Below are 55,146 nucleotides of genomic sequence, written 5' to 3' on the forward strand. Positions count from 1 at the left end.
ATCCCGCTCCCGACCAAGGAGCGCGGGTTCCAGGAGACGATGTCGCGCATGGTCGGCGGCCAGGGGCACGCCGTGTACGAGCGGACCACCCGCAACGAGGCCGAGGAGTGGGAGTACCAGCTCGTCCGGGTCGAGTGACCCGCCGCCCCTCGGTCGTGGCGCCGACCCGGGCGCGGAGTGGAGGATGCGGGCCATGACCGGAGCCGCCTCGCACACCCTGCCGGACATCGTCGTGCGCCCGGCCGAGGACGCCGACGCCGAGCGCATCGCGGACGTCTTCGGCGGCTACGTGCTCGCCTCCATCGCGACGTTCGTCGAGGACCCGCCGTCGGCGGCCACCTGGCGCGAGCGGATCGCCGCCGCCCGGGAGCAGAAGCTGCCGTTCGTGGTCGCGGACCTGCCCGCCGGACGCCCGGGGGCCCCGGCGGCGGGCCTGCCCGTCGCCGGGTTCGCCGCGTGCGCGCAGTTCCGGCCGCACGCGGCCTACCGCTACACGGTCGAGGACTCGGTCTACATCGCCCCGGAGGCCACCGGGCAGGGGCTGGGCGGGCGCCTGCTGACGACGCTCGTCGACGGCCTCGCCCACACCGACGTCCGCCAGGTGGTGGCCGTGATCGCCACCCTGCCCGACGCACGCCACGACACCGCGTCGATCGTCCTGCACCGACGGCTCGGTTTCGAGGTCGTCGGACGTATGCCGGCCGTCGGGTACAAGCAGGGGCAATGGGTGGACACGCTGATCATGCAGAAAGACCTCCGGCCCGGCCGCTGACGGTTTCGCCCGTCGTCCTTTCCCGTCGCGTGCGGGACGGGAACGCACCGCGTGCCACGCGCTCCCCGTCCACCACATTCGTGGGAATGCGCCGCGATGCCGTCACGGAACGGGCCACGTTCCGTTCCCGCATCGGGCGCCGGATCACCTCGACGGCGCCCGAGACCCCGGCCGGGCGCCCGCCGCCACGGGCCGCCCGGCCGGGCCCCGTCGTACCGATGCCGAGTGTGAGCCTGCCACCTGCGGCGATGCAGCGTCCCGCACGAGCGGTCCAGCGCGCCGACGCGCGCCGTGAAACTTGCCGGAAATCGTGCGCCCGATCGGGCGAAAAAGCGCGGGGGAACGTTCACCGCTCAACAGAATGGCGAGCAGGCCTCCGAAACCCCATCCAGTGAGAGGATTAGGGCCGTTCGGCGGAGATCCGCCCCCGGACGTGTCGTGCTTTCCCGGGAACGTTCCGACGACAAACCCGTTGCCAATCCGGCGACGGCCCGGAATGAGCGGTCCGGGACCGTCGTCCGTACCATTTCGAGCCGTGGAACCTGCTCATCGCGACCTTCTCGCGTCCGAGCCGGAGGCGACCTCCGGCACGGTCGTCGGGTACGGACGTGGGTCGACCGCCATGCCCAGCGACGCGGGTGATCCCGAGGACCAGCGCGCCGCACTGCTCGCCGCCGGCTGTACGAGCCTGTTCATCGACTCCTCCTCCGGCAAGGGCGGCGCCGCCCGCCCCGAGTTCGACGCGTGTCTCGCCGCTCTCGGCCCCGGTGACGTCCTCGTCGTGGTGCGGCTCGACCGGCTGACCCGCTCGTTGCCCCAGCTGGTCGGCCTCGTCGGCGAGCTCCGGGTCCGGGGGGTCGGCTTCCGGTCGCTGCACGAGGGGCTCGACACCACCACCCCCGGCGGCCGACTGGTCTTCCACGTGTTCGCCGCCCTCGCCGAGTTCCTCCGGGAACTGTTGGTGGAGGGCACCCGGGACGGCCTGGCCGCGGCCCGGGCGCGGGGCCAGCGGCTGGGTCGCCCCCCCGCCCTGTCGCCCGACCAGGTCTCGCAGGCGCGCTCGATGCTGGCGCGCCCGGAGAACTCCGTGGCGTCGATCGCCCGGCTCCTCGGGGTCAGCCGCTCCACGCTCTACAAGCACGTCCCGGAACTGGGCGGACGCCAGGTGATCCCGCCGGCGCCGGAGGCCGAGAGCGGCTGATCGTCCTTCGGGGCACCCTCCGCTCCCCGGGAGTCAGTCCGGACGCGACCCGGCCACCCGCCGGCCGCGACCCGACCCGCCGGTCCGCGTCCGGACCCGGGCGGCCCGCGCCGCCTCCCGCACGGTGGGGCGCTCGTCGACGTCCCCCGACGTCCGGTCGGTTCGGGCGTCGACCGGGGGTGCCTCGGAGGGAGCAGCGTGCAGCGTGGGTTCCGCCGGGTTCCGCGTCGGGACGACGGGCGGCGAAGGACGGGCGGGCACGGTCGGCGCTGCCGCGGGGCCGACCGACCGGGGCCCCGGCGAGAGCCGGCGGGCCGGAGCGGGCGTCGCGACGGGCGTAGCGGATCTCGTTGCGGCCGGGACGGGCGCATGTGCGGCCGGGACGCGCGTGGCCGCGGCCGGGACGGGCTTCGCATCGACCCCGACGGGCTTGGCAGCTGCCGGGACGGGTGGGCGCGCGGGCCTCGGAGGGCCCGGCATCGGAGGTTGCGGCACGGCGGTGCGCGGAACCTGCGCGGCGGACGGGCGCCCACCTGTCGTCGGCCGCGGCGGCATCGGCTTCGGGCCCGCCGACGGGGCGGCACGACCGGGCGCCGCCATCGGTGCGGGAGACCCCGCCACGTCGGGCTCGCCGGCCTCCGGCCGACCGCGGTCGAACCAGCGCAAGGTCCGCCCGGCGGCCCAGGTGTTGACCCCGGCCACGAGTGCCACGCCGAGGGCGATGAGCCCCACCGCCCACGCGCCCGCGAAGACCAGTCCCAGGAACGCCAGCAGGGCGGCGATCGCGACCAGCGCGGCCGCCACCATGGTCGAGGCCGCCGCTCCCCCAGACTCGTGCACGCAGTACCAGGGCAGCCGCACCCGGCGTCGGGAGCTCGTCACAGGAAGGGCAACGGGCGGGGACCCGTCCGGGTGACGGTCGGTCTCACGGGGCGAGGCGACGCATCCGCACGACCGCCACGCCGGCGGCGTCGAACTCCCGCCCGGTCTCGACGTACCCGTGCCGCGCGTAGAGCGCGAGGTTCCCGGCGCTGCGGTCGCCGGTGACGAGCACCGACTCGACCCCCTGGTCGAGACTCGCGTGGGCGGCGACGATCAGCGCGGTGCCGATCCCCCGGCCCTGCAGGTCGGGCGCCACCGAGCACCGCGCGAACCCGACCGGCCCCGGGCCGTCCACGCCGTGCAACCGGACGCTGCCGGCCAGACGTGGCCCGATCCACGCGCCCCACGCCCGGGTGTCCGGGCGCACCACGTCGGCCGCGAGTTCGTCGACCGTCTCGACCAGTGGCGGGATCTCGAACGTGCCGTACAGGCGCCCCTCGGACAGGAACGCCGCGTACTGCACCGTCAGGGCCTCACCGGCGTGCTCGGGCCGCAGCCGCTCCACGAGGACCGGCACCGACCCGACGTCGGGAAGGGAGGTCATCCCACCTCGGCCATGACCTCGTCGGACGCGTCGAAGTTGGAGTAGACGTTCTGGACGTCGTCGGAGTCCTCGAGCGCGTCGATGATGCGCAGCACCTTGCGGGCACCGTCGGCGTCGACCTCGACGTTCATCGACGGGACGAAGGAGGCCTCCGCCGACTCGTAGTCGATCCCGGCGTCCTGGAGCGCCTTCCGGACCGCCACGAGGTCGGTCGCCTCGCTGAGGATCTCGAAGTTGTCGCCGAGGTCGTTGACCTCCTCGGCGCCGGCCTCGAGGACCGCGAGCAGGAGGTCGTCCTCGGCCAGCTCGGTCCCGCCCTGCTCCTTGGCGACGATGATGACGCCCTTGCGGTTGAACAGGTAGGCGACCGAACCCGGGTCGGCCATCGCACCGCCGTTGCGGCTCATCGCGATCCGGACCTCACCCGCCGCCCGGTTCTTGTTGTCGGTCAGGCACTCGATGAGCACCGCGACGCCGCCCGGGGCGTAGCCCTCGTAGGTGATCGCCTGGTAGTCGGCGCCCCCGGCCTCGGCGCCCGACCCGCGCTTGACCGCACGGTCGATGTTGTCGTTCGGGACCGACGTCTTCTTCGCCTTCTGGATGGCGTCGTACAGCGTCGGGTTCGCGCCCGGGTCGCCGCCGCCGGTCCGCGCCGCGACCTCGATGTTCTTGATCAGCTTGGCGAACATCTTGCCGCGCTTGGCGTCGATGGCGGCTTTCTTGTGCTTCGTCGTCGCCCACTTGGAGTGGCCGCTCATGGTTCTCCCGCCCTTCGTCGTCCGCGCGTGGCCGTGCGGCGCCGGGCCACCGCGGTCCACGGGGGAAGGTGCCGGCGTCGGCACGGGCGGCGAGGGCCCGTTGCGGGCCCGTCGCGCTCCTACCTCGAACGTCGAGTCTACCGGCGGGGACTCCTTTCCGACGACGGGCGCCGGTGATCGGCTCCTGCGGATCGTGATCATCTCGTGATCTCGGGCTGTCCTCCGAGGTGGGCGTTCTCGGCCGTGACTGTCGGGGGTTCGTCCTAGTGTTCGAATCTTGGCGGTGGAGGCGGGGTTCGCGGTCGGCGACGGGGTGTTCGACACCCCGTTGCATCCCGTGTCGTTCTCCGATCCCCGGGAGAGTGTCGGGCAGGAGTGCGAGGCCGGGCTGGTGGCCTGGCAGGCCCGGCTGACCCACGACGAGTGGCGCCGCGCCTGCTGGATGCTCGAGACCGCCCGCTCCCGCGCGGACACCACGGAGCGCTGGCCGGAGCCGGACCCGCGGATCATCGCCGCGGCGTTGGGGTGGTCGGTCACGATGGCCGCGGCCCGTCTCGAGACCGCCGCCGGGGCGCTGGAACGGCTGCCGCGGCTCGGGGTGGCGATGTGTGCGTGCGCACCGGCACGGCCGCGTTGATGCGGTAGCTTCTGAGTCTCTCGCAGCAACTCAGGAGGTCCGGTGAGCACCGACACCACGCCCGTCGTCCGCGAACGCACCTACTCGTGGGACGACCCCCGGGCGCTCGCCAAGCAGGTCGAGGGTCGGACCGGGTTGGAGTTCCTGCAGGCCCTCGTGTCCGGCGAACTGCCTCCCCCGCCGATCATGGCCACCATCGGAGCGGGGGTGGAGTCGGTGGAAGCGGGCCGCGTCGTGTTCACGCTGACCCCGGCCGAGTTCCACTACAACCCGATCGGCTCCGTGCACGGTGGCGTCTACGCGACGTTGCTCGACTCCGCCTGCGGGTGTGCGGTCCAGTCGACGCTGCCCGCCGGGGTCGGCTACACGAGCCTCGACCTCAGCGTGCGGTTCCTGCGGCCCATGTCCACCGGTACCGGGCCGGTGCGCTGCGAGGGGGTCGTGGTGTCGGCCGGCCGCCGGGTCGCGCTCGCCCGGGCCTCGATCACCGACACCACGGGACGGCTCCTCGGCGAAGCCACCTCGAGCTGTCTCATCCTCGCCTGATCGTCCGACGAGCAGGGCGGCCCGGTCGTGCCCGCCGGGCCCGCGCCACGCTTGCGGGACTGCGGCGGAGTGCACCACTGGTGACGCATTCCGCCGCACTCGCGGCCGTCGACGCCGTCCGTCGTGGCACCGTGGAACGCGACCCGGGCGGAGCTCAGGCCGACCGGCGCCGCGCCCCCGGGCCGGGCTCCATCCGAATCCGGTCGGTCGGGGTCAGGACGTGCCCGTCCGAACAGACCTCCTGCACTGCGACCGGTGCGCCGCACTCGTGCACCGCGATCGCGGGCGGGCCGGCCTCCCCCGCCGAGTGTCGGTCGCCGAACGCCATCAAGGCCAGCAGGACCGGCCGGAGGTCACGTCCCGTCGGGGTCGGTCGGTACTCGCGGCGCGCGCGCCGGCCGGGCTCGCGGTACTCCCGGGTCTCGACGAGGCCCGCCTCGACGAGGGTGCCCAGCCGGCGGGTGAGCACGTTGCGGGCGATCCCGAGGTGGTCGACGAGCTCGTCGAAACGGCGGACGCCGTTCAGCACGTCGCGCAGGACGAGCACCGTCCACGGCTCACCGAGAACGGTCATGGTCCGCGCGATCGAGCAGGTCGCGGAGTCGAGCTCACGCCAGTCCATCGGCCCAGAGTAGCTGGGTGGCAGGCCGGAACTCAGGCCGTGTACTCGCGCACGCGGTGCAGGAAGAGGTCGTGCAGCCGCGCGTCGCCGGTCTGCTCCGGGTGGAACGCCGTCGCCATGACCGGTCCCTGGCGGACCGCGACGACCTTTCCCGACGCCGGGCCGGCCACGCTGCCCGGGACGCGTGCCAGGACCTCGACGCCCCGGCCGGTCGACTCCACCCACGGCGCCCGGATGAAGACCGCACGGACCGGTCCCCCGCGGATTCCGGTGACGGCCAGGTCGGACTCGAAGGACTGCACCTGCCGCCCGAAGGCGTTGCGTCGCACCACGATGTCGAGCGCCCCGAGCTGGTGCTGGTCGGGCCGCGCGTCGATCGCCTCACGCGCCAGCAGGATCATCCCGGCGCACGAGCCGAACGCGGGCATGCCGGCGGCGAGCCGGGCACGCAGCGGCTCGAGCAGGTCGAACGCCACGAGGAGCTTGGACAGCGTCGTGGACTCGCCGCCCGGGAGCACGAGGCCCGCGACCTCGTCCAGCTCGGCCGGACGGCGCACCGTCCGCGGGTCGGCACCGCAGGCGCGCAGTGCGTCGAGGTGCTCGGCGACGTTGCCCTGCAGCGCGAGGACCCCGACGGGTGGCGCGACGCCGCCTCCGGTCGTCACCGTCATCGGTCCGTTCCTCCTCGATGCCCGCGGGCTCCGTCGACTACATGTTCGCCCGGCCCGGGAATCGGGCGCGGTACTCGTCCAGGTGCTGCGTCGCACACATGCGCTGTTCCTGCTGCCCGTTCGCCTGCGACATGCACTCGTCGAGGGTGAGCCCCTCGCCGAACGTGCCGGTCCCGAGCAGGGCGGGCAGGACGACGGCGAGCCCCCAGATCAACCCGACCAGCCCGAGGGCCAGCCCGCCGAGAGCCGCCCCGCCGGTCCGCTCCGGGTCGTGGAACGCCCGGCGCGCTCCGATGAATCCCACGATCACGGCCGCGAGCCCGGCGACCACCCCGACCCAGCCGAGCACCCACGCGCTGCCCACGGAGATGACTCCGAGGACCAGCGCCGGGGTGCCCCAGCCGGCGATGCCCCGGCGCTCGCTGGAGACGTCGGCGGAGCCGGAGGTCGTCATGCGCGAGATGGTCCCACGCGGCCGGACCGGCCCCGAGCGCACCTACTCCGCGGCGTTCGGGAACCGCTGGTTGAACTCGGTGATGTGCTGCGACTTGCACATGTGCATCTCGAACGAGGACGTCGCCTGGTCGAGGCACTGGTCGAGCGTCAGCCCGTCGCCGAAGGCGCCACTGCCGAAGAGGGTCTGCGACACCACGACCGCGCCCCACACGAGACCGACGGCACCGAGCACCAGCCCGCCCAACGAGTAGGCACCGTCCGTGGCGAGACCCCGCCACGCCCGTCGGGCTCCGAGGTAGCCCGCCGCCACGGCGAACAGCCCGAGGACCACACCGGCCCACCCGCTCCAGGCCGTACCGGCCGCCAGGAGCCCGAGCACCAGGGCGGGCATGCCCATCGCGGTGCGCCGCTCGGGCTCGTCCGCCGCCTCGGGCTCCGGCACGGCCTCCGGGGCCGCCGGCCGGGAAGGTCCGGCCGGCGAGGGACGCGCCGCCGGACCACCGGGACCAGCGGCAGGACCGGGACCCGCAGCAGGATCGGGACCCGCGGGAGGACCCTGACGTACGGCCGGACCGGGAGGCCCGGCAGGACCGGGAGGTGCGGCAGGACCCGGCGTCGGGAAGGGACCCGGACGCGGCGCCGAGCGGGTGGCATCCACCGCCGGCAGCACCTCGGTGGGCGCGTCGACCGGTTGCATCGCCACGACGCGGCGCCGGGCGGCCTGGTTCGTCTCCGCGGTCATCGCCCGCGATCCTCCCATCCGCGTGTGTGGACCCCGTGCGGCCGCCTACCAGCCGCGGGAGGCGAGCCGCTCGGAGGCGGGCAGGTCGGAGACGTTGCGCCCGACCATGGCCTCGCCGAGACCGGCCGAGACCTTGGCGATCACGTCCGGGTCGTCGTGGAAGGTCGTGGCCTTGACGATGGCCTCGGCCCGCCGGGCCGGGTCGCCCGACTTGAAGATGCCGGAACCGACGAAGACGCCCTCGGCGCCGAGCTGCATCATCATCGCCGCGTCGGCCGGGGTGGCGATGCCGCCCGCGGTGAACAGCACGACGGGCAGCCGACCCGACTCGGCGATCTCCTGCACCAGCGGCAGCGGGGCCTGCAGCTCCTTCGCCGCGGTGTACAGCTCCTGGGCGTCCATGCGGGAGAGACGGCGGATGTCGTCGCGGATCGCGCGCATGTGCCGCGTGGCCTCGACGACGTTGCCCGTGCCGGCCTCGCCCTTCGAGCGGATCATCGCCGCACCCTCGCCGATGCGCCGCAGCGCCTCGCCCAGGTTCGTCGCGCCGCAGACGAAGGGGACGGTGAAGGCCCACTTGTCGATGTGGTGCGCCTCGTCGGCCGGGGTGAGCACCTCGGACTCGTCGACGTAGTCCACGCCGAGCGACTGCAGGACGCGGGCTTCGACGAAGTGACCGATGCGCGCCTTCGCCATCACCGGGATGGAGACGGACTCGACGATCCCGGTGATCATCTCCGGGTCGGACATGCGGGCCACGCCGCCGTCGGCGCGGATGTCGGCCGGCACGCGCTCCAGGGCCATCACGGCGACCGCGCCGGCGTCCTCGGCGATCTTCGCCTGCTCGGCGTCGACGACGTCCATGATGACGCCGCCCTTGAGCATGTCGGCCAGGCCGCGCTTCACCCCGTCGGAGCCGGTCTGGGGCGTGGTCTGGGTCGGGCGGGTCACGGGAGGGCCTCCAACGACGACGGTGGGTTCGCCCCCGATGCTAAACGCCACCTCCGACATCGTCAGGGCGTCGCCGATCACGCCCTACTGGATGGGGACCGGCGGATCGGCCGGGGCGACGGATCCCGGGTCGCCGAGGAGCTCCGCGAGCTGGCGCGGGTAGACGACGTCGACGGTGGCCGCGAGCTCGGTGCGGGTCCACCAGCGGTGGCGGCGCACCGTGCGCCGCTCGAGCTCGGTGAAGCCCGAGACGTCGATCTCCGGGACCGGGTCCACCCGCAGGAGGAAGAACAGCTCCCGCGCGGCGTAGGCGACCCCGTCGTGGCTGAACACCACGTCGCGGACCCACACCGGGCCCGTCAGCCCGCCCGTCAGGCCCGTCTCCTCGCGCAGCTCCCGCACGGCCGCCGCGGCGGCGTCCTCGTCCGGCTCGACACCACCGCCCGGCGTGAACCAGAACGTCTCCGTCGGCCGCGCCGGGTCGACACCCTCGAAGAGCAGCACCCGCTCGTCGGGGTCGAGCACCACCACGCGGGCGGCGTCGCGCGCCACCGCGGGGTCGTTCCCGTCCGCGGACGCACCCGCGGCCGGACCCGGGTCGGCCGCCGGCTCCGCGATGTCGAAGTACTCCGGGTAGGGGGCGGTCCCGGCCAGGCGCAGGGCGCGCACCATCCGCCGCCCGCGCAGCGCCCGCGTGTCCCGCACCGCGTCGTTGTGGATGCGGCGGGCCACCACCACCCGCGCGTCGGCGTCGGCGAGCTCCGCGGAGAGGTCCGGCGGCAGCGTCGCGGTCTCCAGCGGACCGCGACGCGCCACGAGGTCGTTCTCCGCCGCCTCGCGCCCCCGCTCCTCCCCCGCCGCCTCGGCCGCGCGGGCGGCGGCGCGCAGGGCGCGTCGGTCGGTGGGCGAGAGCGCCGACGGCGGGGCCGTCGCGGCCACCGCGCGGACCACGGCCGCCCGTCGGTCGAGCGCGGCGACCAGCCCGAGACGCGCTGCATCGACCCGCACGTGCAGCCGATCGAGCCGTCGGGCGCGCCCGACGGCGACCAGCGCCGTCACCACCAGCAGCACCACCACGACCGCGATGACGACGACGAGGACCCACCCGCCCGGCCCGAACACGTTCACCCGCGGGAGGTTACCGGCGCGGGGTCACGCGGCCGCCGCGCAGGGCGGGCGCCGGGACGACGGCCGGCGCCGCCACGCGACGTGGGTCGGCGGCGACCGCCACCTCGTAGACGCGCAGCACCGCGGCCGCGACCGCGGTCCAGTCGAAGGCCCGCACGCGCGCCCGCCCGGCCACGGCGAGGTCCCGACGCCGGGTCGGGTCGGCCAGGAGGTCGGCGAGGGCGGCGGTCCACGCCGCGGGGTCGTCGGGCGGGAGGAGCAGCCCCGCGGGCGCGCCGGTGTCGGGGTCGGTGAGCACCCGTCGGAACGCCTCGATGTCGCTGGCCGCAACCGGCGTGCCCGCGGCGAGTCCCTCGGCCACGACGATGCCGAAGCTCTCCCCGCCGGTGTTGGGAGTCGCGAGCACGTCCATCGCGCCGAGGGCCCGGGCCTTCGTCCGGTCGTCGACCGCGCCGAGGACGTCGACCCGGTCGGTCAGGGCCGCGGGCAACCGGCGCCGGAGGTCGGCGACGTCCCCCCGACCCACCACGAGCAGCCGGGCGTCGAGCGGGGCCAGGGCCTCGAGCAGGAGGCCCATGCCCTTGCGCGGTTCGTCGAACCGGCCGACGAAGCCGACGGTGGTGGTGCCCTCGGGTCGGGGCACCGGAGCGGCGGCCGCCGCCGCGATCGCCGCCACGTCCACGCCGTTCGGGATCTCCACGGCGTCCCCGCCGAGGTGCTCCACGTAGACCTGCCGGGCCAGCGGCGACACCGCGATCCGCGCGGTCACCCGCTCCAGCAGCGGCCGGAGCACGGGCTGGAAGGCGAGCATGGTGCGCGAGCGCGGGGTGGAGGTGTGGAAGGTCGCGACGACGGGTCCCTCGGCCACCGCGAGCGCCAACATGGACAGGCTGGGCGCGGTGGGTTCGTGCAGGTGCAGCACGTCGAAGTCGCCCGCGGCGAGCCAGCGCCGGACCCGGTGCATCGACACCGGGCCGAACGTCAGCCGCGCGACCGACCCGTTGTAGGGGATCGCCACCGCCCGCCCGGCCCGCGTGACGAACTCCGGGACCGGGGTCGACTCGCTCGCCGGCGCGAGCACGTCGACGTGGTGCCCCAGTCGGCCCAGCGCCCGGGCCAGGTCCAGCACGTGCGCCTGGACGCCGCCCGCCACGTCCAGCGAGTAGGGACACACGATGCCGACGCGCATTGCGGGACAGTCTGGCAGTCCACGGTGGCGGTACCGTGCCCCATGGCCTCGGTGGACGACGTCGACCGACAACTGCTGCGCCTGCTGGGCGCCGATCCGCGCGCCTCGGCCCGCAGCCTGTCCCGCGCGATCGGCATGTCCCCGGGCGCGGTGGGCGAGCGCCTCGAACGCCTGCAGGAACGCGGCGTGATCCGGGGCTGGACCCTGGACGTCGACCCCGCCGCCCTCGGCTACGGCCTCGAGGTGCTGGTGGCGATCGAACTGCGGCAGGGCAAGCCGGTGGAGACCACGATCGACCTGCTCTCCGGCATCTCCGAGGTCCGGTCGATCCAGCTGGTGACCGGCCGCTGGGACCTCGTGCTCACCCTGCTGGTGCGCGACCAGAACCACCTGCGCGAGGTGCTGCTCGCCGACGTCTGGTCGGTGGCCGACTTCCAGCACAGCGAGACCATGATCATCCTCGACACCCGCCGACGCACCGGGTCGGTCGAGGAGTAGCGACCGGGGCCGGGGCCGACACCGCGGTGGCGGGCCGGCCCCGGCGAGGGCCGTGGGTCACGGGGGTGGGCACCGGATCGCGGTGGCCCGACTCCGCCCGACGTCCGGGATCGCCGACCGTCGAACTGACCAGGTGTCCACCATCATGCTTCTCGCCTGCGCTGATGTCCAGTCGTGGGGCGGCGAACCGCTCGAACGTCCGAGCGGCCCGACCGGTCGGGCAGGGGGACCTCACTCATCGACGCGAAGCGCACACTGCGGACACCCACAGCATCGCGGCGAGCACCCCGAACCCCAGCGTCATCGAGCCGTAGGTGCCGCCGGTCATCGCCCACGCGTTCCCGACCACCACGCTGACCGCCGCCAGCACCGACACCACCGCCGCCACGGCGTGGCCCTCGCGACGGAAGCGGCCGGCGAGCAGCAGGCAGGTCACGGCCAGCGCCAGGAACGCGACCGTCCCGGCCACCAGGTGGCCCGCCCCGTGCCAGCTCATCGCCGTGGTCCCGGCCGGGTCGAGCACGAGGGCGCCCGCCGCGACGAACCCGGCGCCGCTCAGTCCCCACCAGCGGGCGACGGCCCGCGAGCCGAGCGACCGGCCCAGCCCGAGCGCCCCGGCCACGGTCAGTCCACCGCCGACGAGGAAGTTCGTGATCTGCAGCCACCCGAGCGACCCGGTCGAGAGCATCGAGAGCGGCTGGACGGTGAAGTCGAAGTCCGACCGCAGGGCGGCCTGGCCGAGGGCGACGGCGCCCCACAGCGGCGCGGACACCGCCCCGGCGAGGAGCAGCCGGCGCGTCGTCGTGGTGGGGGTGGTGGCGACGTCGCGGGTCAGCGTGGCGGTCATGGCGTCCTCCTGGTGAGCGGTGGTGACACCGGGACGTCGCCTGGACCGATGTGACAGGGAATGGGACTCTTCCCTGTCACATCGCCTCGCCCGTCGTCGTGATGACGCACCGACCGACCAGGGAGACACCATGCGATTCCTCATGACCACGGGCGAGAACAGCCGCACTCCCGACGAGGCCCTCTTCGCCGAGATGGGCGCCTTCATCGAGGAGATGACGACGGCCGGGTCGCTCGTGCTGACCGGTGGCCTCACCCCCGACGCCCGCCGCCTCGAGACCGTCGGCGACGAGAGCACCGTGACCGACGGACCGTTCGCCGAGGCCAAGGAAGCGGTGCTCGGCTTCGCGATCATCGACGCCGACTCCTGGGACGAGGCGCTGGAGTTCGCCCGGCGGTTCCGGGCGATCGTCGGCGACGGGCAGTCGACGATCCACCAGGTCTTCACCCCCTGATGGAGCCCGGAGAGGTCGCCGCCGCCGTCTGGCGGGCCGAGTCCGCGACGATCGTCGGCGGTCTCGTCCGCCTGGTCGGCGACGTCGGCCTCGCCGAGGAGCTCGCCCAGGACGCCCTCGTCGCGGCCCTCGAGCAGTGGCCGGCGGCCGGGGTCCCCGACACGCCCGCGGCCTGGTTGACCACGGTCGCCCGGCGGCGCGCCCTCGACCACCTGCGCCGTACGGGGCGGCTGGAGGGCCTTCCCGACGACGGATGGGCGCCGGAGGCGCCGGCGCCCCCGTCCGGCGCGACGACGCCCGACGACGTCCTGCGCCTCGTCCTGCTCACCTGCCATCCGGCCCTCGCCCGCGAGGAACGGACGGCGCTGACCCTGCGACTCGTCGCGGGCCTGTCGACCGCGGAGATCGCCCGGGCGTTCCTGCTCCACGAGCCGCAGGTGGTCGCGCGGATCGCCCGGGCGCGGCGGACGCTGGCCGGGCTCGGCCTCGGGCCGGAGACCGTCGGAGACCGGCTCGACGCCGTCCTCGAGGTCGTCTACCTCGTGTTCAACGAGGGCTACACCGCCACCGCCGGGGACGACCTGCTGCGACCTGCCCTCGTCGACGAGGCCGTGCGCCTCGGTCGGCTGCTCGTCGAGCACGCGCCGGGCGACCCGGAGGTCCACGGCCTGGTCGCGCTCATGGAGCTGCAGGCCTCCCGATCCGCGGCCCGCACCGACGCGGCCGGCGCCCCCGTACCCCTCGACGAGCAGGACCGCTCCCGCTGGGACGCCGACGCGATCCGGCGCGGGCTCACCGCCGTGCTCCGCGCCCGCGAGGTGCAGCACGGTCCGCCAGGGCCCTACGTCCTGCAGGCTGCGATCGCCGCGGGCCACGCCCGGCCGGACGGCACCGACTGGGCGCAGGTCGCAGCCCTCTACGACCTGCTCGTGGTGGTGCTGCCGACCCCGGTCGTCCGGCTCAACCGCGCGGTGGCCCTCGGGCGCGTGCAGGGTCCGGCGGCCGGCCTCGCCGCCGTGGACGAGATCGCCGCGGACGGCGCGCTGCGGGACTACCACCTGCTGGCCGCGGTCCGGGCCGACCTGCTCGCCCGGCTCGGCCGGGACGCCGAGGCCCGCGTGGAGTGGCGGCGCGCCGCCGCCGCGACCACGAACGGCGCCGAGCGGGCGGTCCTCCTGCGCCGGGCCGACGCCCTCGCGGCCGCCGCCGTCTCCGGGCCCACCCTCGGACCCGCCGTCGAGCGCTTCCTCGCCCGGGACGACCTCGCGGCCGCCTCCCGACGCTCGTACGCCCAGACCCTGCACCGGCTCGTCGGCGCCCTCGGCGACCTCCGACCGCTCGCCACGCTCGACGCGGGCACGGTCGCCGCCGTGGTGACTGCGCAGTGGGGCGACGCCTCGGCGGCGACGTGGAACCGGCACCGCGCGACGGTGCGGTCGTTCGTCGCCCACCTCGACCGCGCCGAGCTCGCGAGGGACCTCGTGGTCCGGTCCCTCCCGGCCCGGCCCCCGTCCGGCGCGCCCGCCGCGGTGCCGGACGGTCCGGTACGCGAGCGGGCCCTGTGGACCCTCCTCGCGGAGACCGGGGCGACCGTCACCGACGCGCTGGCCCTCGACGTCCCCGACGTCGGGCGCCTGCGGTGCTCGCCGACGACGACGGCTCTGTTGGCGGCGCTCGTCGGGGACCGGACGGCCGGCCCGCTCTTCCTCACCGACCGACGCCCCGGACCCACGCGGACGCCCGGTGCGCGGGACCTCTGTCCGCACACCGGGCGTCGGCGGCTGTCCTACGAGCGCGCCGAGTACCTGTTCAAGCAGGCCTCCGGCGGCTCGACCCTGCGCTCACTGCGCCGGGATCGTCAGGCGACCATCTCCTCGAGCTCCTTGCCCTTCGTCTCGGCCACGGCCCGGTAGACGAAGACGAAGGAGATCAGGGCGAAGGCCGTGTAGAGGCCGTAGGCCAGCGTGAGGCCCACGTCCGCCAGCGACTGGAACGTCACCGTGATGAGGAAGTTCGCGATCCACTGCGCGGCGGCCGCGACCGAGAGGGCGGCGGCACGCAGGTAGTTCGGGAACATCTCGCCGAGCAGCACCCAGACGACGGGGCCCCACGTGATGGCGAACGAGACGACGAAGAGGTTCGCCGCCACGAGCGCGATCGGTCCCCAGGCCCCGGGCAGCGCCACGGTCGCCTCGCCGCTCTCGCTGACCGCCGGCATCGACTGGGAGAACGACACCGCCATGACGAGCAGCGTGATCGTCATGCCGAGCGAGCCCGCGAGCAGCATCGGCCGACGACCGACCTTGTCGACGATGAGGATCGCGACCACCGTCGAGATGACGTTGATCAGGCCGTTGATCACCGAGGCCAGGAAGGACTGGGACTCGGAGAACCCGACCGCCTGCCACAGCGTCGTCGAGTAGTAGAAGATCACGTTGATGCCGACGAACTGCTGGAACACCGACAGCAGGATGCCGACCCAGACGATCGGCTTGAGGCCGAAGCGCTCGCCGGAGAGGTCGCGCAGCGACGGCTTCACGTCTCGGCGCAGGGACTCGGCGATCTCGCCGATCTTGCGCTGGACCGACTCCATCGACCGGGAGCCCTCCACGGAGTGGAGGACCTCCCCCGCCTTCTCCAGCTGCCCCTTCGCGACGAGGTAGCGCGGGGACTCCGGGATGCGCAGCGCGAGGATCGCGTAGATGGCCGACGGGATGATCCCGACGATGAACATCCAGCGCCACGCCTCGAGCCCGAGCCAGAACTCGTTCGCGGCACCGCCGGCGACCCCGGCGAGCAGGGCGTCGGAGAGCAGGGCGACGAAGATGCCGAGCACGATCGCCATCTGCTGCAGCGAGCCGAGGCGGCCGCGGATGTGCGCCGGGGCGATCTCGGCGATGTAGGCCGGGGCGATGACCGAGGCGATGCCGATGCCCACGCCGGCGAGGATGCGCCAGATGATGAGGTCCCAGACCGCGAACGCGAGACCGGAGCCGATCGAGCTGATCGCGAACAGCGCGGCCGCGATGAGCATGACGCGCACCCGGCCGTACCGGTCGGCGACCGGTCCGGCGAACCACGCGCCCACCGCGGAGCCCAGCAGGGCGCAGGCCACGGCGAAGCCGGAGAGCAGCGGGCTGTTGGTGAGGTCGAACTGGTTGTTCAGCGCGTCGACCGCGCCGTTGATGACGCTGGAGTCGAAGCCGAACAGGAAGCCGCCGACGGCAGCGACGATGGAGACCAGGATGGCCTTCGCCGACGTCTTCGGCGGTGCCCCGGTTCCGGAGGAGACCGACGGGCCCCCCGGCCCGACCGGCTGATCAGTGGTCATGACGTCCCTCTCGTGACAGCGGTGTCCGGATGTGTCCGTGCGAGGTCGGCCGCGCCGACCATGCCCGCCTCCCAGCCGAGTTCGGCCAGGCGGACCTCCGCCACCGGACGGTGCCCGCGACCGGTGAGGTTGCCGCGGAAGGTCGCCTCGACCCGGGACCGCAGCACCTCCCCCGCCTCCGACACCCCGCCACCGATGACGAACACCGACGGGTCGAGCACCGCCGCGAGCTGGGCACAGCCCAGCCCGATCCAGCGTCCGATCTCGTCGAAGCAGTGCAGGGCACCGACGTCGCCGCGCTGGGCGAGCTCGGTGACCATCTCCCCGGTGATCGCGTCCGGGTCCCCACCGGCGCGATCGAGCAGGCCCGCGGCGAACGCCGGGGAGTGCCGGGCGATCTCGCGGGCCTCGGTGACCAGGGCCCGCCCGGAGCCGTACTGCTCCCAGCAGCCCTGGAGCCCGCAGCCGCACCGGCGGCCGTAGGGGACCATCGTGATGTGGCCGATCTCGGCGGCCACGCCGAAGCCGCCGCGCAGCAGCCGACCGCCGATCACGATCCCGCCGCCGACCCCGGTGCCGATCGTGATGGCGACGACGTCGTCGTGGTCCCGCCCGGCGCCGAACCGTGACTCCGACCAGGCCACCACGTTCGCGTCGTTCTCGACGACGACGGGCAGGCCGAGCCGGTCGGAGAGCTTCGTGCGCAGGTCCTCGTCGCGCCACGCGAGGTTGGGCGCGAACATCACCGTCGAGCGGTTCGCGTCGACGAACCCCGCCGCGCCGATCCCGACCGCGTGCACCTCGTGGGCGCCGGCGAGCTCCCGGACCGCGTCGGCGATGCCGGACAGCACGCCCTCGGTCGACTGGGCGGGCGTCTCGCGGCGGGTGTGCGCGAGCAGCTTGCCGTCGCCGTCGACCACGCCGGCGGCGATCTTGGTGCCACCGACGTCGACGCCGACGGTCAACCCGTCGTCGGGAACGTCCTCGGGGCTCACCGGCGGGGTCGAGCTCCGCTGCGCTGCGTCTCCGGTCACGGTGCCCCTACTTCGTCGCCAGCTCGTGGGACGCCAGCCTGTCGACGTCGATGGTCCCCATGTCGGTCACCACGAGGTCGGCGCCCTCGCCGGCGAGGGCGTCGGTGTCGTCCGCGCGCGCGACGCCGATCGCGGCGAACTCGCCGGCCTTCGCCGCCTGGATGCCGTTGGTGGCGTCCTCGCAGACGAACGCGTCGCCCGGCTCCACGCCGAGCTCCTTCGCCGCCGTCAGGAAGATCTCCGGGTGGGGCTTGCCCTGGGCGAAGTCGCGACCGGAGACGTCCACGTCGAACGCCTCGTGCAGGTTGCCCGAGCCGCCGTAGTTCGCGAGGTCGATGCGCTCCAGGAAGAGCTTCGCGTTCTTCGACGACGAGGCCGCGGCGATCGGGATGCCGGCGTTCTTCACCGCGATGACGAAGCGCACGGCGTCGTCGTAGGCGGAGAACTTCCCGTCCTTGATCAGCCGGATGATCATCTCCTGCTTGTGGTCGCCGTACTCGGTGACCCGGCGCTCGACGTCGGGCACGCCGAAGTACTCCAGCGCGGCCGTCGCCCCGGCCTTGCGCGGCTTCCCGGACATCCGCTGGTGGTAGACCTCGGAGGTGAAGGCCTCCGGGCTCCAGGAGGTCTGGTCGCGGATGTCGGACCAGGGGCCCTCCATGAGCTCCTGCAGGGACTCCCGCCACGCCTGCTCGTGGGGCGAGTCGACGAGGACGCCGTCGACGTCGAAGATGCCGCCCTTGAATGCACTCACGATCGATCTCCTCAGACGTGCTCGAGCTCGGTGGTACCGGGAATCTGCGACGGGTCGTCGACGAGGCGGACCGTGGCGCGGTCGCCGGCCTTCATCTCACGGACCTCGCCGCCGAGGTCGACCTTGATCGGGTGCGAGAAGCCCTCCGTGGCGATCTCGACCACGAGCTCGCCGCCGGTCACCGAGACCTGCAGCGAGGTGCCCTGGAAGACCATCGAGTAGCGCAGCCCGTCCAGGCGGCTGGTCACCCGCGGCGCGAAGTGCAGGACGCCGTCGCGCACGTCGCAGCCAACGTAGGCGCGCTGCAGGAGGTCGAGCGTGCCCGACATGACACCCATGTGGATGCCCTCCTTGGTGGTGCCGCCCTGCACGTCGCCGACGTCGGACTCGAGCGCCACGAGGAAGCGGTCCCACGACGACGACGGGTCGATGCCGGCCAGCACCGCCGCGTGCGCGACCAGCGACAGCGTCGAGCCGTGCGAGGTCCGGTGGTCGTAGTAGTCGATGAGGCGGCGCGCGAAGTCCGGGTCGTCGGCGATCTCGCCGTAGCCGAGGCGGTCGAGCACCTCGCGCAGCTCGACGTCGGAGAAGAGGAAGAACAGCATCACCGTGTCGGCCTGCTTGGCGACCTTGTACCGGTCGGGGTCGTCGCCCTCGGCCTTGAGGATGCGGTCCATCCGCTGGATGTTGGTGTGCTTCGCGCGGTAGCCCTCCCAGTCCAGCTCCTCGAGGCCCTCGTAGCCCTCGAACTGGCTGACCACGCGGTGCCCGTCCCCGACGTCGTGGGTGGGCACGTACATCAGCCGCGTCATCTCCTCCCAGCGCGCGATCTCGGCGTCGGTGATGCCGAGGCGGCTGCGCAGGGCGCGGCGGCGGCTGGCGGTGAGCAGGTCGAGCACCTTCGGGGCGGTCGAGCAGATCCACGCCACCATGACGTTGGTGTAGGCGTTGTTGCGCAGACCGCCGGTCCCGGCGCCCGGGTAGCCCTCGTGGAACTCGTCCGGGCCCATGACGCCGTGGATCTCGTAGCGCCCGGTCTGCGGGTTCTTGTGCGCGATCGAGGCCCAGAAGCGCGCGATCTCGAGCATGAGCTCGGCGCCGTAGTCGCGCAGGAACTCCAGGTCGTCGGTGGCCTGGTAGTACTGCCAGACGTTGTAGAAGATCGCCGCGTTCACGTGGCGCTGGTTGTGCGAGTGGTCGGGGTCCCACTGGCCCGAGAGCGGGTTGAGGTGGACGACCTGCGTCTCCTCGGTCCCGTCCGAGCCGGACTGCCACGGGAACATCGCGCCCGAGTAGCCGGCCTCGGCGGCCGCCGCGCGCGCCTCGGCGAGCCGCCGGTAGCGGTACATCAGCAGCCCGCGCGTGATCTCCGGCAGGCGGAAGTTGAGGAACGGGTAGACGTAGAGCTCGTCCCAGAACACGTGCCCGCGGTAGGCCTCGCCGTTGAGCCCACGGGCCGGCACCCCGGCGTCGTGGCGGGCCGTGTGCCGCGAGCAGACCTGGAGCACGTGCGCGGTGTGGAACCGCAGCAGCAGCTGCACGCGGGGTTCCGACGGCAGGTCGATCGCGCAGACGTCCCAGAGCTCGGTCCAGGCGGACTCGTGCTCGGCGAAGGCCTCCGCGAAGTCGGGGTAGCGCTCGACGTGGCGGCCCGCGGCGGTGAGCGTCTCGGTGATCGCGTTGTCGTGGCTGGTGAAGAACGACACCAGCTTCTCGACCTTGATCGACTCGCCCTCGTGGGCCTCGAGGTCGAGCACCTGCTGGATGTAGTCGTTCATCTGGTGCAACGTGCGCTTCGGCTCGACGGCCTGCCACGAGCGCCCGCGGCTGCGCGCGACCCGGGTGCGCGCCGCCTCGGAGATGTAGAGGTTCGACTGCCGGGTGCGGACCTTGAGCGCGATGATCTCCGGACCGAAGGTCCGCGGGCTGACCGGGTCGAGGTGGCGGCCCTCGAGGTCGCGGTAGCGCGCGACCATGTTGTTGTCGACGCGGCCGTCGATCGCGGTGACGATCCCGATCTGCCCGGACCAGTTCTCCGGCGTCAGGACCCACTCGAGCGCCGCCTGGTGGCTGTGCGCCATGGACATGAAGCGGCGGCTGCGCAGGCTCGTCTCCCGGCCCTTGCGGTCGCGGAAGCGCAGCGTGCGGGTGACCAGCGCCGTGCGGATGTCGTAGGAGTGCTCGTAGTCCAGCACCTCGACGTTGTCGAGGGTGATGGCCTCCTCGCCCTCGATGCGCAGCATCAGGGTGAGCCAGTTCGGCAGGTTGACCAGGTCCTCGTTGAGCACCGGCCGGCCGCCGAGGATCGTGGTCTCACGGTTGTAGGCGCCGTGCGCGTAGGTGCCCGCGTAGTGCCGCGGCGGGTCGGTCTCCTCCCACTCCGCAGCACCGCGCGTGCAGAAGTAGCCGTTGCCGGTGGAGGACAACGCCTCGCGCAGGCCCTCCTCCTCGGGATCGAGGCCCCGCCAGGTGAGGGTCCAGCCCTCCGCGTCGTGCCCGGGACCGGTGTCCTCGGCGGTGCGGTGCTCGTCGGTGCTCACCGTCGGTCTCCTCCTGCTGGGGGGCGGCGCTTCTGGGCGGTTCGGGGGATCAGCGGGCGAGTCCGTCGAGGAAGGCGCCGACCGCGTCGACGTCCGGGAGCACCGCCGCCGCGGCGGTCTCGCGGCCCTCGGCGTCGGCCGGGTCGATCACGAGCACCCCGAGTCCGCCGTCGGCGATGCTCGGTGCGGTGAAGGCGTCCTCGTCGGTGACGTCGTCGCCGAGGTAGACGGGCAGGTACTTCTCGCCCCGCAGCTCCAGGACGTCGAGCAGGTGCTCGACGGCGCGTCCCTTGTTCCAGTCGATCTTCGGCTGGATCTCGTGGACGAACTTGCCGGGGGTCACCCGCAGCTGGTCGGGGTGGGCGGCGAGCACGTCGTCGACCAGGCGCTGGACCCGGTCGTGCTCGGACGGATCGACCCCGCGGTAGTGGAGGGCGACCGAGGCGTGCTTCGGCTCCACGAGCGTGCCCCCGATCCCCTCGGCGCGTTCGGTGACCTCGCGCGTCACCTCCTCGACGAGTCCCTCGAACCCGGTGGAGGCGTCGTGGGTGATCCGACCCGTCGTCGGGTGGTGGATGTCGAAGCCGTGGCTGCCGGCGACGACGAGGTCGTCGAGGCCCATCAGCTCCATCACCACCGCCCGGTCGCGACCGGAGACGACGCAGACGCTCGCGCGCCGCGCGAGTTCGGAGACGATCCGGCGCATCTCGTCGGTCATCACGGCGTCGGAGGGGTTGTCGACGATCGGGCTGAGCACGCCGTCGTAGTCCAGGAAGACCGCCGGCGTACGGCCGTCGCCCCGGTCGGCGAGCGCCTCGGCCGGCCCGGGCAGCTGGGACGCACGCGCGCTCATGTGACTGCGACCTCCACGTCGACGTGCGCCACGACCCGCTCGACAGCGGTCGGCGGTCGACTTGTGACGCGCTTCACAGGCTAGTTCCGGACCCCCACGCGGTCAACCGATGAACGCGTGGCGCCGATCTTGGCACGCATGACCGGCTGTGTCCTGCGGGCCGCGCCCGGGGTTCGGAGGACGGGTCAGCCGTGCGCGGCGAGGACGTGCTCGAGGGCCAGCGCGACGGCCCCGAGGACGTGGGCGTGGCGACCGAGCCGGGCGGTGGTCACCTCGACGCCGTCGACCGCGCCCGGGAGCGCCCACCGCTCGAGCGCGGCACGCAGCGGGTCGAGGAGCAGGTCCTCGGCCTGGGCCAGCTCGCCCCCGACGACGATCCGCGCGGGGGTGAGGACGCTGCACAGGCCACCGAGGGCGCGCCCCACGTGCTCGCCGGTGTCGGCCAGCACCCGCCGCGAGGGGGCGTGCCCGCCGCGGGCCCGGGCGACGACCTCCTCGACCGTCAGCGGCGCGCCGAGCAACGGTTCGAGCAGGCCGACCACGGTGGCCGTGGAGGCCCACGTCTCGAGGCACCCCCGGTTGCCGCAGCGGCAGACCGCACCGCCGGGCGGCCCGCCGGAGTCGTCGACCACGACGTGGCCCAGCTCCCCCGCCGTGCCCGTCCGGCCGCGGTAGGGCCGCCCGCCCAGCACCAGTCCGGCCCCGACCCCGTCGGAGAGCTTGAGGTAGACCCCGTCGTCCACCTCGCGCAACGCACCCCACGCCCGCTCCGCGAGGGTGCCGAGCAGGGCGTCGTTGTCCACCACCACCGGTGCGCCGAAGCGCTCGCCCGCGACGGCCGCGGGCCGGATGCCGACCCAGCCGGGCAGGATCCCCGGCTCCCCCACCGCCCCGGTCCGCGCGTCCACCGGCGCCGGGAGGCCGATCCCGACGGCGAGCAGCTCGGGCCGCGGCACGCCCGCGGCGGCCAGGGCCTCGTCGAGCAGGGCCGCGGCCACGTCGAGGCCGACGCCCGCGTCGTGGCCCTCGGCGAGGTCGGAGGACCGCTCGGCGAGCAGGCGCCCCGGCCCCTCCCCCTCGCCGTCGTCCTCGCCCTCCGGCAGCACGGTGACGGCCGCGCGCTGGATGCCCACCCGCACGTGGCGGTGCCCGAAGTCGATGCCGGCGACCACCCCGGGCACGGGGGCGAGCCGCACGGCCCGGACCCGGCGGCCGCCGCGCACCGTGGTGGAGGCGGTGAGGCGGCCCTCGCGGCAGAGGTCGCGCACGATGTTCGACACGGTGGCCGGGGCGAGGCCCGTCGAGGCGGCGATCCCGGACTGGGTCGGCTCCCCCTCCGCGAGCACGGCGTCGAGCACCCGACGACGGTTCGCCTCCCGCAGGCCCGCCGGGGAGCCGGGTCGCACCGCGTTCATCCGATGAACGTAGCCCGTGCTTGTGGCTTGTGTCACTCTCCGGTCGAACGGTGAGCTCACCGGCCCCGACGGCGAGGCGTCCGGACCATCGCTAGCGTCCGTCCGGTGTCCGATTCCGAGGCAGATCTGGCGGCCCTGCGGCAGGCGGTGATCGACGCCCTCGTCGACAGCCGCACCGCGTCGCAGGTGCACGACGACGCCGGTCGCCTGCAGTGGGTCTCCGAACAGCTGCTGCAGCTCGCGGGCGCCGACGACTCCACGGAGGTGGGTCTGGGCATGTCGCTGGACGAGGGGCTCGAGCTCCCCATCTGGTCGGACATGCTCTCGGGGACGACGCGGGAGGAACTGCGGGCCGACCTCGCCCGGCGCCTGCAGCCCGACCACGACCTGCCCCCGTTGTGGGTGTCCCCCGTCGAGCTGAACCTCGCAGGCCGGAACCGGCCCGTCGGGATGCTCGGACTCGGCCTGCGCGCGCCCGACGGGCGGCCCGCCGGCACCGCCCTCGTCTTCGCGCCGCTGCTCCCCGCCCGCGTGCTCGCCCTGGTCAGCGAGGGCGACGAGGCCATGTTCACGCGGATGGCCGACCTGACCGAGCCCGGCCGCCGACCCACCGCGGTGCTGTTCGCCGACATCGACTCCTCCGGCCCGCTCGCCCGGCGCCTGCCCACCCCGGTCTACTTCGACCTCGTCCGGCGCTTCACCACGGTGTTCGACGACCTGGTGGCCCGGCACGGCGGCATCGTCGGCAAGCACGCGGGCGACGGGGCGTCGGCGTTCTTCCTCGCGGCGTGCTCGTCGGGTGGCGGCGTCGGGTCGGAGTCGGCGGCGGCACGGTCCGCCCTCGCCGTGGCGCTGACCCTGCCCGGGGAGGTGTGCACGATCATCGAGGCGCTCGCGGCCGACGGGGTGGGGCTGGACCCGGACGACTGCCGCGTCAACGTCGGCGTGCACTGGGGCGCCGACCTCTACATCGGCCAGATCGTCACCGGCGGGCGGCTGGAGGTGACCGCGCTCGGCGACGAGGTCAACGAGTGCGCCCGGGTGGAGCACGTCGCGTCGGGCGGGCAGACGCTGGTGTCGAAGACGCTCGTGGAGCGCCTCGACCCCGACGACGCCGCCGCGCTCGGCATCGACCCGCTGCGCCTGACCTACCGCCCGCTCGCGGAACTCGCCGGCGACCACGACGCGAAGGCCGTGCGCGACGCCGGGACGCTCGCGGTGGTCGACCTGACCGGCGTGTCCCCCGAGCGCTGAGCCCGAGGGTCACACCACGCAGGCCCGAAGGCCCCGGAACCTGCCCCATGTGAACCTCGGTGCGGGCATCGCCGCGGGCCCGGGCTCGAGGTGCACACCACGCAGGTCCGCGGGCCCCGGGACCTGCCCCACGTGGACCTCGGGTCCGGCGGGCTCAGGCGACGAGGCGGAGCCGGGGTTCCTCGGTGTCGTCGACGTCGGGCCCGGCGGCCTCGTCGGCCGGCTCCTCCACCGTGGGCACCTCGACGGCGGCCTGCACCCCGACGAGGCCGGCGATCGCGACGACGAGGCCGAGCCCGGGCACGAGCTGCTCGGCGCCCGCGAGCAGGACGGGGACGAACGGGCGGACGGAGCGCCAGGTGAGGTCCGGACGGCGGGTCAGGACCGTGGGCGCGGGGATGGTGATCGAGATCGTGATGCTCATGGCGAGCCTCGTTCCGGGACGCGTGCGGGCACGCCCACGCGTCGCGCCCGGATCAGGCCGGGCGGGAGGCGGGCGAGGAGGGACGGAGCGAGCGGGGCCGGGAACCGGCGCCGGGACTGTGACCGGGACTCATCGCTCACCTCCTCTCCTCGCGGGCGACCGCTGATCACTGAACACCCGCACGTTCCGGCCGGTCAACCCCACGATCCGGCCGTCACTGTCGGACCCTTCGGGCACGGTGTCCGACATGACCGATGCGACGGGGTCCGTGGTGGTGGTCGCCGGAGCGACGCGCGGGGCCGGGCGCGGCATCGCGGCCGCGTTCGGCGAGGCGGGGGCGACGGTGGTGTGCACGGGGCGGTCCAGCCGGGCCGGGCGCGCGGGCGTGGTGTCGGACTACGCGGGGCGCCCGGAGACGATCGAGGAGACGGCCGAGCTGGTCACCGCACTCGGCGGGCGCGGCGTGGCCCGCCAGGTCGACCACCTCGATCCCGCGCAGGTGGCGGAGCTCGCCGCGTGGCTGCGGACGGAGTTCGGCCGGGTCGACGTGCTGGTCAACGACATCTGGGGCGCCGAGGACCTCAAGGGCGCGCCGGCGGAGTGGGACACGCCGCTGTGGGAGCACGACCTGGCGGTCGGGCTGCGCATCCTCCGGCTCGCGATCGACACCCACCTGATCACCTCGCACCACCTGCTGCCGCTGGTGCTGGCGCGGCCGGGCGGGCTGGTCGTGGAGGTCACCGACGGCACCACGGCCTTCAACGCGGACCACTACCGGATCTCGGTGTTCTACGACCTCGCGAAGGTCGCGGTGAACCGGCTCGCCTGGTCACAGGGCCGCGAGCTCGCCCCGCGCGGGGCCACGGCGCTCGCGGTCACGCCGGGCTGGATGCGCTCGGAGCTCATGCTGGAGGCCTTCGGGGTCACGGAGGCGACGTGGCGGCAGGCCGTCGGGTCGACGGCCCCGCAGGGCTTCGCGCAGTCGGAGACGCCGCGGTTCGTGGGGCGGGCGATCGCGGCCCTCGCGGCCGACCCCGAGCGGGCCCGGTGGAACCAGACGTCCGTCACGGCGGGCGAGCTCGCCCGCACCTACGGCGTGGTCGACCTCGACGGGACGCAACCCGATGCCTGGGCCCTGCACTGAGCGGCGCGGCTCACCAGCCCCGGTCGGTGAGCCAGCGGTCGCTGACGCTGCGGCGGAACTGGTTGCCCAGGGAGCTGATGCCGCCCACGTCGTAGGCGTGGTTCGCGAACGGCACCGTCACCGTGGTGGCGTCGACCCCGGCCGCCCGGGCGGCGGCGACGAACGCCTCGGGTCCGGCCGGGGGCACCAGCTCGTCGTCCGACGGCACGAGGGCGAGGGTCGGAGGCGCGGCCGGGGTGATCGCGGGGATTCCGGCGATGGCGGTGTAGCGGTCCGGCACCTGGCTCGGGGTGCCCCCGGTGTAGGTCTCGAGGAGCGGCCGCCCGGGTTCGTCCGGGTGCCCGGGGAAGCGGCCGTCCGCCCAGGCGCCGACGGGGTCGACCGCCGGGTACTGCACGAGGACCCCCTGCGGGACGGGCACGCGTCCCCCGCACGCGGACGGCTGGGTGCGCGAGGCCGCGTGGTTGGCGACCGACACCGCCAGCTGCCCGCCCGCGGAGTCGCCGGAGAGCACGATCCGGGTCGGGTCGCCGCCGAGCCCGGGAGCGAGCGCCGGCAGCTGGGTCAGCGCGCACGCGACCTGCGCCGCTGCGAGGTCCCACGTCGGGCGCTGCGGGGTCGCCAGGGTGTAGCCCACGCTGATCACGAGCCGACCGCGCTGGGCGAACCACCGCATGTCCGAGGAGTTGTCGAGCTCCGACCCGGCGGTCCAGCCGCCGCCGTGCACGTAGACCAGGATCGGTGCCGGCCCGGCGGCGCCGGCGGGCCGGTACACCGCCGCGCGCAGGGGCTCCCCGCCCGGGCCGGTCCCGTACTGCGGGTAGCCGTCGGGCAGGGAGACGTCGCCGTGCGGGTCGATGGCCCGCACGAGGTCGATCGCGCCCCCGGCGGCCCCCGCGGCGGACACGACGAGCCCCACGACGACGCCGAGCGCGACGGTGCCCACCAGTCCGAGCCCGACGACGACCGTGCCCGCCCGCCGCAGCCGGAGTCGGACGACCAGGGCGACGAGCGTCGCGACGACCCCGACGACCACGAGCGGCGGCCCGTAGGTCTGCACCGTGATCGTGGCGTTCCCCGACAGCGGTCCGAGTCTGGGCACCAGGGCCCCGAGGGCCACCAGCACCAGGAGGAGGCCGACGGCGCCCAGCAGGAGCAGCGCGAGACCGGCGAGCAGACCGCCGACGCGGTGCCGGGGGCCGGGCGGTGCGCTGGTGACCGTCACGGTCGGGAACCCTACGGCCGGAGCCGGGCCGGGCGGCGGTGCTCAGCGCCCCCGACCGCGCGGACGGGTGATGGGCAGTTCGACGAGATAGCGGTCGGCCCGCACCAGGGCGTCCACCCGCTCGACCACCTGGCCGCCCTCGTCCCGCGAGGTCCGCACGAAGCGCCACGCCGGGCTGCCGGGCGGCACGTCGAGCAGCACGGCGTCCTCGCCCAGGACCAGCACCGGTTCCGCGGTCTGGCAGCCGTCGGCGATGCGGCGGCCGTACCGGATCTCCAGCAGCTCGTACCACGACGCTCCGCCGTCCAGGTCGGACGCACACAGCCCCGGCGCGACGGCGCCGGGCACGTGCAGCACCTCGCGCGCCATCGGCTCGTCGTCGGCCAGCCGCAGGCGGGCGATCCGGACGACGGGGTCCTTGGTCCGGATCTCCAGGCCCGCCGCCAGGTCGTCGTCGGCGGGGAGTTCGTCGCCCCACAGCACCCGCGTGGCGGGGCGCAGCCCCCGCCGCGCCATGTCGTCGTGGAAGGACACCGCGTCGAGCGGGTGGGCGGGCGCGGTCCGCCGGGCGTAGGTCCCCGCACCGTGGCGCCGCTCCACGACGCGACGGCTGGTCAGGTCCGCGAGCGCGAGGCGCACCGTCGAGCGCGACACCGCGCAGGTCTCGGCGAGTTCACGCTCCCCGGGGAGCAGCGCGCCCGGGCCGAGGACGCGGCACAGCCGCTCCACCTCGGCCGCGACGCGCGTGACACGCGATTCCGGCATGCCTCCGGTCCTACCACGGTTGCCCGGTACCTCCGGTACCCGCAATCGCTTGCGCTGTTGAGTTGTCCACAATCGGCCGTAGCGGTCAGCCCTGTCCGCCCCGTCAGCCCTGTCCCGCGGCACGACGGCGGGCGCGGTGCGCGGCCACGTTCGCGCGGTTGCCGCACAGACCCGGCATGCAGTACCGGCGGCGCCCGGGCCGACTGGTGTCGATGAAGACGCCCGAGCAGGTGTCCGACGAGCAGGGACGGAAGCGGTCGGGCCCGAGGTGCAGCTGCACGGCGAGGATGCCCAGACCCGCGACGGCCCCGAGCATCGCGGTCACCGGGGTGCCGTCGGGGACCGTGGCCGCCCAGCCGTCGGCCAGCGTCACGCCGCCGACGGCGGCGGTCAGCTCCCCGGCGACGAGGACCCGCCGCTCCGGGTCGGGCTCCTCGATCAGCGGACGGAGCCGCTCCCGCAGGGCACGGACGGGCGGGAGGTCGTCGGGCCCCACCGCCCACCCGCCGAGGCCGTGCTCGCCCAGGAAGGCGGTCAGGGCGTCGAGGGCGTCGAGCTTCTCGACCCCGCGCCAGACCGTCGGCGAGGTGTTCACGAGGTCCATCGCCACGCCCGCCGACCACGTGTAATCGTCTAGAAGTACTTGCACCCCTTACCCGTCCTCTCCTACGGTAAGCGCATCAACGACACTTTAACCGTTACCGGAGGACGACCGATGTCTGCAGTTCCGACCGTGCTGGTCGTATCCGCCCGACCCGACGACCGCGGCCGCCGGGCCGCCACCCGGGCTGCGGCGGCCCTGAACGGTCTTGCCGAGACCCGGGTGGCGGACCGGGCCGAGCTGTCCGCCCTGTTGCCGGCCGCGGACCACGTCGTCGTCCTCGATCCCACCCGTTGGCGCGCGGCCCTCACCACCCACCCCGTGCTGGACGCCCCGGGGCGGGCGGCCGACCGGCTCGCGCTGCTCCGCGTGCTGCGGGAGGTGTCGGGCCGGGTCCGGTGGGTCGGACGCCCGGACCAGTGGGAGGACGTCCGCAATGTCCTGGTGGCCCGGGCCGGCACGACGACGGCGCTGCGGTCGTGAGCCGCTCGCGCCTGCTCGCCGTCGCGGTGGACGCCACGGATCCGGCGGCCCTCGCCCGGTTCTGGGCGGACGCCCTCGGCGTCGAGGTCGGCGAGCACTCCCCCGACGCCCACGGCACGACCTACGTCGCCGTCCCGCTGCCCGCCGGCCCCGAGCTGCTCTTCCAGCAGGTCGGGGACGTGCAGCCCGGGCGGAACCGGCTGCACCTCGACCTGTCGGCCACGGCCGGCACCCGGGACGAGGAGATCGAGCGGCTCGTCGGGCTCGGCGCGCGGGTCGTGGACCCTGCGCCCGACCATCCGTGGGTGGTGCTCGCCGACCCCGAGGACAACCTGTTCTGCGTCCTCGGACCGCGGTGAGGACGACCCTGGGGACGTGAGCAGACCACGCCCGGCCGCGGAGGGCATCGCGCCCGGCCACTTCCCCGGACCGCCCGTCGCCGCCGGCCACGTCGCCCCCTGTCCGCGACGGCTCCGTGCCCTCGACGACGCGGGGTGGGCCCTGGACACCACGGCGGCGTCGTACGTGTGGGAACACCCGTACTACCCGCAGTACGCCGTGCCGCGGGACCACCTCGCGGCCCGGCTGCTCGAGCGGTCCCGGCCCACCCCGCCCGCCGCGGACCTCCCCGACCACGTCGTCGTGCCGCTGCACGACGACGTGGCCTGGTTCGAGGAGTCCGAGCGCGTGCACGGCCACCCCCGCAGCCCGTACGTCCGCGTGGACGCCCTGCGGGCCGAGCGCACGGTGACGGTGCGGAGGCGGGGCTCGCAGGAGGTGCTGGCCCGGTCCACGTCCCCGGTCGCGGTGTTCGAGACCGGCCTGCCGCCGCGCTGGTACCTCGACCCGCCCGCCGTGGTGTGGTCGCGGCTCCACCCCTCGGACACCGTCACCCGGTGCCCGTACAAGGGCGTCACCACCGGCTGGTGGAGCACGGAGGACCAGGACGACGTGGCGTGGTCCTACGGGGCGCCCACCGTCGCCCTGACGGCGGTGGCCGGACTGATCGCCTTCGACGACACCCGGGTGGACGTGACGGTGGACCTCTAGATCAGGGCACGACGACGAGCTTGCCGCCCGCGTGCCCGGACTCCATCAGCCGGTGCGCCTCGGCGATCTCGTCGAGCCGGAACACCCGGCCGGTCGGGATCGAGGCGCGGCCGGCAGCGAGGTCGTCGAGGAAGCCCTGCAGGACCTCCGCCGGGAGATCCGCGGCGTCGCCGCCGTACCCGGTCATCCGCACGCCGCGGGGGATGTAGGCGATCGGGTAGAAGTCGGGGATCGTCCAGACGTTCGACAGCATCCCCGACACGCAGGCGACGCCGTGGACCCGCACCGCCTGCAGCGTGTCGCGCAGGGTCGGGGTCCCCACCAGCTCCAGGGCGGCGTCGACGCCGTCCGGCACGAGCTCGCGCACCCGCGTCGCCACCGCCCCGTCGTCGAGCACCGGGTGGTCCACCCCGGCCGCCGCCAGCAGATCCGAGCGTCCGAGGTCGCGGGTCGTCGACAGCACCGTCATCCCGATCCGCTTCGCCAGCACGGCCGCCGCGAGCCCCACCGACGACGTGCCCCCGCGGATCAGCAGGGTCTGCCCGGGGCGGGCGTCGAGCCCGACGGACAACGAGCCGTACGCGGTCTGCAGCATCTCGGGCAGCGCCCCGACCAGCTCCGGGGCGAGATCGGTGCGGATGCCGATGACCTGCCGCGCGGGCACGCACGTGTACTCGGCGTACCCGCCGTCGAACTCCCGGCCCATCCCGCCCATCATCGCCACCACGCGGGCGCCCACCTCGAACTCACCGCCCGGACAGGCCGCCACGACTCCCGTCGTCTCGATCCCGAGCACCCGCGGGAACGTCACCCCCTCGGCCAGCCCGAGGCGGGTGTGCAGCTCGGAGCGGTTGATGCCCGACGCGGTCACCCGGATCAGCACCTCGCCGGGGGACGGCGTGGGCACCGGCAGGTCGCGCACGCGGAGCGCTTCGGATGGGCCGGGGGCGTCGAGTACGACGGCACGCATGGTCTCGGGCAGGCTCATGTCGACGATCAACACGCTTCCGTGGAAAATACTTCCATGGAAGGCACCTCGATCGTCGACGTGTTCGACGACCTCGTCCGCGTGCAGATCGTCCTGTGGGAGGCGGTCGACCGGCGGGTCCGGAGCGACCTGGGCCTGCCCCTCGGGCGGATCGAGGCCCTGCGGGCCACGGTGCGCGTCCCGTCCTGCCGCGTGCAGGACGTGGCGACGGCCCTGCACGTGACGGTCGGCGCGGCCAGCAAGCTCACCGACCGCCTCGTCGCCGGCGGTCTCGTCGTCCGGGAACCGCACCCCGACGACCGACGCTCCTCGGTCCTCGTCCCCACACCGGACGGCCGGCGGACGCACGAGCGCGGCGAGGCCGTGGTCGCCGACGAGCTGCGGCGCCACCTCGGCGGGGACGACGTCGCGTTCCTGACGACGGGTCTCGCCGGCCTGCGCGCCCGGCTCGCGCCTAGCTGAGGTCGGGCCAGATGCGCTGGAGCATGTGCCAGTCCTGAGGGTGTTCGGCGATCTCCCGGGCGAACACGTCGGCCACCGCCTGGGTCGCGGCCGGCACCTCGGCGCGCGAGGGGACCGTGATCGGCGGGTTGATCCGGAAGGCCCAGCCGCGGTCGGTGAACCAGCAGCCGAGCGGGAGCAGCGGGGCGCCCGTGGCCGCGGCGAGCGAGGCGGGCCCCGGGGGCATCGCGGCGCGGTGGCCGAAGAAGTCGACGCCCACGCCGTGGTGGGACAGGTCCCGGTCGGCGACGAGGCACACGATCCGGCCGGCGCGCAGGGCCCGCAGCAGGCCGCGGACCGGGGCCTCCCCGCCCGTCATCGGCAGGATCTCGAAGCCGAGGGACTCGCGGTAGGCCACGAAGCGCTGGAAGAGCGACTCGGGACGGAGGCGCTCGGCCACGGTCGCGAACCCGCCGTAGCGCTGGACCGCCCAGGTGCCGACGACGTCCCAGTTGCCGGAGTGCGTGAGCGGCACGATCGCGCCACGCCCGGCCGCGAGGGCCGCGTCGAGGTGCTCGCGCCCGACCACCGCGTCGTCGACCTCGTCCGCCAGCGCCTTCGGGTTCATCGCGGGCAGCCGGAAGGCCTCGCGCCAGTAGCGGGCGTAGGACCGGACCCCGGCCCGCGTGAGCTCGTCGAGGGCGTGGTCGTCGAGGTCGGGGCGGACCCGCGAGTAGTTCGCCCGCAGGCGCTCGACCCCTCGTCCGCCCCGGTGGGCCGCGACGTCGGCGCCGAGGTCGAAGAGCCCGCGCGCCACGGGCTCGGGCAGGCCACGGACGACCTGCCAGCCCGCTGCGTAGCCGAGGTCGGCGGCGCGCTCGGACCAGGTCACCCGGCGTCCCGGCTCGGCTCGCCCGGCTCGAGGGCGGCGGTCCGGTCGGTGCGTCCGGTGGCGGCGCCGTACTGCTCGCGGGCGCTCGCCCACACGGTGTGGATGCGCTGCCCGACCGTCACCAGCGAGCCGACGGTGAGCAGCCAGAGCGCGACGTCGACGGCCCACCAGACGCCGAGCCCGGTCAGCCCGATGCCGGTGAGGCCGAGGATCAGCCGCTCCGCCCGCTCGACGACGCCACCACCGCCCCGCAGGCCGGCCGCCTCCGCGCGCGCCTTGATGTAGGAGATGAGCTGGCCGGAGACCAGGCAGATCAGGGCGAGCGCCACGATGATCCAGCGATCGTTCTTCGCGGCCCACCAGGCGATGCCCGCGAAGACGGCACCGTCGACGATCCGGTCGCACAACGAGTCGAGGACCCCGCCGAAGGGGCTCGTCACGCCCCGGGCGCGCGCCATGGCGCCGTCGAGGACGTCGAGCATCGCGAAGCCCCAGACGATCATCGAGGCCGCGAACAGGTGCCCCGTCGGGATGAGCCAGATCGCGAAGCCGGTGGCACCCGCCGTCCCGAAGACCGTCATGGCGTCCGGGTGGATGCCCCGGCGGACGAGCCAGCGCCCGGCCGGCTCGAGGCTGCGGTTGATCGCCGTGCGACCCCAGTCGTTGATCATGAGATCCAGACCTCCGCCAGCCGTTCGCGGGTCTCGGCGAGCAGCGCCGGGATCACCTTGGTCTGGCCGATGACGGTGATGAAGTTGGCGTCGCCGCCCCACCGCGGCACGACGTGCTGGTGCAGGTGGTCCGCCAGGGAGCCGCCGGCGACGTGCCCGAGGTTGATCCCGACGTTGAACCCGTGCGGGGAGGACATGGTCCGCAACGCCCGGACGGCCTGCTGGGTGAGGAGCATCAGCTCGGTGGACTCGTCGTCGGTGAGCTCGTCGAGCCTCGCGACGTGCCGGTAGGGCACGACCATGAGGTGCCCCGGGTTGTACGGGTGCAGGTTGAGCACCGCGTAGACCGCCGCACCGCGGGCGACGACGAGACCGTCGGCGTCCGACTTCCCGGGGATCGCGCACAGCGGGCACCCGCCGTCGACCTCACCGGTGCCCTGCTCCCCCGCGATGTAGGCCATGCGGTGCGGCGCCCAGAGCCGACGGAAGCCGTCGGGCGTCCCCGCGCCGACCAGCTCGTCGGCGCCCTGCGGGTGCTCGGTCGGCACCCCCGAGTCGGGCCGCCCCGGCTGGGCCGGCAGACCCGGCGTCACCCCGTCCGTCACCACGGTTCCATCGTGCTCGCCGCCTCAGGCACCGGACACCGACGGACCGAACGAGGTCTCGTCGGGCGAGGCGTTCTCCCGGCGGGCCACCCAGTCCGCGATCGCCTCGACCGCCCGGTCCACCGGCACCCCGTTGACCTGGCTCCCGTCGCGGAACCGGAAGGACACCGCGTCGGCGTCCGCGTCCTTCCCGCCGGCCAGCAGCAGGAACGGCACCTTCTGCAGGGTGTGGGTGCGGATCTTCTTCTGCATCCGGTCGTCGGAGTGGTCCGCCTCGACCCGCAGGCCGAGGCGCTTGAGCTTCCCGACGATGCCGTCGACGTAGTCGGCCTGGTCGTTCGACACCGGGATCGCGACGGCCTGCACCGGCGCGAGCCAGGCCGGGAAGGCGCCCGCGTAGTGCTCGGTGAGCACCCCGAAGAAGCGCTCGATGGAGCCGAAGAGCGCCCGGTGGATCATCACCGGCCGCTGCCGCGAGCCGTCGCTCGAGGTGTACTCGAGCTCGAAGCGGTCGGGCAGCATGAGGTCGACCTGGATGGTCGACATCTGCCAGTACCGGCCGATTGCGTCCTTGGCCTGCACGCTGATCTTCGGCGCGTAGAAGGCGGCGCCCCCCGGGTCGTCCACGAGGTCGAGGCCGAAGCTCGACGCGGCCTGCCGCAGGGCCTCGGTGGCCTCCTCCCACGACTCGTCGGACCCGATCGACTTCTCCGGGTTCCGGGTGGAGAGCTCCAGGTAGAAGTCGTCGAGGCCGTAGTCGCGCAGCAGGCCCAGCACGAACTCGAGCAGCGAGGCGATCTCGCCCGCCATCTGCTCGCGGGTGCAGTAGATGTGCGCGTCGTCCTGGGTGAACCCCCGCGCGCGGGTCAGCCCGTGCACGACGCCGGACTTCTCGTAGCGGTAGACGGTGCCGAACTCGAAGAGCCGCAGCGGCAGCTCCCGGTAGGACCGCCCGCGCGACCGGAAGATCAGGTTGTGCATCGGGCAGTTCATCGGCTTGAGGTAGTAGTCGACGGCGGCGCGCTTGAGCTCGCCGTCGGGACCCCGCTCCTCGTCGAGCTGCATGGGCGGGTACATGCCCTCGGAGTACCAGTCGAGGTGCCCGGAGAGCTCGAAGAGCGAGCCCTTGGTGGCGTGCGGGGTGTTGACGAACTCGTAGCCCGCCTCGGCGTGCCGCTTCCGCGAGTAGTCCTCCAGCTCCTTGCGGATCACCCCGCCCTTGGGGTGGAAGACCGCGAGGCCGGAGCCGATCTCGTCGGGGAAGCTGAACAGGTCGAGCTCGGAGCCGAGACGCCGGTGGTCGCGCCGCTCGGCCTCGGCGAGGCGCTCCAGGTAGGCGTCCTGCGCCTCCTGCGACTCCCACGCGGTGCCGTAGATGCGCTGCAGCTGGGCGTTGCGCTGGTCGCCCCGCCAGTACGCGGCCGCGCTGCGGGTGACCGTGAAGGCCGGGATGTAGCCGGTGGTCGGCACGTGCGGGCCGCGGCAGAGGTCGCCCCAGACGCGCTCGCCGGTGTGGGCGTGGATGTTGTCGTACGCGGTGAGCTCCCCCGCGCCGACCTCCATGATCTCGCCGTCGGCCTCCGCGTCGGAGTTGCCCTTGAGGTCGACCAGCTCGAGCTTGAAGGGCTCGTCCTTGAGTTCCGCGCGCGCCTCGTCCAGCGACCCGTACTCGCGGCGGGCGAACCGCTGCTTCGCCTTGATGATCTTCTTCATCGACTTCTCGAGGTCGGCGAGGTCCTCGGGGGTGAACGGGGTGTCCACCGCGAAGTCGTAGTAGAAGCCGTCGGTCACGGGCGGGCCGATGCCGAGCTTGGCGTCCGGGAACTTCTGCTGTACGGCCTGCGCGAGCACGTGCGCGGCGCTGTGCCGGATGACCGCGCGGCCGTCCTCGGTGTCGGCCGCGACCGGGGTGACGTTGACGTCCTCCTCGGGGGTCCAGGCCAGGTCCTTCAGGGTGCCGTCGGGCGCCTTCACGACGACGACGGCCTGCGGCCCGCTGCCCGGGAGGCCCGCTTCCCGGACGGCCTGGCCCGCCGTCGTCCCGGCGGCGACCCGGACGTGCTGGGTGGACGCTGGCGAGGCTGGCGAGGACACGGGGACTCCTGCGATCACGTGCGGCGGACGGCCTCCCCCGCGGTGCGTCCAGCCTATCGACCGCCGTCGGCCGCGTCGGGAGCGCCGCCCGGGCCGCGACCCGCGACGATCGCCGTCGCCCCCGGCCGGGCGGGCCGACGCCCGAGGACGCCGACCAGGAAGGCCTCGACGGCCCGGACCACGAGCATCGTGCGCGGGGTGGGGAGGGTGTCGAAGGCGTGCTGGGCGTAGGGCAGCTCGGCGTAGGCGACGGGGGCGCGGGAGACCGCGCGCAGGGCCCGGACGAGGCCCCGGCTCTGGTCGGGGACCACGATGGCGTCGCCGGTGCCGTGCAGGACGAAGAACGGCGGGGCGTCCGCGGTCACGCGGTGGGTCGGCGAGGCCCCCGCCCAGTCGGCGGGCGTGCCGGACATCATCGTCTCGGCCAGGAGCTCGTCGAGGGTGCCGCTGCCGTCGTCGGTGGTGAGGTCGTAGATCCCGTAGAGGGTGACGGCGGCGTCGACCCGGGAGTGGTCGTCGTCGCGACCGGTGAGGGCGGCCAGGGCGGCGAGATGTGCGCCGGCGGACCCCCCGCTCACGGCGACGAAGCCCGGGTCGCCCCCGTGCTCGGCGATGTGGGTGTGCACCCAGCCGAGCGCCGCCCGCACGTCGTCGATCATGGCGGGCCAGCGGTGCCGCGGGCCGAGGCGGTAGTTCAGCGTCACGCACACCCAGCCCCGCGAGACCAGGTAGGCCATCAGCGGGTTGCCCTCGCCCTCCTTGCGTCCCGACGACCACGCCCCGCCGTGGATCTCCACCAGCACCGGGGCTCCGGCGTCGTCGGGGAGATCGGGGTGGCGCCAGACGTCGAGCAGGTTGGCCGTGCCGTGCGGCCCGTAGGCGACGTCGCGCGCCCCGGCCGCGCGGAACCGCCGGGGGGCCGTGACCGCCCGCGGGGACAGCCACGTGGCCGGCTCCGGCTCGGGCCCGGAGCTGCCGAACGCCCCGACCAGGGCGCCTCGCAGCACCCCGTCGGTGGCCCGGGCCCGGCGGTCGAGCGTGAGCAGGGCGGCGACCGACCCCGTCGCGAGGGCGAGGCCGACCCGGCCGACGACCGTTCGGCCCGCACCCCGGCGGGCCGCGACGAGGGCGACGCCCCCCGTGAGCGCGGCGGTCGGACGCGGCAGCTCGGTGGCGAAGGCGGCCAGCAGCGTCGCCCCGATCGCCGCCGGCCAGCGTCGCGTGAGCGGCCGGAAGCCCGCCGTCGTGACGAGGGCCGCGGCACTGCCGCCGACCAGCGCGAGGCGACCCGCACGGGGGCGCCGGGGCGCCCGGCCGACCGTCACACCGTCCGCCACGCGTCACCCCCTCGCCGTGCCCCGTACCCACCCCGATCCTGTCCCAGAACCCCGGTCGCGGCCCTGTGCAGGTGCTGTGTCCCGGATCCCCGCCCGCGCTCCCGACGACGGACCCCATGCCCGGCCCCGTCTGGGTCACAATGGCGTCGTGAACGACGGAGCGGATGTGGAGGAGTGCGCCGCGGACGCGGCGCGTCCGCCGCTGCGCGCCGTCGACGGGTGCGCGCACGACCCGGCGCGGCGCCATCCGTGGGCCGAGGTGCCGCCGGAGGCCGCCGACCGGATGCGGGCGGTCGTGCTCGACACGGGCGACGACATCATCGAGCAGGTCCGTGCCCAGATCGCCGAGTACGCGCTGTCGATGAACGGCGTGTTCGGCCAGAACATCCGCCGCGGGGTCTCGGTCGCCCTCGAGCAGTTCCTCCAGCTCCTCGGCACCGACGCCGACCTGCCGGACACCCGCGTGTACTTCGAGCTCGGCCGCGTGGAGCACCGCCACGGCCGGACGATGGACGCGCTGCAGACCGCCTACCGGGTCGGCACCCGCGTGCTGTGGCGGCGGATCTCGGCGGGCAGCGACGCCTACGGGCTCACCCCGGACGACATCTTCCGGCTCGCCGAGGCCCTGTTCGCCTACACCGAGCAGCTCGCCGCGGCCTCGGTCGCCGGGTACGCCCACGAGCAGAGCCTCACGGCCGGGTCCCGCCAGGCCCGCCGGCACGCCCTGGTCGCCGCGCTGCTGCACACGCCCCCGCCCGACGGAGCCGAGCTGGAGCGACTCGCGCGGGACGCCGAGTGGCTCCTGCCGCGCACCCTCGCCGTCCTGATCTGCGACGAGGAGTCGCTGCAGGCGGTGTGCCGCCGGATGCCCCCGGACGCCCTCGGCTCCCGCGTCGACGGCCTCGGCGTGGTCGTCCTCCCCGATCCCGACGGCCCGGGCCGCGCGGACGACCTCGCCGACGCCACGGCGGGGGTGGACGCGGTCGTCGGTCCCACGGTCGGCACCGACCAGATCGGCCGCTCCGTCACCCGGGCCCGCTCGGCCTGGCCGCTGGTCGCCGCGGGCGAGATCCTTCCTGACGACGGGCCCTCCCGCGGCAACCGCCCGCCCTCGCGGCTCGTGCGCTCGGACGACCACCTGCTCGCCCTGCTGCTGCACGCCGACGTCTCGGTGACCACCGACCTCGTCGCCCAGCGCCTCGAGCCCCTGCGCCGGATGACGGCGTCGGCCCGGGACCGGGCGGTGGAGACCCTGCGGGCCTGGCTCGACGCGCACGGCGACGTCGCCGAGGCGGCGGGCACGCTGCACGTGCACCCGCAGACGGTCCGCTACCGGCTCGCGCGGATCAAGGAGTCGTTCGCGGGCGCGCTCGACGACCCGGTCGCGCGCCTCGAGGTCGCGCTGGCCCTGCGGTTCGGCGGGGCCTTCACCGCCGCCGAACCGGCCGTCGAGGGCTGACTCACGCCGTGGGGACGCGTTCCTCCCGCACCGTGAACTCGGTGGCGCGCCGGTCGCCGAGTTCCGCGACGGCCTCCGCCGGGGCCCCGTGGACCTCGACGCGGGCGCCGGCGGTCAGCCGCTGCACGCGGAGCTGACCGAGCACCCGCACCAGCGCCGGGCCGCACTCGCCGTCGAGGTGGGACAGGTCGATGACGAGCTCCGCCCATGCCTCGCGGGCGAGCTGCGGACGCAGCTCCCGCAGCGCCCGGACCTGGGCCGGGCCGGCGACCCCGACGACCGCGAGCGCCACGCACCCGTCGTCGAACCAACTGGTGCCCACCCCGGCGACGGCGCGCCGGGCGGCGGTGGAGCGGGCGTGCCGACGGCGCTCGTCCAGGCCGACGGGGAGTTCGGACGGAGTGGGGGCGGCCACGGGAACCTCCGGGAGACGTGTGACGTGACGTCCCGCTAGGTCTCCACGGGTGGTCGAGAGTGCCCGATCCGGCGGCCGCCGTAAACCGTCAGAGATCCGCGCGGCGCGACGCCAGCGTCGCCGCGAGGTCCCGCAGCTTGATGTTCAGCTCCTGCGAGGTGCGGCGCAGCGTGTCGAAGGCCTCGTCGGCCGACAGCCCGCGGCGCTCCATGAGGATGCCCTTGGCCTGCCCGATCACGTCGCGGGACCGCACGGCGTCCTGCAGTTGCGCGGCACGCAGTTCGGCTGCCTCGAGGGCCCGGGCGTCCCGCAGCACGATGGCCGCGTGCACGGCGAAGATCAGCGCCTGGTCCCGGTCGACGTGGTCGAGTCCGCCGACGCGCCGGGAGTAGTAGTTCAGGGCGCCGAGCCGCGGGTTGTCGTCCCGGGGGAACAGCCCGGTGGCGAACACCGCGTGCAGGCCGAGCTCGGCCGCCGCCGGGCCGAAGCGCGGCCACCGGGACTCCCGGCCGAGGTCGGCACAGGCGAAGTAGCCGAGCCCGTCCTCCGTCGTGGCCTCGACGCACGGGCCCTCGCCGGTGTCGTACTGCACCGCGTCGGCCTTGCTCGCCACGGGATCGGTCTCGACGGGCGTGGTGAAGCCGTCGCCCTCGCGCAGGGTCACCGAGACCACGTCGGCGCCGGTGATCTCCTGCGCGGCGGTCACGATGCGCTCGAGCACGGCGCCGACCCCGCCGTCGGTGGACCCGACCAGGGACCGGCCGAGGCTCACGAACTGCTCGGCCAGGGGCCCCAGCGCATCGTCGGAGTTGCTGTCCACGAACCGCTCCCGATCCTCCTGCCACCGACGTTCGTCCGTCACGGACGGATCATAGGCAACAGCCGGTGCGAGTCCGGTGTCGAGCGGACTCAGGCGGCCTGTGGCACTGCTCGCTCCCGCAGGCGGCGCAGCGTGGCCGCCGCCTTCCGGCCCACCGGCAGCGACCGGCGCTGACGCTTGGCGATCGTCTCGTGGCCTCCGGGGAACGACAGGCGCGCGATCTTCCACAGCACGCCGCCGTACTGCTTCCACATCGGGCCCGCGTGGTAGGGCAGCCCGTAGCGCCGGCACAGGTCGCGCACCTTGGGCGCGATCGCGGCGTAGTGGTTCGACGGCATGTCCGGGAAGAGGTGGTGCTCGATCTGGTGGGACAGGTTCCCGGTCATGATGTGCAGGAGCGCCGAGCCCTCGATGTTGGCCGATCCGAGCATCTGCCGGACGTACCACTCGGCCTGCGACTCGTTCTCCAGCCGCTCCTCGTCGAAGGTCTCCACCTCGACGGGGAAGTGGCCGCAGAAGATCACGGCGTGGGACCAGACGTTGCGGATGGTGTTGGCCAGCAGGCCGCCGACGAGCGCCGGGACGAACGAGGGCCCGGACAGCGCCGGGAACACCACGTAGTCCTTCAGCGCCTGCTTGCCGGCCTTGCGCAGCATCGTCCTGATCTCGGGCATCTTCTCGGCCCAGGTCTTCTCGCCGCGCTGGACCTGGTCGATCTCGAGGTCGAAGGCCGCGATGCCGTACTCGAAGATGAGCGCGAGCCCGAGGTTGGTGATCGTCTGGAACAGGTACGTCGGGTGCCACGGCTGGTCGGGGTCGACCCGCAGCACGTTGTATCCGATGTCCCGGTCCTTGTTGTGGACGTTGGTGTACGTGTGGTGCAGGTAGTTGTGGGTCTGCTGCCACGACGAGGCGGTGGAGACGTGGTCCCACTCCCAGGTGGTGGAGTGGATCTCCGGGTCACGCATCCAGTCCCACTGCCCGTGCAGGACGTTGTGCCCGATCTCCATGTTCTCGAGGATCTTCGCGACCCCGAGCGAGGCGGTCCCGGCCACGAAGGCCGGCGGGAAGAGCGCGCCGAGCAGCAGGATGCGACCGGCGATCTCGAGCCCGCGCTGGGTGCGGATCACGCGGCGGATGTAGCGGGCGTCGGCCTCCCCGAGCGAGGACATGACCTCGTCGCGGATGGCCTCGAGCTCGGCGCCGATGCGCTCGATGTCCTCGACGGACAGGTGCGCCGTGGACGCCGTGATGTGCGCGGTCGACGCCCCGGGACGGCCGGGACCGCTGGGGGTCTTGGCCTCGTTGATCCGGGTCACGTGCTCCGGGATGATCTCCGGGTCGGTGAGCGGGCGGTGGTCGAGCGCGGTCATGGGGTCTCCTCGGTGCTGGGGAGCGGAGGGCTACAGGTCGACGGCGCAGTCGCCGGCGGCGGCCGAGACGCAGGTCCGGACGATGACGTCGCCGGAGTCCGCGGTCTCGAGCTCACCGGTGTGCAGGTTGCGGACGGCGCCGGCGGACAGGCGTCCGACGCAGGTGTGGCAGATGCCCATGCGGCAGCCGCTGGGCAGCAGGGCGCCGGCGTCCTCGCCGGCGCGCAGCAGGGGGGTGACGGCGTCGGCGGTGGCGACCACACCCGACGTCGTGAAGGTGACGGTGCCACCGGTCGCACCCTCGGCGGCCGCGACCGGCTCCGGCGGGCGGAAGCGCTCGACGACGCAGGGCACACCGGCCTCGGCCGCCGCGGCGATGAAGGTGTCGAGCATCCCGGCGGGGCCGCAGACGAGCAGCGTCCGCGTGCGCCAGTCGGGCACGAGCGCGTCCAGGTCGGCGGGCCGCAGCCGACCGGTCGTGCTGTCGTGCCGGTGCACGCTGGCGGGGAGCCCGGCCAGGTCGTCGGCGTGCACGTGACCGCCGCGCCCGGAGTGCACGAGCACGGCGTCGCTGGTGACGCCGCCGCGCAGCAGGCCGAGCATCGGCGTGATGCCGCTGCCGCCGGAGATCAGCAGCAGCGGGCCGCGGGCGGTGAAGTCACCCGCGGCGGGGCCGAGCCCCACGAGGTCGCCGGGACGGGCCACGCGCGCCAGGTGGGTCGACACGGAGCCGTCGGGGACCGCGGTGACGCTCACGGTGAGGTGTTCGGCGGTGGGCGCCGAGGTGATCGAGTAGGTCCGCCAGTGCCGGCGGCCACCCAGCTCCACCCCGAGGCCGACGTGCTGGCCGGGGCGGTGCCCCTGCCAGCCGGAGCCGGTGCGGAGGGTGAGCTCGGTGGTGGACGGACCGACGGGCCGGGTCGCGACGATCCGGGCCCGCGGCGCGCGCACCGACCACAGCGGGTTGAGGACGGCCAGGTAGTCGTCGGGCAGCAGCGGCGTGGTCAACGCACGCGTGGCCCGGGCGAGTACTCCAGCGATCATGCTCCCGACGGTAAGGACGCCGTCGCCTGCGTCGCTACAGCCGAAACCATGACCGGCTCACGGGTTCTGTTGCATCTCCACAAAGCCGACCGGGTCAGCGTGCAGAGCGTGTGAGCAGGCCCGACAGGGCCGCCCGGTCGGCGGCACGGGGTGCGTTGCGGCACACCGGATCGGCCGATGCGGTGGTCGCGAGGGCGTCGACGGCGTCCGGGCCGAGGCCGAGCGCGGCGCGGTCGATGCCGGGCGGGACCCCGACGGCGTCGGTCCACCGAGCGAGGGCGACCGGCAGCTCGCCGGGGTGGCGCAGGCCGAGCAGCTCCGCCGCGCGCGCCCACGCCGGGGCGTCGGCGCCCGCGTCGTCGAGCGACCACGCCACGACCTCCGGCAGCACCATCGCCAGGGCACGCCCGTGGACGACCCCGTGGTGCGCGGTCAGGGCGTGACCGAGCCCGTGCACGAGACCCAGCCCGGACCGGGTCAGCGCCTGTCCGGCCAGGTGCGCCCCGAGGAGCATCTCGGCGCGGGCGGTCGCGTCGGAGCCGTCGGCGTGGGCGACCGGGAGCCACCGCCACACCCGGCGCAGCGCCTCGGCGGCGAACGCCTCCGACACCGCGCTGCGCCCCCGGCTGACGAGGGACTCGAGGGCGTGGACGAGGGCGTCGACGCCGGTCGCGGCCGTCGCGGCGGGTGGTAGACCGTGCGTGAGCAGCGGGTCGAGCAGTGCGACCCGCGGGGTGGTGGTGCCGTCCCCGCAGTAGACCTTGCAGCGGCGGACCGGGTCCTCCAGGACGCCGAAGCCGTTGGTCTCGGCGCCGGTGCCCGCCGTCGTCGGGATGGCGATCAGCGCCAGGCCCGGGCCGGTCGGGTCGGCGGCGAGGCGGGCGACGCCCTTGGCGGCGTCGAGCGCCGAGCCCCCGCCGACCGCGACCACCACCGGGCGGCTGCCCGGGAACGCCTCGGCGACGACGCGGGCCCCCGCCTCGACGGCGGGCACGGTGGGGTTGCCGGGGACGTCGTCGACGACGACCGTCGGCTGGCCCGCGGCGGCGAGCACCGCGAGCACCTCGTCGACGATCCCGGTGGCCCGCAGCCCGGCGTCGGTGACCACCACGACGCCCCCGGAGCGCGTGGCGCGGTGCACGTCGAGGACGTGGTCGCCGAGCCGCGCGAGGGCCCCGGGCCCGGAGTCCACGGCCGGTCCGGGCTCGTGCAGGAACGGCGTGGTGGCGGGGCAGGCGCAGGCACCGGCCGGCACGGTGGTCATCGGGGGCTCCGTCGTGGGATGCGGGGTCAGCGGGAGTCGGACAGCGAGGGGTGGAGCACGGCGCCCAGGCCCGGGGCCTGCGGGACCGCGAGGGTGCCGTCGGCGGCCGGCCGGAGTGGCTCGGCCAGCAGGAAGTCCCGCCGCTCCGGGGTCCAGCCGCCGGCGGGGTCGTACGGGAACTCCAGGTAGGGGCCGGCCCCGACCCCGGCCGCGACGTGCAGGTTCGCGAGCAGGCCGAGACCGTTCGACCACGTGTGCGGGGTGAAGCGGCGGTGGCGGGCGGCGAGCGACTCCGCGAGGGCCCGCGTGCGGGACATCCCGAGGGAGAGCACGACGTCGGTCTGCACCACGTCGAGCGCGTCGACGAGCGCGTCGAGCTGGGGGCGGTTGTCGCACATCTCCCCCGACGCGATCCGCAGCCCCGGGTTCTCCGCGCGCAGCAGGCGGTGCCCGTCGACGTCGTCGTAGGGCAGCGGCTCCTCGATCCAGCCCGGCTCGAACTCGGCGAGGCGGCGCACGAGGCGACGGATCTCCACCAGCTCGACGGCGGGCCGCACGTCCCCGGCCATGCGCCAGGCCTGGTTGAGGTCGACGAGGACGTCGAGCGACGTGGCGGCCCGGACGGCGGCCACCGAGGCGATCCCCGGCTCCGGGTCCCGCGGGTCGACCCGGACCTTCACGGCCCGGAACCCCTCGGCCTCCAGCTCCGCGGCGTCGCGGGCCCGCCGCTCCGCGGACTGCACCGAGCACCACGACGCGTAGACCGGCAGCCGGTCGGCCACGCCCCCGAACAGCACCGAGACCGACAGCCCGGCGGCCTGCCCGACCACGTCCCACAGGGCGGCCTCGAGCGGCCAGAAGCGGCCGCCGTGGAAGGCGACGGACTCGATGCGGCGCACCTGGACGGCCATGCCGAGCGGGTCGGTGCCCAGGAAGTGGTGCCGGTGCGCGTCGAAGCCCGCCATCGTGTCGCCGGAGCCCACGCCGGTGATGCCCTCGTCGGTCTCGACGCGCACCACGGTCGCGGTGAACCCGTGCCGCGGGTCCGGGTCCCACGCCGCGTGCATCGGCGGGTCCAGCTCGATCGCATGGTCCGTGATGCGGATGTCGGTGATCTTCACGTCCGCCACCTCCGCCCGGGAGTGGACCCGTCGTCCCGACGTCGGGGCAAGCGGTTCTTGCGGTCAGCGCAAGTAGCCTGGCCGGGTGGAGGGGCTCCGGCGCGACGTCGACCTGCTCGACGCGCTCGCCGCGCCCGAGGCGCAGGCCGGCGGCCTCGGCGTGACGCGACTGGCGGTGCTCACCGGCCGCACCGAGAGCCAGGTGTCCCGGGCCCTGGCCGCGCTGGCCGACGAGGGCCTCGTCGAGCGAGATCCCCGCACCCGCCGCTACGCGCTGGGCTGGCGGCTCTACGCGTTCGCCGCCCGGACCACCGAGGCCCGGGTGGTCCGGACGGCGGGGCGGGTGCTGACGGTGCTCGCCGCGCGCGTCGGGGTCGGCGCCCACCTCTGCCGGCTGCACGGCGACGCCGTGGCGACGGTGCTGACCGTCGCCGGCGACGGAACGCCCCCGCGGGTCGCCTTCGACGTGTCCGACGTGCCGGTGGAGGTGAGCTCGGCCGGACGGGTCCTGCTCGCGTTCCGGGACGAGGCGGGCCTCGTACGGCGGTTGACCGCGGCCGGGCTGGACCCCGCGATCGCGCGCCGGACGCTCGGCGACGGCCACGCGGTGGTCGACGGCGAGCTCGACCGCCGCCTCGCGGGCGCCTCGGCCCCGGTGCGCGACGTGCACGGCGGCGTGATCGCGGCGATCAACGTCTCCGGCCCGGTCGCCCGGGTCCGACCGGCGCTGCCCGAGGTGGTGGCCGCGACCGTGGAGGCGGCCGCTGACCTCTCGTCGCGGCTCGGTGCCTGAGCCCGCGGCGTCGTACTCGCGTGGCAGTCTCGCCCGGTGCTGCACGTGAGGGTGGTGTGTCCCGCGGACCGGACCGACGAGGTCCTCGCGTACCTGCGCGGCACGACCGGGACCGCGCACCTCACCCTCGCCCGCGGTGCCTCGATCGCGCCGGCCGGCGACCTCCTCGGCGCCGACGTCGCCCGGGAGGCGGTCGACGACGTCCTGGCCGCGCTGTGCGACCGCGGGATCGACCGGGACGGCGGGATCACCGTCGAGCCGCTCGAGACCGTCCTCTCCGACGCGGCCGACCGCGCCGAGGAGGCGGTCCCGGGCCTCGGCTCGGACGCCGTCGTGTGGGACGAGCTGGTCGGCCGCACCGGGGAGGAGTCCCAGGCGTCGGCGAGCTTCCTCGCGCTGCTGACGATCGCCTGCCTGCTCGCCGCGATCGGCGTCGTGACCAACTCCCCGGTCACCGTGGTCGGCGCCATGGTGGTCGGCCCGGAGTTCGGCCCGCTCGCGGCGCTCGCCGTCGGTCTCGTCGGACGGCGGACAGACCTGACGGGACGGGCGCTGCGTGCTCTCGGCCTCGGCTTCCCGCTCGCGCTCGTCGTCACCGCCGGGGCCGCCGTGCTCGCCGAGGCCGCCGGTCTCGTCAGCCTCAGCCCGCTGGAGAGCGCCGACCAGGTCGACTTCATCTACCAGGTCGGACCGTTCTCGCTCATCGTCGCGCTGCTCGCCGGCGCAGCGGGGATGCTCGCGATGACCTCGGCGAAGTCGGCCGCCCTGGTGGGCGTGTTCATCTCGGTGACCACCGTGCCCGCCGCGGGCTACGCAGCGGTCGCCGCGACCCTCTCGGACTGGCCGCGCTGCCTGTCCTCGCTCGCGCAGCTGGCGGTCAACCTCGTCGGGATCGTGGCGGCGGCCGCCGCGGTCCTGCTGCTGCGCACCCGGACCTACCGTCGACGTGGACTCGGCCGACGGCTCTCGGAGGGCTGAGCACCGGGTACAGCAGTGGCGTGCCGCTCCTCGTCGCCCACGCCGCCGCCGTCTGGTTCTGCGTCGGGCTCGTGTGGGTGGTCCAGGTGCTGGTCTACCCCGGCTTCGCCGGCATCGACCGGTCCGCGTGGACGGACTGGCACGACCGGCACACGCGCCTGATGTCGTGGACGGTCTCCGCGCCGTGGGCGGTGCAGGGCGTCACCTGTGCGGTGCTGCTCGTGTGGCGGCCCGACGGCGTGCCGTTCTGGGCGGCCGCCCTGGCCGGGGTGTGCGGCGCCGCGACCGTGGCGGTCACGGTGCTCGTGTCGGTCCCCTGCCACCAGCGGCTGTCGGCCGGGTACGACGACGAGGTGCTCGCGCGGCTGGTCCGCACGAACTGGTACCGCGTCGTCGCGTGGACCGCCGGTGGCGTCGTCGCGATCGGGATGGTCCTCGCGGCAGCGGGTTAGGGTCCCCGCATGCGGCGGACGGTGCTGGTCCTCCTGGCCCTGCTGGGTGTCCTGACGGCGTGCTCGTCGGGCGGCTCCCCCACCGGCGCCCCCGCCGGCACTCCCAACGGCACTCCCACCGACCGGATCGTGGCGACCCACGAGCTGCGCGTCTGCTCGACGGGCGACTACCGCCCGTTGACCTACCGGGACGCGTCCGGCACGTGGTCGGGCATCGACGTCGACATGGCCCGTGACCTGGCGACCCGGCTCGGCGCGCGGATGACCATGGTGCCGACGACCTGGTCGACCCTGCTCGACGACGTGACCGCCGGGCGGTGCGACCTCGCCGTCGGCGGTGTCTCGGTCACGGCCGACCGGGCGGCGCGGGCGACCTTCACCGTGCCGTACCTGCAGGACGGGAAGACGCCGATCGTCCGGTGCGCCGACCTCGGCCGGTTCTCGACGCTCGCGCAGATCGACCGGCCGGGCGTGCGGGTGGTGGTCAACCCGGGCGGGACCAACGAGCGCTTCGTGCGGGCGCGCCTGACGGCCGCGACGATCGTGCCCTACCCGGACAACAACACGATCCACGACACCGTCGCCGACGGCCGCACCGACCTGATGATCACCGACGCCATCGAGGCCCGGTGGCAGGCCGCGGCCCGTCCGGACGTGCTGTGCGCGGAGCACCCGGACTCCCCGTTCGACCGCTCGCAGAAGGCCTACCTGATCCCGCCGGGCGACCCGGCCTTCGTCGACACGGTGAACCGGTGGCTCACCGGCGCGCTCACCGACGGGACGTGGGCACGCGCGGCGAAGCCGTGGCTGGGGTGACTCAGGTCCGGCGGTAGCGGATGTGCGTGCTCAGCGGCGAGTGCAGGACCTCGACGGGTGCGAAGGGGAACTCCGTCACGTCGTCGAAGAGCCGCTCCCCCGACCCGAGCAGGACGGGCGCGATGTCGAGGGTGAACTCGTCGATCACCCCCGCGCGCAGGGCCTGCCGCACGGTGGACGCGCCGCCCGCGATGTCGACGCCCCGGTCGCCGGCCACCTCCCGGGCCTGCGCGTAGGCGGCGTCGAACCCCTCGGTGACGAAGTGGAACGTCGTCCCCCCGGCCATCTCGATGGGCTCGTGGGCGTGATGGGTCAGCACGAACACCGGCGCGTGGTACGGCGGCTCGTCGCCCCACCAGCCGCGCCAGTCCTCGTCCCACTCCCCCCGCACGGGCCCGAACATGTTCCGGCCCATCACGTAGGCCCCGCGCGGGCGCATCAGCCAGCCGGTGGCGGTCCGGTCCTCCTCCGTCGCCCGCGGGTCGCCGATGTGCCACCGATGTACCTCGATCCCGCCCTTCCCCAGCGGGTCGTCGCGGCTCTGGTCCGGCCCGGCGGCGAAGCCGTCCACCGAGACCGACATGTGGCAGGTCGTGTCCGACACGGGAGCCCCTTCGATGAGGGGTTGCATTGTGCAACCGGTCGGGACCGTAGCAGGGATCGGGGCGATCGGGACGGCGAACGGGGTCTCGTCGAGGTGGCGTCCATGGGTCGTGACGGGAACCCGCAGGACGCAGGAACGCCATCTCGATCCGACGCGCTCCTCATCGTCCGACGGACACGGTCGAGGCCGGGACCGACGCCCGGCTCAGCGCTTCCGGCTCCCGACGGCGGCCCGCGCGGGGTCGAGCAGGACCTCCTCGTCGAAGAGGCCCCCACCTGTCGTCGGGAAGGAGACCGTCAACGGGCCGACCCGCAGCGTGCCCGAGCCGAGGACCGCGAAGCGCACGCCGGCCCGGCCGCGCAGCAGGGCGTGCGCGCCCGGGGCGAGCACGGCGTCCATCCAGCCGCAGGGGGCGGCGGGGCGGCGGCCGCCGAGCAGGACCGGGCCGTCGCCGGAGTCCAGGCACACGTCGGTGCCGCGCAGCCGCTCCACGTCGAGGCCGCGCGTGACCACGGTCCGGCGGAGCAGCACCGGGTCGAACGGCGGGACGCCCAGCTCGGCCGCGACGGACTCGATCGCCTCCGCGGCCACGATCGTCAGCGCGGCGTCGCGGTGGGCGGGCCGACCGGAGTAGCGGTCGCCGACGACCCCGAACCCGGCCCGCAGCTCGATCGACGCCGGCGTCGCGGTGTCCACCCGGGCCGGGCCGTCGGACGGGCGCCCGAGGTAGGCGTGCTCCCTCGACACCGCGAGCCGGACGATCTCCACGGTCCCGATTGTGCCGTTCGACGATTGGTCCGGACCTCTTGCTTCACACGGAACAGAGGTCTATACCTCCTCCGTGGCGGTGACACGATCGACGGAGGTGGGCGCCAAGGTCGCCGCACTGTGCGCCGAACTCGGCCCCGGAGCCATGCTGCCAGGCGAGCGGGACCTGTCCACCCGGTTCGGGGTGTCCCGGGCGACCGTCCGCAAGGCCCTCGAGGAACTCATGGCCCGCCGGATCGTCGAGCGCCGCCACGGCGCGGGCACCTTCGTGCGCCGACCCGCGGTCGCGCAGCCGCTCATGGCCACCTCGTTCGGCGACGACATGCGGCGCCGCGGGCTGGAGCCGTCCTCCCGACTGCTGTGGTCGGACACCGTCGTCGCCGACACCGACCTCGCCGCCCGCCTCGAGATGCCCGGCGGCGAGCCCGTCCTGCGGGTGTGCCGGGTGCGCCTCGCCGACGGCGAGCCCATGACCCTCGAGACCCTCCACGTCCCGTCGTCCCGCGTGCCGGGGCTGACCGGCGACGACCTCGACGGCCCCTCCTCCTACTACGAGCTCCTCGCCGAGCGCTTCGACCGCCGGATCCGCTCGGGCACGCAGTCGGTCGCGCCCGTGGTGCTCGCGACGCGGGACGCCGAGCTGCTCGGGGTGCCGGCCGGCTCCCCCGCGCTGCATTTCGTGCGGACCTCGCGCGACCACCGCGGGGAGATCGTCGAGCGCGTCGAGTCCTACGCCCGCGGCGACCGCTACCTCATCGAGATGGACATCATCCCGCCCGGCGACGCGACCGCGGGCGCCGCGGTGCTCTCCGGCGCGGTGGTCCCGTGACGGTGGTGGCGGTCGATCTCGGCCGCTCGGGCGCCCGGGTCGCCGTCGACGGTGCCCGGTCCGTCCTGACGACGGGGGCGGGGCTCGGCGAGGGCGCCCCTGCGGTCGCCGCGGTGCTGCGCCGCGCCGTCGCTCCGGTCCCCCGCGCGGCGTGGACCCTCGCCGTGGGCGTCCCCGGCGCGCTGACGCTGCCCGCCGCGGCGGCCGAGCTCGCCGGGCTCCTGACGACGGGGTGGGACGGACCGGCCCCCGACTCGGTCGCCGTGACCTCCGACGTCGTCGCCTGGCACGTCGGCGCGTTCGGCGGCCACGACCCGGGCGTGGTGCTGGCGGTCGGGACGGGTGCGGTCGCGCTGGGGGTGGACCCGGCGGGGACGGTGCGCCGGGCGGACGGCCACGGGCTGCTGCTCGGGGACGCGGGCAGTGGCGCCGCGATCGGGCAGCAGGGGCTGCGGGCGGCGCTGCGGGCGCTCGACGGGGCCGGGCCCGCGACCGCGCTCACCGGACCGGCCCGCGAGGTGCTCGCCGGACGTCCCGCCTCCCCCGCCGCGTTCGCGACGTTCGCGCCGGCGGTGATCGCAGCGGCCGACGCGGGTGACGCGGTGGCCGGACGGATCGTCGAGGAGGCGGTGGCGGAGCTGGTGGCGACCGCCCGGGCGGCTCACGGTGGGGATGTCCTGCCACCGGAAGGCGTGGCCCTGGTCGGCGGGCTGGCCCCGTCCCTGGCCGACCGCCTCCGGGCCGCCGGCCTGCCCCTGCGCGACCCACGCGGCGACGCTCTCGACGGGCTGACCACCCTCGCGGCGGACACCGGCACCGCGCACGAGGCGAGCGTGACCCGTCGTCGGGACAGGGCACCGGCGACCGGGCCCGCGGCCGACACGGACCGCCTCCCCACCGAGGGCGTCCGCCCCGGGTCCGAGGAGCTCGACGCCCTGCCGACCCCGGACCTCGTCGCCCAGCTCGTCGACGGGCAGGCGGCAGCTCCGGGAGCGGTCGCCGCGATGACCGACCCGCTCGCCCGGGCCGCGGAGCTGCTGGGCGCGGCGTTCCGGCGGGGCGGACGCCTCGTCTACACCGGGGCGGGTACGTCCGGGCGGCTGGCGATGCAGGACGCCGCGGAGCTGCCGCCGACGTTCGGGCTCGACCCCTCGCGGGCGATCGCGCTGCTGGCCGGCGGGCGCGACGCGGCCGACGCGGCGGTCGAGGGCGCCGAGGACGACGACGGGGCGGGGCGCGTCGACGTCGAGGACGCGGAGGTCGGCCCGGACGACGTCGTCGTGGGCGTCGCGGCCTCCGGGCGCACCCCCTACGTGCTCGGTGCGCTGGCCGCCGCCCGGGCGCGCGGGGCGACCACCGTCGCCGTCGTGAACGCGACCGGGAGCCCGGTGGCCGCGCTCGCGGACGTGGCGGTCGAGCTGGTGACCGGCCCCGAGGTGCTCGCCGGCTCGACGCGCCTGGCCGCGGGGACGGCACAGAAGATCGCCCTGAACACGCTGACCACCGCCGCGATGGTGCGGGCGGGCGCGACCTACGGGCCGTGGATGGTCGGGGTGCGCGTGACCAACGCGAAGCTCCGCCGCCGCGCCGAGCGCATCGTGCGGGACGCCGCCGGGGTGGACGACGACACGGCACGGGCGGCCCTCACGGCGGCGGGGGACGACGTCGCCGCCGCGGTCGTGGCCCTGCTCGCGGGCCTGGACTCCCCCGGGGCGCGCGAGCGGTTGGCAACGGCGGGGTCGGTGCGGGCGGCGGTCGATCCGGCGGTGGTCGGCCGGTGATCGTCGTGGGGATGCTGTCGGGGACCTCGGCGGACGGGCTGGACGTCGCGGTGTGCGAGATCGAGGTCGGGCCGACGACGACGCTCGCCGTCCGCCGGCACGAGGCCGTGCCGTGGCCGGACGGCCTGCAGGAGCGCCTGCTCGCGGTGCTGCCACCGGCCAGGACGACGGTCGGCGAGATCGCAGCGCTGGACCACGCGATCGGCCGGGTCGCCGCCGACGCGGCGACCGGACACGACGCGGACCTCGTCGCGTGGCTCGGACAGACCGTGTTCCACGGCATCTCCGGCGGCCGCGCGACCGGCGGGCTGCAGCTCGGGCAGCCCGCGTGGATCGCCGAGGCGACGGGACTGCCGGTGGTCAGCGACCTCCGCTCCACCGACATCGCCGCGGGCGGGCACGGCGCGCCCCTCGCGAGCACCCTCGACGCACTGTGGCTCGCGGGAGACGCAGCGCAGCGGAGCTCGACCCGTCAGGGCGGCCCGGACACCCGGATCGCGCTGAACCTCGGCGGGATCGCCAACGTGACCGTGGTCGCGCCGATCGACCCCTCCACCCCGCGTGAGGGGAACCCTCGCACCACGAGAGCGCTCGCATCCTCCCCTCACGTCACCGCCTTCGACACCGGCCCGGCCAACTGCTGGCTCGACGTCGTGGCGCAGCGGGCCACCGGCACCGCCTACGACGTCGACGGGGCGCTGGCAGCGAGCGGGGTCGTGGACGACGGGTTGCTGCGCCACCTCCTCGCCGAGCCCTACTACGCCGCACCCCCGCCCAAGACCACCGGCCGCGAACGGTTCACCGCCCCCGCGCTCGACGCCGCCGTCGCCCACGCCGCCCCCGGGATCGCGGACGCCGACCTCGCCGCCACCCTCGTCGCGCTGACCGCCCGCACGGTCGCGGACGCGTGCCGCGCGCACGGTGCGGTCGAGGTGGTGGGCTCCGGCGGCGGCATGACCAACCCGACCCTGCGCGCGGCGCTCGCCGCCGAGCTCGACCCGGTCCCGCTCGTGCCCGCCGACGACCGCGGCCTGCCCGCCGGCGCCAAGGAGGCCGTGCTGACCGCCCTCCTCGGCGCCCTGACCTGGCACGGCGTCCCCGGGGTCCTGCCCGGCGCCACCGGCTCGACCACCCCCCGCGTCCTCGGCCGGATCAGTCCCGGGCACCGGCCGCTGCGCCTGCCGGAGCCGGTCGCGGCCGTCCACCGCCTGGAGATCCGATGAGGCTCGGCGTGTCGGCCGCTCTGGTCGGTGGGGTGCTGCACCGCGGCGACGTGTCGGTGGTCGACGGGCGGGTCGACGCGGTCGGCCTGCCCCCTGCGCGCGGTGGGGCGGTCGCCGTGCCGGGCCTCGTGGACGTGCAGTGCAACGGCTACGCGGGGGTCGACCTCACCGCGGTCGGCGACGTCGACGAGGTGCACGCGTTCCGGGCCGCGCTGGCGCGCGACGGCGTCACGGCGGTGGCGCCGACCGTCATCACCGCCGCCCCCGACACCACCACCCACGCCCTGCGCGTCCTCGACGCCGCCCGCCCGGCCCCGCACGGCGCGCGCCTGCTCGGCGCGCACGTCGAGGGGCCGTTCCTCGCCCCGGCGCGGCGCGGGACCCACCCGCCCGAGTTCCTCCGCCCCCCCGACCCGGCGTCGTTCCAGGCCTTCCTGACGGCGGGTGCGGTCGCCCTCACCACGCTCGCGCCGGAGCTCGACGGGGCGGGCGCCGTGCTCGGGACCGCCCTGCGCGCGGGGGTGACGGTCATGGCCGGGCACAGCGACGCCACCGCCGCCGACGCGCACGCCGGGTTCGACGCCGGGATCGCCGGCGCCACCCACCTGTTCAACGCGATGTCGGGGTTCGACCACCGCTCCCCCGGTCTCGCCGCCGCGGCCCTCGCCCACCCCGGCGTCGTCGTCACGGTCATCGCCGACGGCCACCACCTCGACCCCGACGTGCTCCGCGTGATCGCCGCGGCCGCCCCGGGCCGCTGGGCGCTCATCACCGACGCGACGGCCGCCGCCGGGCTCGACCGGGCCGACGGCACCTTCCGGCTCGGCGACGTCGAGCTCACCCTCGCCGACGGCGCCGTGCGCAACCCCGACGGGACGCTCGCCGGCAGCGCCGCCACCCTCGCGGGCTGTGTGCGCGTCGCGGTCGGGGCCGGGATCGACCTCGCCGACGCCCTCGTCGCGGCCACCGCAACCCCGGCCCGGCTCGTCGGCGCCGCCCACCGCCCCCACCCCGACCTCGGCGCGCTCCGGCCGGGGGGTGTCGCCGACGTGACCGTCCTCGACGACGCCCTCGCCGTCACCCGCGTGCTCCTCGACGGCGTGGAGGTCGCGCCGTGAGGTCCGGGACCACGAGACACGGATAGGAGCCGGGATGCACGACATCGTCAACCTGGCCGTCATCGTCGCCTACCTCGTGGCGATCGCGGTGATCGGACTGAAGCTCTCCGGGCGGCAGCGCTCGGCCACGGACTACTTCACCGGCGAGCGGTCCCTGCCGTGGTGGGCCGTGATGTTCTCGATCGTCGCGACCGAGACCTCCACCCTCACCGTCATCAGCGTGCCCGGGGTGGCCTACGGCGGCTCGTTCTCCTACGTCGAGCTCGCGGTCGGCTACCTGATCGGCCGCACCCTCGTGGCGTTCGTCCTCATGCCGCTGTACTTCCGCGGCGACTTCGTCTCGGCCTACCAGTACCTGGGCCTGCGGTTCGGCCGGCACACCCAGGGGCTCGCGTCGCTGACGTTCCTCGTCACGCGGTTGCTCGCCGAGGGCGTGCGCCTGTTCGCGGGGGCCATCCCCATCAAGCTGCTGCTCACCGAGTTCGGGCTCGACGTGAACTACTTCGTCATCGTCCTCGTGATCACGGCGGTGACCGTGGCCTACACCTACGTCGGCGGGATGAAGGCCGTCGTCTGGACCGACTTCCTGCAGATGGGCCTCTACGTCGCGGGCGCGATCGTCTGCGTGGTCGTGCTCGCCACCCAGGTGGACGGCGCGGGCTGGGCGGCGGCCTGGGACGCCGGGAAGTTCACGGTCTTCCAGTTCGACGGACCGATCCTCAACAACCCGTACGCGTTCCTCACCGCCGTCATCGGCGGGGCGGTGCTCACCATGGGCTCGCACGGCTCCGACCAGCTGATCGTGCAGCGCGTGCTGTCGTGCCGGTCGCTGTCCGACGGGCGGAAGGCGATGATCGGCTCCGCCCTCGCGATCATGGTCCAGTTCGCGCTGTTCTCGCTGGTGGGCGCGCTGCTCTGGGCCCGCAACGGCGGGGCGTCGGTCACCTCGTTGGGGCTGTCGAGCACCGACGAGATCTTCCCGGCCTTCATTCTGAACGAGCTCCCGATGGGACTGTCCGGGCTGCTGGTGGCGGGCATCCTCGCGGCCACGATGGGCTCGCTGTCCTCGGCGCTGAACTCGCTGTCGACCTCGACGCTGGCCGACCTGGGCCGCGCGTGGCTGGGCTGGCGCCCGGCGGAGGGGACGATGCTCCGGGTCGCCCGGTGGATGACCGGGGCCTGGGCGGTGATCATGGTGGCGTTCGCGTCGCTGTTCACCTCGTCGAAGGACCCGGTGGTGGTCCTCGGGCTCGCGATCGCGTCGTACGCCTACGGCGCGCTGCTCGGCGCCTTCCTGCTGGGCCTGCTGGTCCGGCGCGCGGACGGGGTGGCGGCCTTCACCGCCTTCGTCACCACGCTCGTGGTGACCCTGGTCGTCGCGCTCGGCGTCTCGATCGACGGCAAGGCGCTGGCCTTCCCCTGGTTCGTCGTCCTCGGGGTGGTGGTCACGCTCGTCGTCGGGGGCCTGATCTCGCTGGTGCGGCCGCGC

At 74.7% G+C, this 55,146-nt stretch carries 59 protein-coding genes (2 of these 59 only partly in view); 24 read left to right on the top strand and 35 right to left on the bottom strand.

Annotated features, from left to right (window positions below; genetic code table 11):
• The 3 genes from BJ983_RS10300 to BJ983_RS10310 form a co-directional block, all read left to right on the top strand.
• On the top strand, window positions 1-138 hold the 3' portion of the coding sequence (locus BJ983_RS10300; protein ID WP_179793709.1) for a hypothetical protein. Its footprint begins 102 nt before the window's first position; the window shows 138 of its 240 coding nt (coding positions 103-240); its start codon lies beyond the left edge, outside the window; its stop codon occupies window positions 136-138.
• A 55-nt stretch (window positions 139-193) separates the two neighbouring features.
• Window positions 194-772: a GNAT family N-acetyltransferase gene (locus BJ983_RS10305; protein ID WP_179793710.1), complete on the top strand. Its 579-nt coding sequence runs from the start codon at window positions 194-196 to the stop codon at window positions 770-772.
• Window positions 773-1,307: 535 nt separating this feature from the next.
• Window positions 1,308-1,973, top strand: coding sequence for a recombinase family protein (locus BJ983_RS10310; protein WP_179793711.1), 666 nt, complete (start codon window positions 1,308-1,310; stop codon window positions 1,971-1,973).
• 33 nt (window positions 1,974-2,006) lie between these two features.
• Here BJ983_RS10310 and BJ983_RS10315 read toward each other — a convergent pair whose 3' ends face one another.
• The 3 genes from BJ983_RS10315 to BJ983_RS10325 all read right to left on the bottom strand — a co-directional run bounded on the left by BJ983_RS10315 (window position 2,007) and on the right by BJ983_RS10325 (window position 4,157).
• Complete coding sequence (locus tag BJ983_RS10315) at window positions 2,007-2,813, bottom strand: hypothetical protein (protein WP_179793712.1); 807 nt, start codon at window positions 2,811-2,813, stop codon at window positions 2,007-2,009.
• Window positions 2,814-2,898: 85 nt separating this feature from the next.
• Window positions 2,899-3,399: a GNAT family N-acetyltransferase gene (locus BJ983_RS10320; protein WP_179793713.1), complete on the bottom strand. Its 501-nt coding sequence runs from the start codon at window positions 3,397-3,399 to the stop codon at window positions 2,899-2,901.
• Window positions 3,396-4,157 (bottom strand): YebC/PmpR family DNA-binding transcriptional regulator, encoded by a 762-nt coding sequence (locus BJ983_RS10325; RefSeq protein ID WP_179793714.1) that lies wholly within the window; start codon window positions 4,155-4,157, stop codon window positions 3,396-3,398. The genes BJ983_RS10320 and BJ983_RS10325 overlap by 4 nt, the downstream gene beginning before the upstream one ends.
• Before the next feature lie 277 nt (window positions 4,158-4,434).
• Between BJ983_RS10325 and BJ983_RS10330 the strand changes: the two genes are divergently transcribed.
• Both BJ983_RS10330 and BJ983_RS10335 read left to right on the top strand, forming a co-directional pair.
• Window positions 4,435-4,794, top strand: coding sequence for a hypothetical protein (locus BJ983_RS10330; protein ID WP_179793715.1), 360 nt, complete (start codon window positions 4,435-4,437; stop codon window positions 4,792-4,794).
• Window positions 4,795-4,836: 42 nt separating this feature from the next.
• Window positions 4,837-5,340, top strand: a complete 504-nt coding sequence (locus BJ983_RS10335) for a hotdog fold thioesterase (protein ID WP_179793716.1) — start codon at window positions 4,837-4,839, stop codon at window positions 5,338-5,340.
• 154 nt (window positions 5,341-5,494) lie between these two features.
• Here BJ983_RS10335 and BJ983_RS10340 read toward each other — a convergent pair whose 3' ends face one another.
• The 7 genes from BJ983_RS10340 to BJ983_RS10370 form a co-directional block, all read right to left on the bottom strand.
• Window positions 5,495-5,962: a winged helix-turn-helix transcriptional regulator gene (locus BJ983_RS10340; protein ID WP_179793717.1), complete on the bottom strand. Its 468-nt coding sequence runs from the start codon at window positions 5,960-5,962 to the stop codon at window positions 5,495-5,497.
• A gap of 32 nt (window positions 5,963-5,994) precedes the next feature.
• A complete protein-coding gene (pdxT, locus tag BJ983_RS10345) occupies window positions 5,995-6,633 on the bottom strand; it encodes a pyridoxal 5'-phosphate synthase glutaminase subunit PdxT (protein WP_179793718.1) in 639 nt (212 codons plus the stop codon).
• Between the two features lie 37 nt (window positions 6,634-6,670).
• A complete protein-coding gene (locus BJ983_RS10350; protein ID WP_179793719.1) occupies window positions 6,671-7,087 on the bottom strand; it encodes a hypothetical protein in 417 nt (138 codons plus the stop codon).
• 42 nt (window positions 7,088-7,129) lie between these two features.
• On the bottom strand, window positions 7,130-7,531 hold the full coding sequence (locus BJ983_RS10355; RefSeq protein ID WP_179793720.1) for a DUF4190 domain-containing protein: 402 nt from the start codon (window positions 7,529-7,531) through the stop codon (window positions 7,130-7,132).
• A 345-nt stretch (window positions 7,532-7,876) separates the two neighbouring features.
• Window positions 7,877-8,782, bottom strand: coding sequence for a pyridoxal 5'-phosphate synthase lyase subunit PdxS (pdxS, locus tag BJ983_RS10360; RefSeq protein ID WP_179793721.1), 906 nt, complete (start codon window positions 8,780-8,782; stop codon window positions 7,877-7,879).
• 84 nt (window positions 8,783-8,866) lie between these two features.
• Window positions 8,867-9,910 carry an NUDIX hydrolase gene (locus BJ983_RS10365; protein ID WP_343053994.1) on the bottom strand — a complete coding sequence of 348 codons (1,044 nt, stop codon included), beginning with the start codon at window positions 9,908-9,910 and terminating at the stop codon, window positions 8,867-8,869.
• A gap of 10 nt (window positions 9,911-9,920) precedes the next feature.
• Window positions 9,921-11,099 (bottom strand): glycosyltransferase family 4 protein, encoded by a 1,179-nt coding sequence (locus BJ983_RS10370; protein WP_179793722.1) that lies wholly within the window; start codon window positions 11,097-11,099, stop codon window positions 9,921-9,923.
• Between the two features lie 42 nt (window positions 11,100-11,141).
• Here BJ983_RS10370 and BJ983_RS10375 point away from each other — a divergent pair, with 42 nt between their 5' ends.
• Window positions 11,142-11,597 (top strand): Lrp/AsnC family transcriptional regulator, encoded by a 456-nt coding sequence (locus BJ983_RS10375; protein WP_018330283.1) that lies wholly within the window; start codon window positions 11,142-11,144, stop codon window positions 11,595-11,597.
• A 235-nt stretch (window positions 11,598-11,832) separates the two neighbouring features.
• On the opposite strand, the gene BJ983_RS10380 is transcribed toward BJ983_RS10375, so the two are convergent.
• Window positions 11,833-12,444, bottom strand: coding sequence for a DUF998 domain-containing protein (locus BJ983_RS10380; protein ID WP_179793723.1), 612 nt, complete (start codon window positions 12,442-12,444; stop codon window positions 11,833-11,835).
• Between the two features lie 142 nt (window positions 12,445-12,586).
• On the opposite strand from BJ983_RS10380, the gene BJ983_RS10385 reads away from it, so the two are divergent.
• Both BJ983_RS10385 and BJ983_RS10390 read left to right on the top strand, forming a co-directional pair.
• On the top strand, window positions 12,587-12,898 hold the full coding sequence (locus BJ983_RS10385) for a YciI family protein (RefSeq protein ID WP_246325563.1): 312 nt from the start codon (window positions 12,587-12,589) through the stop codon (window positions 12,896-12,898).
• Window positions 12,898-14,811 (top strand): DUF6596 domain-containing protein, encoded by a 1,914-nt coding sequence (locus BJ983_RS10390; RefSeq protein ID WP_179793725.1) that lies wholly within the window; start codon window positions 12,898-12,900, stop codon window positions 14,809-14,811. Before BJ983_RS10385 ends, BJ983_RS10390 begins: the two co-directional genes overlap by 1 nt.
• Here the strand turns inward: BJ983_RS10390 and BJ983_RS10395 are convergent.
• The 6 genes from BJ983_RS10395 to BJ983_RS10420 all read right to left on the bottom strand — a co-directional run bounded on the left by BJ983_RS10395 (window position 14,757) and on the right by BJ983_RS10420 (window position 22,825).
• On the bottom strand, window positions 14,757-16,229 hold the full coding sequence (locus BJ983_RS10395; RefSeq protein WP_179793726.1) for a sugar porter family MFS transporter: 1,473 nt from the start codon (window positions 16,227-16,229) through the stop codon (window positions 14,757-14,759). The genes BJ983_RS10390 and BJ983_RS10395 overlap by 55 nt on opposite strands.
• Window positions 16,226-17,263, bottom strand: coding sequence for an ROK family glucokinase (locus BJ983_RS10400; protein ID WP_343053998.1), 1,038 nt, complete (start codon window positions 17,261-17,263; stop codon window positions 16,226-16,228). The genes BJ983_RS10395 and BJ983_RS10400 overlap by 4 nt, the downstream gene beginning before the upstream one ends.
• A gap of 7 nt (window positions 17,264-17,270) precedes the next feature.
• Window positions 17,271-18,017, bottom strand: coding sequence for an HAD-IA family hydrolase (locus BJ983_RS10405; RefSeq protein ID WP_179793727.1), 747 nt, complete (start codon window positions 18,015-18,017; stop codon window positions 17,271-17,273).
• A gap of 11 nt (window positions 18,018-18,028) precedes the next feature.
• Complete coding sequence (locus BJ983_RS10410; RefSeq protein ID WP_179793728.1) at window positions 18,029-20,557, bottom strand: glycoside hydrolase family 65 protein; 2,529 nt, start codon at window positions 20,555-20,557, stop codon at window positions 18,029-18,031.
• Between the two features lie 49 nt (window positions 20,558-20,606).
• Window positions 20,607-21,410 (bottom strand): trehalose-phosphatase, encoded by an 804-nt coding sequence (otsB, locus tag BJ983_RS10415; RefSeq protein WP_179793729.1) that lies wholly within the window; start codon window positions 21,408-21,410, stop codon window positions 20,607-20,609.
• A 185-nt stretch (window positions 21,411-21,595) separates the two neighbouring features.
• Window positions 21,596-22,825: an ROK family transcriptional regulator gene (locus BJ983_RS10420; protein ID WP_179793730.1), complete on the bottom strand. Its 1,230-nt coding sequence runs from the start codon at window positions 22,823-22,825 to the stop codon at window positions 21,596-21,598.
• A gap of 105 nt (window positions 22,826-22,930) precedes the next feature.
• Between BJ983_RS10420 and BJ983_RS32205 the strand changes: the two genes are divergently transcribed.
• Window positions 22,931-24,079 (top strand): adenylate/guanylate cyclase domain-containing protein, encoded by a 1,149-nt coding sequence (locus BJ983_RS32205; RefSeq protein WP_179793731.1) that lies wholly within the window; start codon window positions 22,931-22,933, stop codon window positions 24,077-24,079.
• 154 nt (window positions 24,080-24,233) lie between these two features.
• On the opposite strand, the gene BJ983_RS10430 is transcribed toward BJ983_RS32205, so the two are convergent.
• Window positions 24,234-24,503, bottom strand: a complete 270-nt coding sequence (locus BJ983_RS10430; RefSeq protein WP_179793732.1) for a hypothetical protein — start codon at window positions 24,501-24,503, stop codon at window positions 24,234-24,236.
• A 247-nt stretch (window positions 24,504-24,750) separates the two neighbouring features.
• On the opposite strand from BJ983_RS10430, the gene BJ983_RS10435 reads away from it, so the two are divergent.
• A complete protein-coding gene (locus BJ983_RS10435; RefSeq protein WP_179793733.1) occupies window positions 24,751-25,647 on the top strand; it encodes an SDR family oxidoreductase in 897 nt (298 codons plus the stop codon).
• A gap of 10 nt (window positions 25,648-25,657) precedes the next feature.
• Here the strand turns inward: BJ983_RS10435 and BJ983_RS32210 are convergent, their stop codons facing one another.
• The 3 genes from BJ983_RS32210 to BJ983_RS10450 form a co-directional block, all read right to left on the bottom strand.
• The gene (locus tag BJ983_RS32210; protein ID WP_179793734.1) at window positions 25,658-26,872 is read right to left on the bottom strand and encodes an alpha/beta hydrolase fold domain-containing protein; all 1,215 of its coding nucleotides are present in this window, start codon (window positions 26,870-26,872) and stop codon (window positions 25,658-25,660) included.
• A 42-nt stretch (window positions 26,873-26,914) separates the two neighbouring features.
• Window positions 26,915-27,637 carry a GntR family transcriptional regulator gene (locus tag BJ983_RS10445; RefSeq protein ID WP_179793735.1) on the bottom strand — a complete coding sequence of 241 codons (723 nt, stop codon included), beginning with the start codon at window positions 27,635-27,637 and terminating at the stop codon, window positions 26,915-26,917.
• A gap of 103 nt (window positions 27,638-27,740) precedes the next feature.
• A complete protein-coding gene (locus BJ983_RS10450; RefSeq protein WP_179797640.1) occupies window positions 27,741-28,241 on the bottom strand; it encodes a CGNR zinc finger domain-containing protein in 501 nt (166 codons plus the stop codon).
• A 111-nt stretch (window positions 28,242-28,352) separates the two neighbouring features.
• On the opposite strand from BJ983_RS10450, the gene BJ983_RS10455 reads away from it, so the two are divergent.
• From BJ983_RS10455 to BJ983_RS32215, 3 genes are read left to right on the top strand one after another with little or no spacing between them, the layout of a single operon-like run.
• Entirely contained in the window at window positions 28,353-28,721 is a 369-nt protein-coding gene (locus tag BJ983_RS10455) for a hypothetical protein (protein ID WP_179793736.1), read from the top strand.
• The gene (locus tag BJ983_RS10460) at window positions 28,718-29,080 is read left to right on the top strand and encodes a VOC family protein (RefSeq protein WP_343054002.1); all 363 of its coding nucleotides are present in this window, start codon (window positions 28,718-28,720) and stop codon (window positions 29,078-29,080) included. Before BJ983_RS10455 ends, BJ983_RS10460 begins: the two co-directional genes overlap by 4 nt.
• A gap of 16 nt (window positions 29,081-29,096) precedes the next feature.
• Entirely contained in the window at window positions 29,097-29,771 is a 675-nt protein-coding gene (locus tag BJ983_RS32215) for a DUF427 domain-containing protein (protein WP_218890207.1), read from the top strand.
• A 1-nt stretch (window position 29,772) separates the two neighbouring features.
• Here the strand turns inward: BJ983_RS32215 and BJ983_RS10470 are convergent, their stop codons facing one another.
• The gene (locus BJ983_RS10470; protein ID WP_179797646.1) at window positions 29,773-30,741 is read right to left on the bottom strand and encodes a zinc-binding alcohol dehydrogenase family protein; all 969 of its coding nucleotides are present in this window, start codon (window positions 30,739-30,741) and stop codon (window positions 29,773-29,775) included.
• Window positions 30,742-30,795: 54 nt separating this feature from the next.
• Between BJ983_RS10470 and BJ983_RS10475 the strand changes: the two genes are divergently transcribed.
• Window positions 30,796-31,221 (top strand): MarR family winged helix-turn-helix transcriptional regulator, encoded by a 426-nt coding sequence (locus BJ983_RS10475; protein ID WP_179793737.1) that lies wholly within the window; start codon window positions 30,796-30,798, stop codon window positions 31,219-31,221.
• Here the strand turns inward: BJ983_RS10475 and BJ983_RS10480 are convergent.
• From BJ983_RS10480 to BJ983_RS32220, 5 genes are read right to left on the bottom strand one after another with little or no spacing between them, the layout of a single operon-like run.
• The gene (locus tag BJ983_RS10480) at window positions 31,214-32,092 is read right to left on the bottom strand and encodes a phosphatidylinositol mannoside acyltransferase (protein ID WP_179793738.1); all 879 of its coding nucleotides are present in this window, start codon (window positions 32,090-32,092) and stop codon (window positions 31,214-31,216) included. The two genes, BJ983_RS10475 and BJ983_RS10480, sit on opposite strands and share 8 nt — an antisense overlap.
• Window positions 32,089-32,763: a phosphatidylinositol phosphate synthase gene (pgsA, locus tag BJ983_RS10485; RefSeq protein ID WP_179793739.1), complete on the bottom strand. Its 675-nt coding sequence runs from the start codon at window positions 32,761-32,763 to the stop codon at window positions 32,089-32,091. Before pgsA ends, BJ983_RS10480 begins: the two co-directional genes overlap by 4 nt.
• Window positions 32,760-33,371 carry an HIT family protein gene (locus BJ983_RS10490; protein WP_343054004.1) on the bottom strand — a complete coding sequence of 204 codons (612 nt, stop codon included), beginning with the start codon at window positions 33,369-33,371 and terminating at the stop codon, window positions 32,760-32,762. Before BJ983_RS10490 ends, pgsA begins: the two co-directional genes overlap by 4 nt.
• 21 nt (window positions 33,372-33,392) lie before the next feature.
• On the bottom strand, window positions 33,393-35,462 hold the full coding sequence (thrS, locus tag BJ983_RS10495; protein WP_179793740.1) for a threonine--tRNA ligase: 2,070 nt from the start codon (window positions 35,460-35,462) through the stop codon (window positions 33,393-33,395).
• 53 nt (window positions 35,463-35,515) lie between these two features.
• Window positions 35,516-36,799: an alpha/beta hydrolase fold domain-containing protein gene (locus BJ983_RS32220; RefSeq protein ID WP_179793741.1), complete on the bottom strand. Its 1,284-nt coding sequence runs from the start codon at window positions 36,797-36,799 to the stop codon at window positions 35,516-35,518.
• 148 nt (window positions 36,800-36,947) lie between these two features.
• Between BJ983_RS32220 and BJ983_RS32225 the strand changes: the two genes are divergently transcribed.
• Window positions 36,948-38,258, top strand: a complete 1,311-nt coding sequence (locus BJ983_RS32225; protein WP_179793742.1) for a PucR-like N-terminal domain-containing protein — start codon at window positions 36,948-36,950, stop codon at window positions 38,256-38,258.
• Between the two features lies 1 nt (window position 38,259).
• Here the strand turns inward: BJ983_RS32225 and BJ983_RS10510 are convergent, their stop codons facing one another.
• The 6 genes from BJ983_RS10510 to BJ983_RS10535 all read right to left on the bottom strand — a co-directional run bounded on the left by BJ983_RS10510 (window position 38,260) and on the right by BJ983_RS10535 (window position 44,295).
• Window positions 38,260-38,673 carry a hypothetical protein gene (locus tag BJ983_RS10510; protein WP_179793743.1) on the bottom strand — a complete coding sequence of 138 codons (414 nt, stop codon included), beginning with the start codon at window positions 38,671-38,673 and terminating at the stop codon, window positions 38,260-38,262.
• Window positions 38,674-38,761: 88 nt separating this feature from the next.
• Window positions 38,762-39,535 carry an ANTAR domain-containing protein gene (locus BJ983_RS32230; RefSeq protein ID WP_179793744.1) on the bottom strand — a complete coding sequence of 258 codons (774 nt, stop codon included), beginning with the start codon at window positions 39,533-39,535 and terminating at the stop codon, window positions 38,762-38,764.
• Window positions 39,536-39,582: 47 nt separating this feature from the next.
• The gene (locus BJ983_RS10520; RefSeq protein WP_425484806.1) at window positions 39,583-40,746 is read right to left on the bottom strand and encodes a fatty acid desaturase family protein; all 1,164 of its coding nucleotides are present in this window, start codon (window positions 40,744-40,746) and stop codon (window positions 39,583-39,585) included.
• Window positions 40,747-40,896: 150 nt separating this feature from the next.
• Window positions 40,897-41,910 (bottom strand): flavin reductase family protein, encoded by a 1,014-nt coding sequence (locus BJ983_RS10525; protein WP_179793746.1) that lies wholly within the window; start codon window positions 41,908-41,910, stop codon window positions 40,897-40,899.
• 94 nt (window positions 41,911-42,004) lie between these two features.
• On the bottom strand, window positions 42,005-43,174 hold the full coding sequence (locus tag BJ983_RS10530) for an iron-containing alcohol dehydrogenase family protein (RefSeq protein WP_179793747.1): 1,170 nt from the start codon (window positions 43,172-43,174) through the stop codon (window positions 42,005-42,007).
• 26 nt (window positions 43,175-43,200) lie between these two features.
• Window positions 43,201-44,295 carry an enolase C-terminal domain-like protein gene (locus BJ983_RS10535; protein WP_179793748.1) on the bottom strand — a complete coding sequence of 365 codons (1,095 nt, stop codon included), beginning with the start codon at window positions 44,293-44,295 and terminating at the stop codon, window positions 43,201-43,203.
• A gap of 85 nt (window positions 44,296-44,380) precedes the next feature.
• Here BJ983_RS10535 and BJ983_RS32235 point away from each other — a divergent pair, with 85 nt between their 5' ends.
• From BJ983_RS32235 to BJ983_RS10555, 4 genes are read left to right on the top strand one after another with little or no spacing between them, the layout of a single operon-like run.
• Complete coding sequence (locus BJ983_RS32235) at window positions 44,381-45,088, top strand: IclR family transcriptional regulator domain-containing protein (protein WP_179793749.1); 708 nt, start codon at window positions 44,381-44,383, stop codon at window positions 45,086-45,088.
• A gap of 36 nt (window positions 45,089-45,124) precedes the next feature.
• Window positions 45,125-46,066, top strand: coding sequence for a DUF389 domain-containing protein (locus BJ983_RS10545; RefSeq protein ID WP_179793750.1), 942 nt, complete (start codon window positions 45,125-45,127; stop codon window positions 46,064-46,066).
• A gap of 20 nt (window positions 46,067-46,086) precedes the next feature.
• A complete protein-coding gene (locus tag BJ983_RS10550) occupies window positions 46,087-46,518 on the top strand; it encodes a hypothetical protein (RefSeq protein ID WP_179793751.1) in 432 nt (143 codons plus the stop codon).
• 9 nt (window positions 46,519-46,527) lie between these two features.
• The gene (locus tag BJ983_RS10555) at window positions 46,528-47,334 is read left to right on the top strand and encodes a transporter substrate-binding domain-containing protein (protein ID WP_179793752.1); all 807 of its coding nucleotides are present in this window, start codon (window positions 46,528-46,530) and stop codon (window positions 47,332-47,334) included.
• A gap of 1 nt (window position 47,335) precedes the next feature.
• On the opposite strand, the gene BJ983_RS10560 is transcribed toward BJ983_RS10555, so the two are convergent.
• Together BJ983_RS10560 and BJ983_RS10565 are read right to left on the bottom strand one after the other, a co-directional pair.
• On the bottom strand, window positions 47,336-47,917 hold the full coding sequence (locus BJ983_RS10560; RefSeq protein ID WP_218890984.1) for a dihydrofolate reductase family protein: 582 nt from the start codon (window positions 47,915-47,917) through the stop codon (window positions 47,336-47,338).
• A 225-nt stretch (window positions 47,918-48,142) separates the two neighbouring features.
• Window positions 48,143-48,706, bottom strand: a complete 564-nt coding sequence (locus tag BJ983_RS10565) for an MOSC domain-containing protein (RefSeq protein ID WP_179793754.1) — start codon at window positions 48,704-48,706, stop codon at window positions 48,143-48,145.
• A 97-nt stretch (window positions 48,707-48,803) separates the two neighbouring features.
• Here BJ983_RS10565 and BJ983_RS10570 point away from each other — a divergent pair, with 97 nt between their 5' ends.
• The 5 genes in view from BJ983_RS10570 to BJ983_RS10590 are tightly spaced (at most 34 nt apart) and all read left to right on the top strand, a layout consistent with a single transcriptional unit that may run on beyond the window.
• Window positions 48,804-49,535, top strand: coding sequence for a GntR family transcriptional regulator (locus BJ983_RS10570; RefSeq protein ID WP_343054007.1), 732 nt, complete (start codon window positions 48,804-48,806; stop codon window positions 49,533-49,535).
• A complete protein-coding gene (locus BJ983_RS10575; RefSeq protein WP_179793755.1) occupies window positions 49,532-51,316 on the top strand; it encodes an N-acetylmuramic acid 6-phosphate etherase in 1,785 nt (594 codons plus the stop codon). Before BJ983_RS10570 ends, BJ983_RS10575 begins: the two co-directional genes overlap by 4 nt.
• Window positions 51,313-52,539, top strand: coding sequence for an anhydro-N-acetylmuramic acid kinase (locus tag BJ983_RS10580; protein WP_179793756.1), 1,227 nt, complete (start codon window positions 51,313-51,315; stop codon window positions 52,537-52,539). The genes BJ983_RS10575 and BJ983_RS10580 overlap by 4 nt, the downstream gene beginning before the upstream one ends.
• Entirely contained in the window at window positions 52,536-53,657 is a 1,122-nt protein-coding gene (nagA, locus tag BJ983_RS10585) for an N-acetylglucosamine-6-phosphate deacetylase (RefSeq protein ID WP_179793757.1), read from the top strand. The genes BJ983_RS10580 and nagA overlap by 4 nt, the downstream gene beginning before the upstream one ends.
• A gap of 34 nt (window positions 53,658-53,691) precedes the next feature.
• Window positions 53,692-55,146 carry the 5' portion of a sodium:solute symporter gene (locus tag BJ983_RS10590; RefSeq protein ID WP_179793758.1) on the top strand. The gene runs 48 nt beyond the window's last position, so 1,455 of the gene's 1,503 nt are visible here — the first part of the coding sequence; its start codon is at window positions 53,692-53,694; its stop codon lies off the right edge, out of view.

This window comes from Actinomycetospora corticicola (assembly GCF_013409505.1).
GTDB classification, from domain to species: Bacteria; Actinomycetota; Actinomycetes; order Mycobacteriales; family Pseudonocardiaceae; genus Actinomycetospora; species Actinomycetospora corticicola.

Excerpts from the sequence above, each read along its gene's own strand:
- BJ983_RS10430 (WP_179793732.1), bottom strand. The coding sequence starts at position 24,503 with ATGAGCATCACGATCTCGATCACCATCCCCGCGCCCACGGTCCTGACC.
- BJ983_RS10420 (WP_179793730.1), bottom strand. The coding sequence starts at position 22,825 with ATGAACGCGGTGCGACCCGGCTCCCCGGCGGGCCTGCGGGAGGCGAAC.
- BJ983_RS10475 (WP_179793737.1), top strand. The coding sequence starts at position 30,796 with ATGGAAGGCACCTCGATCGTCGACGTGTTCGACGACCTCGTCCGCGTG.
- BJ983_RS10560 (WP_218890984.1), bottom strand. The coding sequence starts at position 47,917 with ATGTCGGTCTCGGTGGACGGCTTCGCCGCCGGGCCGGACCAGAGCCGC.
- BJ983_RS10445 (WP_179793735.1), bottom strand. The coding sequence starts at position 27,637 with ATGCCGGAATCGCGTGTCACGCGCGTCGCGGCCGAGGTGGAGCGGCTG.
- BJ983_RS10340 (WP_179793717.1), bottom strand. The coding sequence starts at position 5,962 with ATGGACTGGCGTGAGCTCGACTCCGCGACCTGCTCGATCGCGCGGACC.
- BJ983_RS10305 (WP_179793710.1), top strand. The coding sequence starts at position 194 with ATGACCGGAGCCGCCTCGCACACCCTGCCGGACATCGTCGTGCGCCCG.
- BJ983_RS10455 (WP_179793736.1), top strand. The coding sequence starts at position 28,353 with ATGTCTGCAGTTCCGACCGTGCTGGTCGTATCCGCCCGACCCGACGAC.
- BJ983_RS10390 (WP_179793725.1), top strand. The coding sequence starts at position 12,898 with ATGGAGCCCGGAGAGGTCGCCGCCGCCGTCTGGCGGGCCGAGTCCGCG.
- BJ983_RS10350 (WP_179793719.1), bottom strand. The coding sequence starts at position 7,087 with ATGACGACCTCCGGCTCCGCCGACGTCTCCAGCGAGCGCCGGGGCATC.
- BJ983_RS10380 (WP_179793723.1), bottom strand. The coding sequence starts at position 12,444 with ATGACCGCCACGCTGACCCGCGACGTCGCCACCACCCCCACCACGACG.
- BJ983_RS10555 (WP_179793752.1), top strand. The coding sequence starts at position 46,528 with ATGCGGCGGACGGTGCTGGTCCTCCTGGCCCTGCTGGGTGTCCTGACG.
- BJ983_RS10370 (WP_179793722.1), bottom strand. The coding sequence starts at position 11,099 with ATGCGCGTCGGCATCGTGTGTCCCTACTCGCTGGACGTGGCGGGCGGC.
- otsB (WP_179793729.1), bottom strand. The coding sequence starts at position 21,410 with ATGAGCGCGCGTGCGTCCCAGCTGCCCGGGCCGGCCGAGGCGCTCGCC.
- BJ983_RS10530 (WP_179793747.1), bottom strand. The coding sequence starts at position 43,174 with ATGACCACCGTGCCGGCCGGTGCCTGCGCCTGCCCCGCCACCACGCCG.
- pdxT (WP_179793718.1), bottom strand. The coding sequence starts at position 6,633 with ATGACGGTGACGACCGGAGGCGGCGTCGCGCCACCCGTCGGGGTCCTC.
- pgsA (WP_179793739.1), bottom strand. The coding sequence starts at position 32,763 with ATGATCAACGACTGGGGTCGCACGGCGATCAACCGCAGCCTCGAGCCG.
- BJ983_RS10325 (WP_179793714.1), bottom strand. The coding sequence starts at position 4,157 with ATGAGCGGCCACTCCAAGTGGGCGACGACGAAGCACAAGAAAGCCGCC.
- BJ983_RS10435 (WP_179793733.1), top strand. The coding sequence starts at position 24,751 with ATGACCGATGCGACGGGGTCCGTGGTGGTGGTCGCCGGAGCGACGCGC.
- nagA (WP_179793757.1), top strand. The coding sequence starts at position 52,536 with ATGAGGCTCGGCGTGTCGGCCGCTCTGGTCGGTGGGGTGCTGCACCGC.
- BJ983_RS10525 (WP_179793746.1), bottom strand. The coding sequence starts at position 41,910 with ATGATCGCTGGAGTACTCGCCCGGGCCACGCGTGCGTTGACCACGCCG.
- BJ983_RS10320 (WP_179793713.1), bottom strand. The coding sequence starts at position 3,399 with ATGACCTCCCTTCCCGACGTCGGGTCGGTGCCGGTCCTCGTGGAGCGG.
- BJ983_RS10375 (WP_018330283.1), top strand. The coding sequence starts at position 11,142 with ATGGCCTCGGTGGACGACGTCGACCGACAACTGCTGCGCCTGCTGGGC.
- BJ983_RS10395 (WP_179793726.1), bottom strand. The coding sequence starts at position 16,229 with ATGACCACTGATCAGCCGGTCGGGCCGGGGGGCCCGTCGGTCTCCTCC.
- BJ983_RS10470 (WP_179797646.1), bottom strand. The coding sequence starts at position 30,741 with ATGCGTGCCGTCGTACTCGACGCCCCCGGCCCATCCGAAGCGCTCCGC.
- BJ983_RS10385 (WP_246325563.1), top strand. The coding sequence starts at position 12,587 with ATGACCACGGGCGAGAACAGCCGCACTCCCGACGAGGCCCTCTTCGCC.
- BJ983_RS10450 (WP_179797640.1), bottom strand. The coding sequence starts at position 28,241 with ATGGACCTCGTGAACACCTCGCCGACGGTCTGGCGCGGGGTCGAGAAG.